The 57,671-nt window shown below is 72.2% G+C and carries 44 protein-coding genes (2 of these 44 cut by a window edge); 20 read left to right on the top strand and 24 right to left on the bottom strand.

The window, feature by feature from the left end:
- Window positions 1–1,288, top strand: the 3' portion of a protein-coding gene (locus QEZ54_RS14725; protein WP_281305146.1) for a sulfatase. It extends 506 nt beyond the left edge of the window; only the last 1,288 of its 1,794 coding nucleotides appear in the window; its start codon lies beyond the left edge, outside the window; its stop codon occupies window positions 1,286–1,288.
- Between the two features lie 16 nt (window positions 1,289–1,304).
- Here the strand turns inward: QEZ54_RS14725 and asnB are convergent, their stop codons facing one another.
- Window positions 1,305–3,116 carry an asparagine synthase (glutamine-hydrolyzing) gene (gene asnB / locus QEZ54_RS14720; protein WP_281305145.1) on the bottom strand — a complete coding sequence of 604 codons (1,812 nt, stop codon included), beginning with the start codon at window positions 3,114–3,116 and terminating at the stop codon, window positions 1,305–1,307.
- 416 nt (window positions 3,117–3,532) lie between these two features.
- Between asnB and QEZ54_RS14715 the strand changes: the two genes are divergently transcribed.
- Window positions 3,533–4,936 carry a DUF1254 domain-containing protein gene (locus QEZ54_RS14715; RefSeq protein ID WP_281305144.1) on the top strand — a complete coding sequence of 468 codons (1,404 nt, stop codon included), beginning with the start codon at window positions 3,533–3,535 and terminating at the stop codon, window positions 4,934–4,936.
- 55 nt (window positions 4,937–4,991) lie between these two features.
- Here QEZ54_RS14715 and QEZ54_RS14710 read toward each other — a convergent pair whose 3' ends face one another.
- Entirely contained in the window at window positions 4,992–5,567 is a 576-nt protein-coding gene (locus QEZ54_RS14710; protein ID WP_281305143.1) for a TetR/AcrR family transcriptional regulator, read from the bottom strand.
- 74 nt (window positions 5,568–5,641) lie between these two features.
- On the opposite strand from QEZ54_RS14710, the gene QEZ54_RS14705 reads away from it, so the two are divergent.
- Window positions 5,642–8,032, top strand: a complete 2,391-nt coding sequence (locus QEZ54_RS14705) for a glycoside hydrolase family 3 C-terminal domain-containing protein (protein ID WP_281305142.1) — start codon at window positions 5,642–5,644, stop codon at window positions 8,030–8,032.
- A gap of 101 nt (window positions 8,033–8,133) precedes the next feature.
- Here QEZ54_RS14705 and QEZ54_RS14700 read toward each other — a convergent pair whose 3' ends face one another.
- From QEZ54_RS14700 to QEZ54_RS14690, 3 genes are read right to left on the bottom strand one after another with little or no spacing between them, the layout of a single operon-like run.
- Window positions 8,134–8,910, bottom strand: a complete 777-nt coding sequence (locus QEZ54_RS14700) for a class I SAM-dependent methyltransferase (protein WP_281305141.1) — start codon at window positions 8,908–8,910, stop codon at window positions 8,134–8,136.
- Entirely contained in the window at window positions 8,885–10,186 is a 1,302-nt protein-coding gene (locus QEZ54_RS14695; protein WP_281305140.1) for an MFS transporter, read from the bottom strand. The genes QEZ54_RS14700 and QEZ54_RS14695 overlap by 26 nt, the downstream gene beginning before the upstream one ends.
- A complete protein-coding gene (locus QEZ54_RS14690; RefSeq protein WP_281305139.1) occupies window positions 10,179–10,778 on the bottom strand; it encodes a helix-turn-helix domain-containing protein in 600 nt (199 codons plus the stop codon). Before QEZ54_RS14690 ends, QEZ54_RS14695 begins: the two co-directional genes overlap by 8 nt.
- Window positions 10,779–11,133: 355 nt before the next feature.
- Here QEZ54_RS14690 and QEZ54_RS14685 point away from each other — a divergent pair, with 355 nt between their 5' ends.
- Together QEZ54_RS14685 and QEZ54_RS14680 are read left to right on the top strand one after the other, a co-directional pair.
- Entirely contained in the window at window positions 11,134–12,318 is a 1,185-nt protein-coding gene (locus QEZ54_RS14685) for a radical SAM protein (protein WP_281305138.1), read from the top strand.
- 34 nt (window positions 12,319–12,352) lie between these two features.
- A complete protein-coding gene (locus tag QEZ54_RS14680; RefSeq protein WP_281305137.1) occupies window positions 12,353–12,745 on the top strand; it encodes a hypothetical protein in 393 nt (130 codons plus the stop codon).
- Between the two features lie 129 nt (window positions 12,746–12,874).
- On the opposite strand, the gene QEZ54_RS14675 is transcribed toward QEZ54_RS14680, so the two are convergent.
- From QEZ54_RS14675 to QEZ54_RS14660, 4 genes are all read right to left on the bottom strand, one after another.
- Window positions 12,875–14,419 carry a hypothetical protein gene (locus QEZ54_RS14675; RefSeq protein ID WP_281305136.1) on the bottom strand — a complete coding sequence of 515 codons (1,545 nt, stop codon included), beginning with the start codon at window positions 14,417–14,419 and terminating at the stop codon, window positions 12,875–12,877.
- Between the two features lie 95 nt (window positions 14,420–14,514).
- Window positions 14,515–15,114 carry a hypothetical protein gene (locus tag QEZ54_RS14670; protein WP_281305135.1) on the bottom strand — a complete coding sequence of 200 codons (600 nt, stop codon included), beginning with the start codon at window positions 15,112–15,114 and terminating at the stop codon, window positions 14,515–14,517.
- Window positions 15,115–15,218: 104 nt separating this feature from the next.
- Window positions 15,219–15,986, bottom strand: a complete 768-nt coding sequence (locus tag QEZ54_RS14665; RefSeq protein ID WP_281305134.1) for a hypothetical protein — start codon at window positions 15,984–15,986, stop codon at window positions 15,219–15,221.
- Complete coding sequence (locus QEZ54_RS14660) at window positions 15,983–16,618, bottom strand: sigma-70 family RNA polymerase sigma factor (RefSeq protein ID WP_281305133.1); 636 nt, start codon at window positions 16,616–16,618, stop codon at window positions 15,983–15,985. Before QEZ54_RS14660 ends, QEZ54_RS14665 begins: the two co-directional genes overlap by 4 nt.
- A gap of 251 nt (window positions 16,619–16,869) precedes the next feature.
- On the opposite strand from QEZ54_RS14660, the gene QEZ54_RS14655 reads away from it, so the two are divergent.
- The 3 genes from QEZ54_RS14655 (at window position 16,870) to QEZ54_RS14645 (ending at window position 20,242) form a co-directional block, all read left to right on the top strand.
- Window positions 16,870–18,396: a hypothetical protein gene (locus QEZ54_RS14655; protein WP_281305132.1), complete on the top strand. Its 1,527-nt coding sequence runs from the start codon at window positions 16,870–16,872 to the stop codon at window positions 18,394–18,396.
- 128 nt (window positions 18,397–18,524) lie between these two features.
- Window positions 18,525–18,944 (top strand): YciI family protein, encoded by a 420-nt coding sequence (locus QEZ54_RS14650; protein ID WP_281305131.1) that lies wholly within the window; start codon window positions 18,525–18,527, stop codon window positions 18,942–18,944.
- Window positions 18,944–20,242: a DUF6596 domain-containing protein gene (locus QEZ54_RS14645; protein WP_281305130.1), complete on the top strand. Its 1,299-nt coding sequence runs from the start codon at window positions 18,944–18,946 to the stop codon at window positions 20,240–20,242. Before QEZ54_RS14650 ends, QEZ54_RS14645 begins: the two co-directional genes overlap by 1 nt.
- A gap of 4 nt (window positions 20,243–20,246) precedes the next feature.
- On the opposite strand, the gene QEZ54_RS14640 is transcribed toward QEZ54_RS14645, so the two are convergent.
- Window positions 20,247–21,350, bottom strand: coding sequence for a tetratricopeptide repeat protein (locus tag QEZ54_RS14640; RefSeq protein WP_281305129.1), 1,104 nt, complete (start codon window positions 21,348–21,350; stop codon window positions 20,247–20,249).
- A gap of 211 nt (window positions 21,351–21,561) precedes the next feature.
- On the opposite strand from QEZ54_RS14640, the gene QEZ54_RS14635 reads away from it, so the two are divergent.
- Both QEZ54_RS14635 and QEZ54_RS14630 read left to right on the top strand, forming a co-directional pair.
- Window positions 21,562–21,936: a PadR family transcriptional regulator gene (locus QEZ54_RS14635; RefSeq protein WP_281305128.1), complete on the top strand. Its 375-nt coding sequence runs from the start codon at window positions 21,562–21,564 to the stop codon at window positions 21,934–21,936.
- A complete protein-coding gene (locus tag QEZ54_RS14630) occupies window positions 21,936–23,303 on the top strand; it encodes a permease prefix domain 1-containing protein (RefSeq protein WP_281305127.1) in 1,368 nt (455 codons plus the stop codon). Before QEZ54_RS14635 ends, QEZ54_RS14630 begins: the two co-directional genes overlap by 1 nt.
- Window positions 23,304–23,418: 115 nt before the next feature.
- Here QEZ54_RS14630 and QEZ54_RS14625 read toward each other — a convergent pair whose 3' ends face one another.
- Window positions 23,419–24,759 carry a LuxR family transcriptional regulator gene (locus QEZ54_RS14625; RefSeq protein ID WP_281305126.1) on the bottom strand — a complete coding sequence of 447 codons (1,341 nt, stop codon included), beginning with the start codon at window positions 24,757–24,759 and terminating at the stop codon, window positions 23,419–23,421.
- A 342-nt stretch (window positions 24,760–25,101) separates the two neighbouring features.
- Between QEZ54_RS14625 and QEZ54_RS14620 the strand changes: the two genes are divergently transcribed.
- Window positions 25,102–26,226 (top strand): glycosyl hydrolase 53 family protein, encoded by a 1,125-nt coding sequence (locus QEZ54_RS14620; RefSeq protein ID WP_281305125.1) that lies wholly within the window; start codon window positions 25,102–25,104, stop codon window positions 26,224–26,226.
- Between the two features lie 128 nt (window positions 26,227–26,354).
- On the opposite strand, the gene QEZ54_RS14615 is transcribed toward QEZ54_RS14620, so the two are convergent.
- Window positions 26,355–27,623, bottom strand: coding sequence for an RICIN domain-containing protein (locus QEZ54_RS14615; RefSeq protein ID WP_281305124.1), 1,269 nt, complete (start codon window positions 27,621–27,623; stop codon window positions 26,355–26,357).
- 243 nt (window positions 27,624–27,866) lie between these two features.
- On the opposite strand from QEZ54_RS14615, the gene QEZ54_RS14610 reads away from it, so the two are divergent.
- Complete coding sequence (locus QEZ54_RS14610; RefSeq protein ID WP_281305123.1) at window positions 27,867–28,139, top strand: hypothetical protein; 273 nt, start codon at window positions 27,867–27,869, stop codon at window positions 28,137–28,139.
- Window positions 28,140–28,264: 125 nt separating this feature from the next.
- On the top strand, window positions 28,265–31,414 hold the full coding sequence (locus QEZ54_RS14605; RefSeq protein WP_281305122.1) for a BTAD domain-containing putative transcriptional regulator: 3,150 nt from the start codon (window positions 28,265–28,267) through the stop codon (window positions 31,412–31,414).
- Between the two features lie 2 nt (window positions 31,415–31,416).
- On the opposite strand, the gene QEZ54_RS14600 is transcribed toward QEZ54_RS14605, so the two are convergent.
- From QEZ54_RS14600 to QEZ54_RS14590, 3 genes are all read right to left on the bottom strand, one after another.
- The gene (locus QEZ54_RS14600; RefSeq protein ID WP_281305121.1) at window positions 31,417–32,268 is read right to left on the bottom strand and encodes an ABC transporter permease; all 852 of its coding nucleotides are present in this window, start codon (window positions 32,266–32,268) and stop codon (window positions 31,417–31,419) included.
- Window positions 32,265–33,260 carry an ATP-binding cassette domain-containing protein gene (locus QEZ54_RS14595; RefSeq protein ID WP_281305120.1) on the bottom strand — a complete coding sequence of 332 codons (996 nt, stop codon included), beginning with the start codon at window positions 33,258–33,260 and terminating at the stop codon, window positions 32,265–32,267. The genes QEZ54_RS14600 and QEZ54_RS14595 overlap by 4 nt, the downstream gene beginning before the upstream one ends.
- 101 nt (window positions 33,261–33,361) lie before the next feature.
- Window positions 33,362–33,889: a signal peptidase II gene (locus QEZ54_RS14590; RefSeq protein WP_281305119.1), complete on the bottom strand. Its 528-nt coding sequence runs from the start codon at window positions 33,887–33,889 to the stop codon at window positions 33,362–33,364.
- 289 nt (window positions 33,890–34,178) lie between these two features.
- Between QEZ54_RS14590 and QEZ54_RS14585 the strand changes: the two genes are divergently transcribed.
- Window positions 34,179–35,348, top strand: a complete 1,170-nt coding sequence (locus QEZ54_RS14585; protein WP_281305118.1) for a DUF697 domain-containing protein — start codon at window positions 34,179–34,181, stop codon at window positions 35,346–35,348.
- Window positions 35,349–35,407: 59 nt separating this feature from the next.
- Here QEZ54_RS14585 and QEZ54_RS14580 read toward each other — a convergent pair whose 3' ends face one another.
- The 3 genes from QEZ54_RS14580 to QEZ54_RS14570 form a co-directional block, all read right to left on the bottom strand.
- Entirely contained in the window at window positions 35,408–35,629 is a 222-nt protein-coding gene (locus QEZ54_RS14580; protein ID WP_281305117.1) for a hypothetical protein, read from the bottom strand.
- 146 nt (window positions 35,630–35,775) lie between these two features.
- A complete protein-coding gene (locus QEZ54_RS14575) occupies window positions 35,776–38,517 on the bottom strand; it encodes a LuxR family transcriptional regulator (protein ID WP_281305116.1) in 2,742 nt (913 codons plus the stop codon).
- Between the two features lie 136 nt (window positions 38,518–38,653).
- Window positions 38,654–38,797, bottom strand: coding sequence for a hypothetical protein (locus QEZ54_RS14570; protein WP_281305115.1), 144 nt, complete (start codon window positions 38,795–38,797; stop codon window positions 38,654–38,656).
- Between the two features lie 195 nt (window positions 38,798–38,992).
- Here QEZ54_RS14570 and QEZ54_RS14565 point away from each other — a divergent pair, with 195 nt between their 5' ends.
- Window positions 38,993–39,505, top strand: coding sequence for a GNAT family N-acetyltransferase (locus QEZ54_RS14565; RefSeq protein WP_281305114.1), 513 nt, complete (start codon window positions 38,993–38,995; stop codon window positions 39,503–39,505).
- An 81-nt stretch (window positions 39,506–39,586) separates the two neighbouring features.
- Window positions 39,587–40,132 (top strand): hypothetical protein, encoded by a 546-nt coding sequence (locus QEZ54_RS14560; RefSeq protein WP_281305113.1) that lies wholly within the window; start codon window positions 39,587–39,589, stop codon window positions 40,130–40,132.
- 93 nt (window positions 40,133–40,225) lie between these two features.
- Here the strand turns inward: QEZ54_RS14560 and QEZ54_RS14555 are convergent, their stop codons facing one another.
- Entirely contained in the window at window positions 40,226–42,118 is a 1,893-nt protein-coding gene (locus tag QEZ54_RS14555; protein ID WP_281305112.1) for a beta-propeller fold lactonase family protein, read from the bottom strand.
- A 545-nt stretch (window positions 42,119–42,663) separates the two neighbouring features.
- Between QEZ54_RS14555 and QEZ54_RS14550 the strand changes: the two genes are divergently transcribed.
- Entirely contained in the window at window positions 42,664–44,262 is a 1,599-nt protein-coding gene (locus QEZ54_RS14550) for an SMI1/KNR4 family protein (protein WP_281305111.1), read from the top strand.
- 9 nt (window positions 44,263–44,271) lie between these two features.
- Here QEZ54_RS14550 and QEZ54_RS14545 read toward each other — a convergent pair whose 3' ends face one another.
- The 4 genes from QEZ54_RS14545 to QEZ54_RS14530 form a co-directional block, all read right to left on the bottom strand.
- Window positions 44,272–44,538: a hypothetical protein gene (locus QEZ54_RS14545; protein WP_281305110.1), complete on the bottom strand. Its 267-nt coding sequence runs from the start codon at window positions 44,536–44,538 to the stop codon at window positions 44,272–44,274.
- A gap of 263 nt (window positions 44,539–44,801) precedes the next feature.
- Complete coding sequence (locus QEZ54_RS14540; protein ID WP_281305109.1) at window positions 44,802–45,443, bottom strand: hypothetical protein; 642 nt, start codon at window positions 45,441–45,443, stop codon at window positions 44,802–44,804.
- 10 nt (window positions 45,444–45,453) lie between these two features.
- Window positions 45,454–49,944 carry a polymorphic toxin-type HINT domain-containing protein gene (locus QEZ54_RS14535; protein WP_281305108.1) on the bottom strand — a complete coding sequence of 1,497 codons (4,491 nt, stop codon included), beginning with the start codon at window positions 49,942–49,944 and terminating at the stop codon, window positions 45,454–45,456.
- A 192-nt stretch (window positions 49,945–50,136) separates the two neighbouring features.
- Window positions 50,137–52,740 (bottom strand): trypsin-like serine protease, encoded by a 2,604-nt coding sequence (locus tag QEZ54_RS14530; protein ID WP_281305107.1) that lies wholly within the window; start codon window positions 52,738–52,740, stop codon window positions 50,137–50,139.
- A gap of 720 nt (window positions 52,741–53,460) precedes the next feature.
- Here QEZ54_RS14530 and QEZ54_RS14525 point away from each other — a divergent pair.
- The 3 genes from QEZ54_RS14525 to QEZ54_RS14515 are packed head-to-tail and all read left to right on the top strand — an operon-like array spanning window position 53,461 to window position 57,534.
- The gene (locus QEZ54_RS14525) at window positions 53,461–55,440 is read left to right on the top strand and encodes an APC family permease (RefSeq protein WP_281305106.1); all 1,980 of its coding nucleotides are present in this window, start codon (window positions 53,461–53,463) and stop codon (window positions 55,438–55,440) included.
- Between the two features lie 10 nt (window positions 55,441–55,450).
- Entirely contained in the window at window positions 55,451–56,848 is a 1,398-nt protein-coding gene (locus QEZ54_RS14520; RefSeq protein ID WP_281305105.1) for a DUF4118 domain-containing protein, read from the top strand.
- A complete protein-coding gene (locus tag QEZ54_RS14515; RefSeq protein ID WP_281305104.1) occupies window positions 56,845–57,534 on the top strand; it encodes a response regulator in 690 nt (229 codons plus the stop codon). The genes QEZ54_RS14520 and QEZ54_RS14515 overlap by 4 nt, the downstream gene beginning before the upstream one ends.
- Before the next feature lie 4 nt (window positions 57,535–57,538).
- Here the strand turns inward: QEZ54_RS14515 and QEZ54_RS14510 are convergent, their stop codons facing one another.
- On the bottom strand, window positions 57,539–57,671 hold the 3' end of the coding sequence (locus tag QEZ54_RS14510) for a YciI family protein (RefSeq protein WP_281305103.1). The gene runs 236 nt beyond the window's last position; 133 of the gene's 369 nt are visible here — the last part of the coding sequence; its start codon lies beyond the right edge, outside the window — the gene reads right to left on this strand; it ends in the stop codon at window positions 57,539–57,541.

The raw sequence follows: 57,671 nt of genomic DNA, 5'->3' as shown, positions 1-57,671 counted from the left end.
CGAATCGGCCGGAGCCGGGCTCGCGAACACCGCGGCCGTCCTCGCCCTCGCGCTGGCCGTGGGTCTGATCCTGCTGCTCAGCGCGTCGTTTCGCCGGGTGTCGCGGCTGGCGGTCGCGCACCGTACCGCCGCGGGCCGGATCGTGGCACTGCTGGCGGTGGTCTGGGCGGTGACCGTGATCGCCGGGGTGCAGCTGGTGCCGGGGCTGCCGGTGGCCGCGCACGACGCGTACGACCGGATCGAGCAGGTGCGCGCGGGCGCCGCCGACCGCGACGCGTTCCTCGACGAGCTCGGGACCGACGCCTACGCCGAGGTGCCCGGGGCGCGGCTGCTCACCGGCCTGCACGGCAAGGACGTCGTCGTCGCGTTCGTGGAGAGCTACGGCCGGATCGCGCTGGCCGACCCCGAGCTGTCCTCGGTCGTCGACCCGGTGCTGGCGGCCGGGGCCGACCGGCTGCGCACCGCCGGGTACGCCGCCCTCAGCGGCTGGCTCACCTCGCCGACGGCCGGCGGCGGCAGCTGGCTGGCCCAGTCCACCTTCCTGTCCGGCCTGTGGATCGACAGCGCCCCGCGCTACCAGGCGTTCCTGTACAGCCGCCGGCTCACCCTGAGCAGCGCGTTCGGCCTGGCCGGCTGGCACACCGTGTCGGTCATGCCCGCCACCACCCAGCCCTGGCCCGAGGGCCGCGTGTACGGCTACGACCGGACCTACATCCGCCCGGACCTGAACTACCAGGGGCCCGTCTACAGCTTCGGCACCATGCCCGACCAGTACACCCTGTCGGTGTTCCAGCGCGACCAGCGCGGCGCGGGCCACCCGCCGGTGATGGGCGCGCTCGCGCTGATCTCCAGCCACTCGCCGTGGGAGCCGGTGCCGCCCCTGGTCGGCTGGGACCAGGTCGGCGACGGATCGGGCTACCCGGCCGCGGCGGGCTCCGGCGACCCGGCCGAGATCGTCACCCAGCGCGACCGCAACCGGGTCCGCGCCGCGTACCGCACCGCGATCGCCTACTCCCTGCAGACCCTGATCTCGTACGTCGAGCGCTACGGCGACGACGATCTCGTGCTGGTCTTCCTCGGCGACCACCAGCCGTCGCCCTCGGTGACCGGCGCCGAGGCCAACCGCGACGTGCCGATCACGATCGTGGCCCGGGACCGGGCCGTGCTCGACCGGATCGGCTCCTGGGGCTGGCAGGACGGCCTGCGCCCCGGCCCCGGCGCCCCGGTCTGGCGCATGGACGCCTTCCGCGACCACTTCCTCACCGCGTTCGGCCCCGGGCGGGTGTGACCCGCCCGGGGCCGGTTCACCGGATGCGGACGGAGTAGCGGCGCAGCCAGGCGTCGAGCTCCAGGATGTACGCCACGTGCTGGGTCGCGGTCCAGTCGTCCAGGTGCCCGTGGTTCACGTCCAGCAGCGCCTTCAGCCGCCGCGCCGACACCAGCCCCAGCACCGGCGCGTTCGGATCGGTGACCAGCTCGCGGGCCTTCTCCCAGAGCGCGTCCTGGTACGTCGAGGTCAGGCTCGCCGGATACCCCGACTTGGGCCGCCAGGTGACCTGCTCGGGCAGCAGCCCGTCCACCGCCTCGCGCAGCAGCCCCTTCTCCAGCCCCCGCGCGCGCTGCCAGCCCCCGCCGATGTTCCAGGTGTACTGCACCAGCCGGTGGTCCAGGAACGGCACCCGCACCTCGACCCCGTGCGCCATCGCCAACCGGTCCGCCCGGCGCAGCAGGAACGCCAGGTAGAACACGATGGTCAGCCACCGGATCTCGCGCAGCCTGCGGCTGAGCCCGGTCTCGCCGTCCAGCGCCGGCATCTGCTCCAGCGCGGCCAGGCAGCGCTGCCGGGCGTACCGGACCGGCCGCACCTGCCGCAGCGTCTCCCGCCGCAGCACCGCCACGAGCGGCTGGTACGTCGCCGACCACGGGAACGTGCCGCGCGGGGCGGCCGCCGCGTCGTGCCAGCGGTACCCGGCGAACAGCTCGTCGGCGCCCTCGCCGGACAGCACCACCCGCCGGTGCGGGCTGATCCGCGCGAACAGGTGCGACAGCGACGCGTTGATCGTGGTCAGGCTGGGCAGGTCCATCGAGGCCAGCGTCGACTCGTGCGCCCGCAGCAGGTCGCCGGTGCCGACCTGCACGGTCCGGTGCTCCGAGGCGGTGTGCCGGGCCACGGCCAGCGCGTACGGGTGGTCGTGGCTGCGGTGGAACGAGCTGGCGGTGTGCGCGGCGGTGCTGCCGTGGTCGATGTCGAAAGTGAGCAGCGGCTGGGTGGTCGTCCCGGCGGCCAGCGCCACCACGGCCGAGCTGTCCAGCCCGCCCGACAGCAGCGCCCCGACCGGCACGTCGGCGGCGGCCTGCTCGATGACCGCCCGTTCCAGCAGGTCACGCACGCGGCGCACGGTGGTGTCGCGGTCGTCCAGGTGCGGGTGGCTCTCCAGCTGCCAGTACCGGTGCCGGGTGAGGCCGTCGCGGTCGTGGCGCAGCACGGTCGCTGGCGGCACCTCCTCGATGCCGCGCAGCACCGCGTGCCCCGGCGAGGTCATCGGCACCAGGCCCAGCAGCTCGCCCAGCCCTTCCTCGTCGACCTCGGCGGTGAGGTCGGGATGGGCCAGCAGCGCCTTCAGCTCCGACCCGAAGACCAGATCGGTGGGGGTACGGGCGACGTACAGCGGCTTCACGCCGAGCCGGTCGCGTACGAGCAGCAGCAGTTCCAGGTCGCAGTCCCACAGCCCGAAGGCGTAGATCCCGCGCAGGTGGTGCACGAAGCCCTCACCCCAGTGCAGGTACGCCCGCAGCACGACCTCGGTGTCGCTGCGGCCGGCGAACCGGTGCCCGGCGGCGGTGAGCTGCTCGCGCAGCTGGAAGTGGTTGTACACCTCGCCGCTGAAGGTGATGGCGACCTCGCCGCTGCCGGGCCGCCGCACGACCATGGGCTGGGCGCCGCCGGAGCGGTCGATGATGCTCAGTCGGGTGTGTCCGAACGCGACGTGGTCGTCCACCCATACGCCCGCGTCGTCCGGGCCGCGATGGTGCTGTGTCTCGGTCATCGCTATGATGACCTGCCTGTTCCGGGCTTGGCCCTGCCACCAGGCGACCAGTCCGGTTATCCCGCACATCTTCCCCTCCGAAGGTCAAGGGGAGTGACTCTAGTGAGCAAAGTGGATCAGACATTCACTCATTTCCGGAGATAACCGATACATCCATCGCCACCTGCCGATTAATTCCCGACCCCCACCTGCCCACTCTTTTCCGGGGTGTTTTCGAACACACGTTCGAACACCGCGCCCCTCCTGCCGCAACCCCTTCAAGATCGGCTGCAGTTTCGGGGAAAGTGCACGAATCTTGGGCGGCATTGCTGCACTTTCCCCGAAACTGCACGATCGCCGCCGCGAGCGCCGACGCGAGCGCGACCGTCGCGCGCACGCCCTAGAGCGTCCTAGGGTGATTCCGCCTGGGACGATTTGTGCGAAACGGACACAGGGGTCGGTGCTCGCGCCCTAACCTCGGCACAGAGGCCACACGAGGAGCCGCGATGACGAGCACACTGCCCCGCTCCGCCGACGCGCCGCAGGAGTACCGCTTCGAGCACGGCTATCCCGACGACGCCACCGTGGCCCGGATCCGGGACGACGCGGATCTGGGGCGGGCGGTGACGGCGTACCGGTTCTGGTATCCGACCGTGTCGGCCGAGGGCATCTTCAACGGCAACCGCGAGGCCGGGATCGAGGACGGCCGCACCATCGGCATCGCGGCCACCGGACCGAAGCAGGTCGGCTTCACCCTCAACTCCGACACGCCGTACGGCTCGGCGGTGCTGGACCTGACCGGCGGGCCGATGGTGGTGGAGCTGCCCGCGGGGCCCTACATCGGGCTGGTCGACGACCACCACCAGCGCTGGGTCGCCGATCTGGGCATCCCCGGTCCGGACGCGGGCAAGGGCGGCAAGCACGTGATCCTGCCGCCCGGCCACAGCGGCGAGGTCCCGGCCGGCCACCACGTCGGACGCGCCGGGACGTACCGGGCGCTGCTTGCCGTGCGCGCGCTGCCGCTGGACGGCAACCTGGGCCGGGCCCTGGACGCGCTGCGCCGCGTCAAGGTGTACCCGCTGGGCCGCCCGGACCGGCTGCTCGACTTCGAGGACACCAGCGACCGGGCCATGGACTCCACCTGCCTGCGCTGGGAGGACGACTTCGAGTTCTGGCAGGTGCTGCATCGGGTCCTGGACGCCGAACCGCTCGCCGAGGCGTACCGCGACATGTACGGCCTGCTCACGACCCTCGGCATCATCAAGGGGCGGCCGTTCACGCCCGACCAGCGGATGACCTCGATCCTGTCCCGGGCCGCCCGGATCGGCCGCGACCAGCTGCTGGTGTCGGCGTTCGCCAGCGCCCGGCGCGACCGGATCGCCTGGCCCGACCGCCGCTGGGAGTGGGTCGGCCTGGTGCCCGACGATCCCGACTTCCAGACCCCGGTCGGCCTGGACCTGGAGGCGCGCGACCGCTGGTTCGCCCAGGCGATCGTCACCTCCCCCGCCATGTTCCGGCGCCAGGTCGGCGGCGGCTCGCTGTACTGGCTGGCCGCCCGCGACGCCACCGGCGCCTACCTCGACGGCGGCACCGGCTACACGCTGGAGGTACCGCAGCCGGTGCCCGCGAACCTGTTCTGGTCGGTCACCGTCTACGACGCGCAGACCCGCTCCCAGGTGCGGACCGCCCAGAACCGGGGCGCCCTGCGGTCGCTGGTCGAGCTGCGCGGCGCCACCGGCGCCGATCCGGTGCTGCTCCACTTCGGCCCGACGCCGCCCGCCGAGAACGCGGACACGCACTGGATCCAGACCGCGCCCGGCCGCGGCTGGTTCGCCTACCTGCGCATCTACGGCCCGGAGCAGGCCGCCTTCGACGGCGCCTGGAAGCCCGGCGACCTCACCCCCGCCTGACAGGCCCGAAGGAAGGGACCCTTCTTATCGCTTTCCGAGGTGGAAGGGTCCCTTCCTAACGCTTGCCGGCGCGAAGGAGGGTGGTGAAGGCGCGGAAGGCGTCGGTCATGCGGATCTCGTCGGGGTCGAGCAGCCACTGGAGTTGCAGGCCGTCCATCACCGCCACCAGCAGTGCGCCCGCCTGCTCGGGGGTGAGCCCGGCGGGCAGGTCGTCGCCGAGGTCGCGCCGTACGGCCTCGGCCATGACGGCCCGCACGGCCCGGTACCGCTCGGTGAAGAAGGGCCGGGCGGGGTGCTCGTCGGTGACGCTGTCGGCGGCGAGCACCGTGAACGACTGCACCAGCCCCGGCCGGGTCGCGTTGTGGGCGACCACCCGCTCCAGCGAGTCCAGGCCGCAGTCGTCGGTGAAGGTGCGCTGGTCGATCTCGTCGCGCAGCCGCAGCACCTCGGCCAGCAGCGCGTCCTTGCTGGGGAAGTGGTGCAGCAGGCCCTGCTGGGTCAGGCCGACCCGCTCGGCGACGGCCGCCAGCGAGGCGCCCCGGTAGCCGCGTTCGGCGAAGACCGCCAGGGCGGCGGCGAGGATCTCCGACCGTCGCTGCTCGGGCGGGACTCGTCGCCGGGGATGTGCCATGGACGGGAGCATATCGGGGTATCAGATCACGGGACGGTAACGGTACCTACCGAGCACTCGGTAGGTGGGGCAGGATGGCGGGCATGTCAGCGCTGCGTACCGAGCACGAGGCCGCGGTCGAGACCGCCCTGGCCGCCCTCGACCTCGACACCAAGGTCAGCCTCCTGTCCGGTCAGGACATGTGGTCCCTGCCCGCCGTGCCCGCGATCGGCCTGGCCTCGATCGTGATGAGCGACGGCCCCATCGGCGTACGCGGCACCCAGTGGAGCGCCGCCGACCCGTCGATCGCCCTGCCCAGCCCCACCGCGCTGGCCGCGACCTGGGACCCGGAGCTGGCCCGGCGCGCGGGGCGGCTGCTCGGCCAGGAGGCCCGGCGCAAGGGCGTCCACGTGCTGCTCGCGCCGACGGTCAACCTGCACCGCAGCCCGCTCGGCGGGCGCCACTTCGAGGCGTACTCCGAGGACCCGCTGCTCACCGGGGCCATCGGCGCCGGCTATGTGCGCGGGGTGCAGGAGCACAGCGTCGCCACCACGGTGAAGCACTTCGTGGCCAACGACGCCGAGACCGAGCGGTTCACCGTCGACAACGTGGTGAGCGAGAAGGCGCTGCGCGAGCTGTACCTGGCGCCGTTCGAGACCATCGTGGCCGCCGGGGCGTGGGGCGTGATGGCGGCGTACAACAAGGTCAACGGCGTGACCATGACCGAGCACGCGCCCCTGCAGCGCGACGTGCTCAAGGGCGAGTGGGGCTTCGACGGCTTCATCGTCTCGGACTGGACCGCCGCCCGCGACACCGTCGCCACCGTCACCGGCGGTCTGGACGTCGCGATGCCCGGCGTGGGCAGCCCGTGGGGCAGGCGCCTGGCCGACGCGGTCCGCTCCGGCGCCGTCGACCCCGAGCTCGTCGACGACCAGGTACGGCGCGTGCTGCGCCTGGCGGCGCGGGTCGGCGCGCTGGACGGCGTACCCCCGGCGGTTCCGGTCGCCGACCGGCCCGCACCGATCGACGGCGACGCCCTGGCCCGCGAGCTCGCGACCCGCTCCTTCGTGCTGGCCGCCAACCCGCGCGGCCTGCTCCCGCTCGACCCGGGCACCGGGACCGTCGCGCTCATCGGCGCGCTGGCCCGCGATGCCCGCATCCTCGGCGGCGGCAGCGCCCACGTCTTCCCGCACCACGTCGTGTCCCCACTGGACGGCCTGATCGCGGCAGGTCTGCGCGTCGAGTACGCGATCGGCGCCGACCCGCGCACCAAGCTCGCCGCCGCCTCCGGGCCGCAGTGGACCGGGCTCACCGCCACCTTCCGCGACCACTCCGGCGCCGTCCTGCACCGCACTCCGCTCGGCAGCGGCATGGGCCTGTGGATGGAGCTGCCGCCCGGCGTCACCCGCGACCAGCTCGCCACCGTCGAGATCACCGGCCGGCTCACCCCCGCCGCCTCCGGCCAGCACGAACTCGGCATCCGCGGCGTCGGCCGGTTCACCCTCACCGCCGGTGGCCAGACCGTCTTCGACGACACGATGCTGCCCGACTCCAACGACCCCGGCGCGGCCTTCCTCGCCCCGCCGGACGAGCGCTTCCCCATCGAACTCGCCGCCGGGCTGCCCGTCGACGTGACGCTGCGGCAGCAGGTCATGCTCCCCGAAGGATTCGCCCTCATCGCGCTCACGCTCGGGTTCGGCGAGCCGGTCGCCTCCGCCGACGCGCTGCTGGAGGAGGCGGTCCGCACCGCCGCGTCGGCCGACGTCGCGATCATCGTCGTGGGCACCACCGAGCAGGTCGAGTCCGAGGGCTTCGACCGCACCTGCCTGGCCCTGCCCGGCCGCCAGGACGAGCTGGTCACCCGGGTCGCCGCGGTGAATCCGAACACCGTCGTCGTGGTCAACGCCGGATCACCGGTCGAGCTGCCGTGGGCCGACGACGTGGCTGCCGTGCTGCTGACCTGGTTCCCGGGGCAGGAGGCCGGGCACGCGCTGGCCGACGTGCTCACCGGCGCCGCCGAGCCGGGCGGGCGCCTGCCCACCACCTGGCCGGTACGCGAGCAGGACTGCCCGGTCCTGGCGACCGCCCCCACCGACGGGGTGCTCGCCTACGCCGAGGACACCCGCATCGGCTACCGGGCCTGGGACGGCGCGGGCGCCGCGCCGCGCTGGTGGTTCGGCCACGGACTCGGCTACACCGCCTGGGCGTACGAGCAGCTGGCCGTCGACGGCCGCGAAGCCGTCGTGACCGTGCGCAACACCGGCGCCCGCCCGGGACGCGAGACCGTCCAGGTCTACGTCGACGGCCGCCTCGCGGGCTTCGCCTCCGTCACCGCCGAACCCGGCCATACCGTCACCGCCCGCGTCCCGCTGCCCGAGCGCGCCTTCCAGGTGTGGCAGGACGGTTGGCAGGCGACGCCGGGGCCGCACCGCGTCACCGCCGCCCCCAGCTACTTCCACCACCCCCTCACCACCACCCACCCCTGACCGACGCAAGGAAGGGCCCCTTCTTATCGCTTTCCGATGTAGAAGGGGCCCTTCTCAACATTCGTCGCCAGTGGGCGGAGCGGTCCTCGGGACCGGGGCGCCTACCTGCGCCGGGCCACATAGACGGTCTTGAAATGCTCGTTCTCGTCGGCGGGCTGGACCAGCTGACCGCCCCGCAACCCGTACACGGCGAGCAGTTCCAGATCCGCCTCGCGCAGCAGCCGTTCGATGACTTGCGGACTGTAGTGCCGCTCCGTCACGGCGGCATCGCTGCGCTGCCAGGCGTCGCCCGCCTGGTGGAAGGCGATGATGCGGGCGTGCGCGACGGAGTCGGGCTGCGGCTGGGCGGTGACCCCGACCCAGGCGAACACCGCAGTGCCGCGGTCGATGAGCTCGGATGAGGTGAAGAGCGCCTGGTAGGCGGCGAGGGTGTTGGCATCGAAGATCAGCAGGCCGCCGGCGGTGAGCGCTTCCCTGCTCGACCTCAGGGCATCGCCCAGGTCCTTCTCGTCGAGCAGGTGATTGGGCACGTCGCCCATCCAGTTGACGACGTCGAACCCGTGCGGGAAGCTCGGCAGGCTGCGCATGTCCGCCTGCACGAAGCGCATGGCCCGCGCCGGGTCCTTGGCACGGGCGGTCTCGATCATCCCGGCGGAGATGTCGCAGCCCGTGACCTCGAAGCCGTGGTCCAGCAACGCCTTGCTGCTACCACCGGTGCCGCATCCGACGTCCAGCACCCGGCGGCCCCCCGTCCCCCACCGCTCGATCGGCTGCAGCAGCAGGCCGACCCACGCGTGCAGGTTGTCGCCGGCTTTCAGCTGGTCGTAGAGCGGAGCGAGCGCGTCGAAGTAGTCAGGATCTGCCATGGTCTGGTTCACGAGGGAGCCCTTCTGATGTCGGTTCGGGCAGGGTGAGCGCGCGCATCGCCGGCGACAGCATGCCCGCCAGCGCCAGGAGGACGACCGCTCCGCCGCTGGCGAGGAAGGCCTGCGGCAGACCTATCGCCTGCGCCAGAAAGCCGAAACCGGCGAGCGCGACCGGGGTGAGCCCGAACGCGGAGAAGCTGACTAGGCTCATCACCCGACCGCGGTAGTCGGGATCGGTGCGAGCCTGAACGAGGCCGAGCAGCAGGGCGCCCGCGGGCCCGAGAGCCAGTCCGGCCACCGCCACGGCCAGCACGCTCAGCACGATGTCGGGGGTGTAGCCGAGCGCGGCGATGCTGGCAGCGCTCACAGCGGTCCAGGCGAAGCCGACCACGACCGGGCTTCGACGCGGCTCGAAGACGGTCAGCGAGAGCGCGCCGAGCGCGGCGGCCGCCCCGAACACCCCGATGATCAGGCCGAGTGCCGCGGGTCCCCAGCCGCTGCGCTCGATGCGCAGCACGACGCCGAGATTGAGCGGGCCCGCCAGGGCCAGGTTCAGGGCGGTGACGACGATCAGCACGATCAGGACGTCCCGCTGGCGCCCGATGTATTGCAGGCCGGACAGCAGGCTCGACTCGGCCCTGGACGCCGGGCGCTCCCGCTCGTCCACCTTGCCGCGCAGTGTGCCGAAGGCGAGGAACGCGAGCAGAAACAGCACCACGATGATCCCGACGGCGCCGGTGAACCCGGCCGCGGTCAGCGCCAGCCCGGCCACCGGCCCGGCGACCACGGACGCGATCCGCCCCGCCGTGGTGATGAGGCCCTGTCCCTGTGCGAGGTCGCGCGGTGCGAGCAGAGCCGGCGGCAGTGCGCCCGCGGCAGGCAGCCGCAGGGCGTCGCCTACGCCGAAGACGAGGGCTACCGCACCGAGCAGCAGCACATTGGAGGGCCGGGTCAGCGCGACGGCGAGGGCGCAGCACATGATGGCGATCCGCAGTGCCTGCGCGCCCTGTGCGACGCGCAACGCACCGAGCCGGTCGGCGAGCACCCCGGCCGGCAACAGCAGCAGCATCCGCGGCACCGTGCCGACCGCCACGATGAGGCTCGCCTTGCCCGGATCCGTGGTCCGGGCCGCGGCCCAGGCAAGCGCGATGAACCAGGCCTGGTCGCCGATCAGGTCGATGGTCATTCCCAGCAGGTACCGCCGGAAGGCCGGCTGCCGGATGGCCCCGCGCCGCGGCTCGACCGCGCGACTCTCGACCGCCTCCACCAGATCGCCGCCCTCAGCCACGGCTGCGCGCCTCCGACGGTTCGACGGGGAAGGCGCTGAGGAAGGCGAAAACGGGCGACCGGGAACCGGAGTCGTCGTTCGGCTCTGCGCCGGTGGCGGCCCACCGCCGAATGACCGCGGTGAGCTCGGCGACCATCATGGACAGCTCCTGCGGCGTCAGGTTCAGCATCGCGTCCGTTTCGACGGCTGCCTCGACCCACTCCTTCCCCCAGGACTGCCAGGACTCGTTCCACCGGCCCAGCCGCTTGACCCGCCGCTCGGTGAGCATCCGCTGGGCGCTCGTCGAGATCTCCTGGCCGCTGGGAGAACCGAGGAAGTCCGCCGGAGACCACTTCAGACCACCGGGAATCGCTCGCCACCAGTGCTCGCGCCGGTCTTGAGTCGGCCCGCTGACCTCCTCGACGAAGCCGGCGCGCATGAGCTGCTGAAGGTGGTAGCTGGCGGATCCGATCGCCAGGTTGGCCCGGTCAGCCAGCTGAGAGACGGTGCTGTGTCCGGACTGGAGCAGGATCTCGTACAACCGGATCCGCGCCGGGTGGGCGATGGTCCGCAGGGCATCGATGCTGGTAACTGGGCTGGTCTTCGACGTCACCCCCCAACTGTAGCATTCACAAAAAAGTTTGTGCATATTTAATTGCGCTAACTCTCTTGTGCAACTGCGTTCGAGCATCGTAGGTTTCTTCTGCGGGTGAGCGATGAACATCAATCACTCGACACGGTCCGGATCGGATTGACCTGGACAGACACGGGGAGACGGGGGGAGGTGCATCAGCATGAAGATCGAGATCTTTGAGACCACGGAGCGCGTGGTCTGCGGTATCAACCTCTGATACCCGCCCGAACGGGCGGAGATCACCGTGATCGCTCCGCTCGATACCAGGTCCGCGACGACACGACGTCTCGTCGCGGACCTGGCATTTTCTTGTCGACGAAACGGGGTTGGCAACATGTCCATTCGATTGATCCCAGCCGATGACGGCTGGTGGTGCGTCACCGGTCCGCGGGTGGCCCGGCTGCCCATGGAGGCCGTGGTCGACGGCGTGCTGGTGGAAGAGGCTCGGGCGGTGCTCGACCAGAACGGCTTCTACGCCCCGCCCGCCCGCCCGTTCGGTGTCACCGTCCTCACCGCCACGTCGTGCAACCTGGGCTGCGCCTACTGCTTCCAGAACAGCGGCCCCGCACAGGCCAGTCCGTTCGCACCGCCGCGCATCAAGCGCGCACTGCTGTCGGACAACACGATCTCCCTGATCAGCGGTTTTGTACAAGAACGCATGCAGCAGCTGAGCTTCGACTCGCTGACCGTGCTGCTGTTCGGTGGCGAGCCGCTGCTCAACCCGACTGGCTGCCTCGGCATCCTCCGTGCCCTGCAGCCGCTCGGCATGGTGCACGCGGAGATGATCAGCAACACGGTGCTGCTGCGGCCGCATCTCGCCGCCCAGTTGCACGCGGCCGGCCTGAGGCGCATCCAGGTGACCTTCGACGGCGCCCGCACCGAGCACGACCACACCCGGATCGACCATCGGGGTGACGGGACGTACGACCGGATCATGACCAACATCCGAGCCGCGGCGGCGGCCGTGCCCGAGCTCGAATGGCACTACCGGGTGAACATCTCGCACCACAACATCGACGGCATCGAGCTGCTGATCGACGACCTCGCGCAGCTGCCGACGTCGAAGCCCGCCAGCCTGCACCTGGCCCTCATCGACGACGTCGGCGTCGGCTACGAGAACACGGTGTTCTACTCGACCGGCCTGGCTGAACGGTTTCTCGGGCTCATCTCCCGCGCGATGGACCGCGGGCTGCACGTTCCGGTCATGGGCACCTCCGTCGCCGACTGCCCGTTCTGCGGAGAGTTCGCGGGCGGCACCGGTGCCGTCGTCAACGCCGACGGCACGCTCTACAGCTGCTGGGAGACGGCCGGCCGCCCTGAATGGGCGGTAGGAACCGTGACCGAGGGCTACCTACCGGACGCCGACATCAACGACCGCTGGGTCGCCTGCGACTACGCCGCAGCCTCACACGGTGACAACGCCGAGGTCAGAAAGTTCTACGACCGCGTCGACGCCTACATCCTCGACCGTACCCACCGCCCGCAGCGTGCGCTCGCCAACGCCGCCGCGGCCGCGTGACCCCTGGCGACGCCTACCCCTGAAGGAAATCAGAATGCGAATCTCCCGCTTCACCTCCCGAGTCACCGCCTGCCTCGGCACCGCCGCACTCGCGGTGAGCCTGACCCTGGCCGGAGCGGCCCCGGCCGCCGCGACCGGTTCGGGCACCCTCTGCGTGCCTGACGTGAGCGCCTCGGCGAACCTCAGCTACACCGTCTCCCCCCGGCTGGCCTTCAACCAGGTCACGGTCACCTACAACGGCTGCGGCCGCGCCGTGCGGGCCTTCCTGCACTGCGACTACTTCCCCTTCGGCACGCAGTGGCACTTCGGGTCCAGCACGTACGCTGTCGGCTCGAAGAGCAGCACGCAGTGCGGCAACGACATCGTCATGTCGTACGGGTACGAGTACAAGGACGGCAGCGGCCAGTGGGTCCGGGTCACCAGTTGATTCCCGGGACCGGTAGCCGGGGCAGGACCAGGAACCCCGCCGCCGACTGACCGGTCGCCACTCAGCGCGGCGGGCTCTCCACCGGGTGGAGGGCCCGCCGCTCCTGCTGCGGACCGGCGGGCGCACGCCTCACGGCGGCGGGACCGCCACGACGATCAGGTGCGGCTCCGACATGGTCCGGGCCGGTCGGCCGGGCGGCAGCACGGGTGCCAGCGCCTCCGACACCCGCCGGGCCGCCGGTGGGCCGTACTCGTCGAAGTGCTCGGTGGCCAGCAGCCACAGCCCACCGTGCGGCAGCGGCTCGACCTCGTGGAACGCGCCGATGGCGCGCATGGCGGCGGCGCCGCCGAGCCGCTCGGCGAGCCCACCCGGCACCACGGTCAGCCAGCTGTAGCCGCGCAGCATGGCTCGCTGCGCGGCGATCGAGTCGACCGGATGCCGGTAGAGCACCCGGTCCAGTTTGGTCATGTCCTCGAGTCCGGCCTCGGCCACCCGCTGCCGGTAGCCGATCTCCCCGTAGCCGGGGTCGGCGGCCTCAGCGACCCGGCGCGCCACCGCCAGCAGCCGCTGCCCGTAGGCGCGGTCGGCGAGCAGCTCATCGTTGACGGCCGCGGCCAGCACCAGCGCACCGTGGTCGTAGCGGCGGCTGTACCCCTTCAGGTGCTCGTCCTTGTCGTCTGTCCTCGCCCGGCCGTAGCCGTTGTGCTGCCCGAACCACAGCTGTGCGTGCCGGGCCGCGGCGGCGTCGGACAGCAGGCCGGCGTAGGTGTCGGCGGTCAGCCGCCGCCACAGGTCGCGGCCGATGACGTCGGTCTCCCAGGTGGCCAGGGCCGCTGGGGTTCCGGGCTCGCCCTGTGTCGCGGACGCCCCGGCGGTGTCCGCCGCCTCCGGCTCGGCGGTCAGCGCCGCGCGCCGCTGCGGGTCGACCAGCTCCGGAATGAGGCGGAACCAGAGCCGCACCAGGGCGGCGTGGGAGCCGGGGCCGTCGAAGCTGAAGTACAGGTGCGACTTCGTGTATTCGCTGGGCGTGCGGACCCGGTTCGGCGACTCGCGACGCCCGCCGGTGACGTACAGCTGCGTCATCAGCAGGTCTTCGAGCCGGTGATTGTGTAGCACGAGGTCCTGGTAGCGCCAGCGGCCGGCGAGCCGGCAGGGATCGCAGGTGAACACGTCGAGCAGCTCGATGCCCGGTTCGGTCGGGTGCGACCGCACGCGCACGATGTACCGGTGCCGGTGCATGGCGCCCTGGCCGTACTCCTCGGCCGGGAACGCCGGGCCGGGTTCGGCCTTGACGCCCCGGGCGCGCAGGTGGGCCAGGATGTGGTCGCGGTTGTCGACCGCCTGGGCCACCGCCGCCGGGTCGTCGGTGCTGAACTCCCAGACCCAGGCTGTGTCCCCGGTCCGGCAGATCAGGTCGATGCCGTGCGAGCCCTGGTCGACCGTGACGTCCAGCTCGTACCCGTGCTGCGCCACCAGCTGCGCCGCCCGGATCCGGAACGCCGTGAGCCGCGGGTAGCCGCCGACGGGGCAGCGCGCGTCGGCACACAGGTCGCACGGGCGGGTATCGCAGGCCAGGTCCTTGACGGGCTGGCCCAGCCCGTGCACGTCGGGATCGTGGGTGACCGGCCGGTGGACGCAGTCGGGGCCGAGCGGGGTGTCGTCGATCGCGCGCATGGTGGGCAGAGGCTAGCGCAACCGGTGATCTTCCGGATGCCCGTCGGGGGCGGGGCGGCGCGCCCGGGGGTGCCGGCGCGCCGCCCCGCGGTCGGTCAGGACCGGGCGGCGACGGCGCGCAGCTGGGCCAGGGTGGTGCGGAAGCCCTTGCCCGCCGCGGCCGGGTCCTCGGCGAGCAGCCCGGTGACCGCCATCGTCTGCGAGCGGGTGGTCGCGGCCGCCTGGTCGTCGGAGCCGGTGACGTCGAAGACGCCGAAGTCGCCGGTGAGCGTGCTGAACGCGCCGCCGTCGGCCTGGGCGAGGTACAGCACGACCGTCTGCCCCGGCTCCAGCTTCGACATGTGCTGCATGTCCACGACCTTGCCGTTCAGACCGGTCAGCGCGATGCGGTCGCCGACCTTCACCGATACGCCGTCGGCCGCGCGCAGCACCTCGTCGACCCGCAGCCCGGCCGCCTCGACCTGGCCCCGCGCGACCAGGTCCGCCGTCTCGGTCAGCTCCTTGACCGTGCTGTAGCCGCGCAGCTTGCCCAGCACCGGCGGCGCGGCCTCGGTCGGCGCGGCGGCCGCGCTGGTCGCGGGGACCGCCGCCGGGGTCGCCGGGTCGGTGCCGCAGGCCGCGAGCGCCGCCGCGGTGAGCACGGCCGCGGCTGCGGCCAGGACGCGGGTGGCGCTGCGGCCGGGGGTGTATGCCATGAGGAACGCTCCTTGCCTCTGGCGCCGCCCGGACGGTCCTGCCCGGATGCGGCGCTGCCTTCCCCATGTATCTGTGCGCCCGGCCGCCCGGGTTCCCGGAATTTCTAGCCGACTTCCCGGGCGAGGGCGCGCAGGTCGTCGAGCGTGACCGTCAACCGGCGCCCGGGCGCGGTGGCGTCCTCCTCGCGCAGGCCGGTGACCGCCATCGTCTGCGAGCGGGCCACCGCCTGCCCGCCGACCACGTCGAACACCCCGAAGTCCCCGCTGAGCGGGGTGTACACCCCGGCCCGCGCGTCGACGGCGGCCAGGTAGAGCACGGTGTGCTGCCCCGGCTCCAGCCGGGACATCCCGGCCAGTTCGGGGGTGCTCAGCGTGATCTCGACCGGGTCGGGCAGTCCTTCGCCCCGGCGCAGCACCTCCGCCACCCGCAGTGCCGCCGTGCGGTCGCGGCCGCTGCCCTCGGCTCGCACCACCTCGCCGCGTACCACCAGGTCCGCGGCTTCGGTGAGCTGGCGGACGGTGCCGTACGCGCGGACCTTCGCGGTCGTGCCGCCCTGCTCGGTCGGGCCGGGCGAGGGCGGCCCGGAGGCGGCTGCCGGGGTCGGGTCGGCCGTGACCGGGCCGCGTCCGGTGGTCGTGACCACCGCGACCACGACTCCGGCGATCGCGACCAGCGAGGCTAGGGCCAGCGCCGGGCGCAGCAGGGCCGGGCGCGGCCGGGCGCGGCGGCGCGGCGGTTCGGTGATCGCGGCCAGCAGCCGCTGCCGGTGCAGCCCGTGCCGCCCCGGCGGCAGCTCGCGGTAGCCGGGGTCGGGCAGCAGCGCGGCGAGTTCGGCCCGCTCGGACGGGTCAGACGGCGGGTGCGCCTTCATCGGTTGACCTCCTGTGCGAGTGGGGCGGCGTCATCGGTTACCTGTCCACCGGACCGGCGCGGGTTCCGGGCGGCCGCGTCGACCAGCGCGCGCAGCCTGGTGCGGGCGCGCGACAGGCGCGAGCGCACGGTGCCGACGGGGATGTCCAGGGCCCGCGCGGCCGACTCGTAGTCCAGGCCCTCCCAGAGGCACAGGGTCACCACCTCGCGCTCCTGGCGGCGCAGCCGGGCCAGCGCGCTGATCGCGGCGGTGATCCGGTCGCGGTCGTCCAGGCGGACGGCCACCTCGTCGGCGGGGTCCGGCTCGGTGAGCTCGGCGGCGGCCAGCGCCGACGCCGCGGCCCGGTAGCGGCGGTTGCTGCGGGAGTGGTTGCGGGCCTCGTTGGTGGCGATGCCGAGCAGCCACGGGCGCAGCGACCCGCCCTCGTCGCCGATCCGGGTGCGGGAGCGCCAGGCCTGCAGGTACGTGGCGGCCATGACGTCCTCGGCGACCGACCAGTCGGCGGTGAGCCGGAACGCGTGGTTGTAGACCGACCGCGCGTACTGGTCGAACAGCTCGGCGAACGCGCTGGCATCACCTGCCCGGATCCGGGCGCGCAGACTCGACTCCATGACCGTTTCTCTGTCCCCCATCCCGCCGACGGTTCCCGTGATCCCGGTCACCCCGCGACATCTCGGCTGCTCACCGACCCTATCCACCCCCGCCCGCCCACCCCCCTCACCCCTCAAGATCGTTTTCAGGTCGCCGGGCAATCGGGGGTATGAGGGGCCCATTTCCCCCCGATTGCCGGGCAACTTGAAACCGGTCTTGAACGGCCTCGGCCCGATCCTGGTGTGGCGTATCCGACTGTCCACATCGGCGGACGCGGCTAGCATCCGTGGGCGTGACAGAGAACCCGGCACCACCCCGCCGAAGCGGCAGCATCCTGTTCGGACTGCTGGCGCTGATCCCTGCCGTCGTCCTGCTCTGCACCGGGTACCTGATCCCCACGGTGCGTACGGTGCTGGCGAGCTTCACCAACGCCTCGCTGATGGGCGGCCCGGGCGAGTCCGTCGGCATGAAGAACTTCGAGAAGCTGCTCCCCCGCTTCGCCGAGTCTCTGGTCGGCCCGCTGCTGCTCGCCACGGCGGTCACGGGCACCGCGCTGGTCTGCGGCGGCGCCCTGGCCTGGCTGGCCGCCCGCGCCGGCAGACCGGGCCGGTGGACGCTGCGGCTGGCGTTCGCGCTGCCGGTCGCGGCGGTCGGCGGCACGGTCGCCGCCGTCTCCTGGCAGCTGGCCTTCGAGGACGCCGCGCCCAACGCCTACCTGGCCCAGTTCGCCGCGTTCGCCGGGCTGGCCGTCGGCCTGGGCGCGACCGGGTACCTGCTGGTCTTCCGGCGCTCGACCCGGCTGGGCGCCACCTGGCCGGGTGCGCTGCTGGTAACCGGGGTCATCATGGCCACGTCGACGGCGTACGCGCTGCAGTCCTTCTCCTTTCCGCTCCTGCTCGTCGCCCCGAATGGGCCCCGGGGCCGCACGCCCACCGTGCTGATCTTCGATGCCGCCTTCCGCTCCGTTCAGCTGGGCCAGGCTTCGGCCGGGGCGGTGCTGCTGTGGCTGCTGCTGGCCGTGCTCGGCATCGGCGTGGCGGTCTGGCTGATCCTGTCCCGGGCCCGGATCGAACCGGCCGAGCAGCCGGAGCCCGCCGTGCCGGGCGACCGGTCCACCTGGGCCGCGGTGTCGTTGGTGGCCACCGGCGTGGCCGCGCTGATCGGCCTGGCCGGGCTGCTGCCGCTGCTGCTGCAGTCACTGTCCCTGTCGACGAAGACGATCGAGTCGAACCTGCTGGGGCACCTGGTCAACACCTGGGTGCCGCCGCTGATCTCCACCATCCTCGGGGTGAGCGCGGCCGCGCTGGCCGGGTACGGCATCGGGGCGCTGCGGCCGCTGGGCCGCTACAGCGGACTGCTGCTGCTGCCGTTCGCCCCATGGCTGTTCACCGGCCTGCCGGCGTTGACCCCCGACGCTTTCGCGCACCGCGGCGACGACGGCGAGTTCCTGGCGCTGATCCCGCCCGCCTCGCTGTGCGTGCCGGTGCTGTTCGGCAGCGCGCTGCTGTTCCGGGGCGTCCGCTGGACCCGGGCGCTGCCGGTGCTGGCGCTGTCCGGGCTGATGGTCTGGGTCGTCGCGGCCCAGGACGCGTGGTGGCAGCTGATCGTGGCGCTCGAGCCGTCGACCATGCCGATGCCGGTACTGCTGCTGCAGGTGGTCAACCGGTTCGGCGGCGAGGACGCCCCGGTCGGCTGGACCTATCCGCTGCCCGCCCTGCTGCTGGTCGCCGCGGCCGTCGCCGTCGTGCAGGTGCTGTTCATGGACCGGCTCACCCTGCGCACCGGCAAGACCGGGGCGACCCTGCCACTGGCGCCCTGACCAGGTCCGACAGCCCGGCGCGAAAAAGTCCGAAGAATTTCGCGCCGGGCTGTCGATCGGCCGCCGGGCCGTTCGACCTGCGGGTGAGAGGGTTGACACGCGACCCTCACCACCAAGGAGAGATCACGATGGCGAAGTACATGCTGATCATGCGGGGCACGGACGAGTCCATGGCCAAGATGATGGAGACGCCGTTCGAGCAGATGCTGGAGACGGTGGGCCGCTTCAACGACGAGCTGATCCGGGCGGGCGTGCTGCTGGCGGCCGAGGGCCTGGACGACGCCGCCCAGGGTGTGGTGGTCGACTACAGCGGCGAGACCCCGGTGGTCACCGACGGCCCGTACGGCGAGACCAAGGAGCTGTTCGGCGGCTTCTACCTGCTCGAGGTGGCCTCGAAGGAGGAGGCGGTCGAGTGGGCCAAGCGCATGCCCGGCTTCCCCGGCTCCAAGTGCGAGATCCGGCGGGTGCCCGGCATCGACGAGTTCCCGCAGGACAACGAGTACGTGATCCGGGAGCGGGCGTGGCGCGAGCGCACCGGCCAGCTCTGATGACCACCACCGACGACGGCCCGCCGAGCACCGAATCGGCGCGGCGGGCCGTCGAGGCCGTCTGGCGCATCGAGGCCGCCCGCATCGTCGGCGCGCTGGCCCGCTACACCGGGGACTTCGCGCTGGCCGAGGACGTGGCTGCCGACGCGGTGGCCGAGGCGCTGGTGAGCTGGTCGCGCGACGGCGTGCCGGCCAACCCGGTCGGCTGGCTGCTGACCACCGCGCGGCGGCGGGCCATCGACGGCTTCCGCCGCCGGGCGGCCCGCGACGAGCGGTACGCCCTGCTCGCCGGTGAGCTGACCGAGGGCGAGCTGACCGCCGGCGCCACCCCGCACCGGGCCGACAGCCTGCTGTGGGACCCCGACCGGATCGACGACGACGTGCTGGCGCTGATGTTCACCGCCTGCCACCCCGTGCTCGCGCCCGAGGCCCGGGTGGCGCTGACCCTGCGCGTGGTCGGCGGCCTGGGCAGCGAGGAGATCGCGCGGGCGTTCCTGGTGCCGGTGCCGACGATCCAGGCCCGGATCACCCGGGCCAAGAAGACCATCGCGGCGGCGGCGGTGCCGTTCGAGCTGCCCCCCGCCGAGCAGCGCCGCGAGCGCCTCGGCGGGGTGCTGAGCGTGCTCTACGTGATCTTCACCGAGGGCTCGACAGCCACCGCGGGCGACCGGCTGCTGCGCACCGACCTGGCGTACGAGGCGATCCGGCTGGCCCGGATGCTGGCCGCGCTGCTGCCCGCCGAGCCGGAGGTGTCCGGGCTGCTGGCGCTGTTCGAGCTGACCGCCGCCCGGTTCCCGGCCCGCACCGGGCCCGACGGCGAGGCGGTGCTGCTGGAGGACCAGGACCGGCGGCGCTGGGACCGGTCGGCGATCCGGCGCGGGCTGGCGGCCCTGGACCGCGCCGCGGCGGTCGGGCGCGGGCTCGGGCCGTACGGGCTGCAGGCCGCGATCGCCGCCTGCCACGCGTCGGCCCCGACCGTGGCCGACACCGACTGGGAGCGCGTCGTGCTGCTGTACGAGGCACTCGGCCGGGTCGCGCCGTCGCCGGTGGTCGACCTCAACCGGGCCGTGGCCGTCGCCATGGCGTACGGGCCCGACCAGGCCCTGTCCCTCGTCGACGACCTGGTCGTCGCCGGCCGCCTGTCCGGTTCGCACCTGCTGCCGACCGTCCGCGGCGAGCTGCTGACCCGGCTCGGCCGCACCGCCGAGGCCCGGGGCGAGCTGGAGCTGGCCGCCCGGCTGTGCGGCAACGACCGCGAACGGTCGGTGCTGCTGCGCAAGGCCGCCGCGCTGGGCTGACCGGTCAGGCGCCCAACCGGGCGACCAGGTCGCCAGCGCGGCGCCACCAGTACTCGTACCGGCCCGGAAACTGGTCGTTCAGCTCAGTCAGCCGCGCCAGCGCCTCCCGGGCGTAGGCGGCATCGTCCTCGGCCTCGCCGATGAGCAGGCACACGTTGGCCAGGGAGCCCGCCACCAGCTGCGGCGCCTGTTCGGCGTACTCGCGCAGGATCGGCTCGGCCCGGCGGGCCGACCGCGCGGCCAGCTCGCGGCGCCCCAGCGCGAGCAGCGCCTCGGCCTCGGTCGACAGCGGCAGCCACCAGCGGCGGCGCTGGGCGGCGGTCACCGGCTCGCCGTCGGTCTCCCGCAGCACGGCCATCGCCTGCGCGACCGAGGCCAGCGCCTCATCGTGGCGCCGCATCCGGATCAGCGTCGTGGCGTGGTTGCTGAGCGCCGTCGCCAGCAGGTGCCGCATCGCCCGGCCGGACCCGGTGCGGGCCAGCGCGATCGCCTCCAGTTCGGCGGCCTCGGCCTCGGCGAAGCGGGTGAGCAGGGTCAGCGAGGTGCCCCGCAGCACCAGCAGCTCCACCTCCACCTCGTGGTGGGTGCCGCCGGCCGCCCGCAGCGCGGCCAGGGCCTCGCTCAGCGGCGGCAGCGATTCGGCGGTACGGCCCAGGTCGGCCAGGGCCGCGCCCCGGTTCAGCAGGATCGGCACCCGGCCGACGGCCGACAGCACCTCCGGTGCGGTCTGGGCCAGCTCGTCGAAGAACGCCAGCGCCCGCTCGCCCGCGGCGAGGCTGTCGGCAGCGCGCCCCAGCTGGCGCAGCACGAAGCTGCGCAGCGACATCAGCTCGGCGCCGAGCACGTGCACCAGCTCGGAATCCTGGATCGGGGGCGACTGCCAGGTACGGGCGGCCGCGTCCAGGACCGCCAGCGCGGCGGGCCGGTCCGGCTCGCGCTGCACGGCCAGCCAGCGGGCCAGCGACAGGCGGGTCCACAGCAGCATGAACGCGGCCGGGTCGCCCGCCTGCTCGTACTCCGCCTCCAGGGCACGGGCCAGCCGCACCGCTCCGGCGTGATCACCGTCGAGCGCGAGCTGCTGCGCCACCGCGAGCGGATCCTCCTGCACCCGCCCACCCTGCCACACCGCCCCGGGCCGCCCCGCGCCGCGGCCGCGCCGCGGGGTGCGGGGTGCAGTTTCGGGGAAACTGCTGGAATCTTGGCCGGTATTCGTGCAGTTTCCCCGAAACTGCACGACCCACTCACCTGGTCGCGGCGTTGCGCGGCAGCTATACCTAGAACTACTATGTATCGCAGTTCTAGGGTTAGGCGGTGTCCTCGTGCACATCACGAAAGATCTCGTCGCGGCCTCGGCTACTCCCCTCGTGCTCGGCATCCTGGCCGAGGGCCAGAGCTACGGATACGCGATCCTCAAGCAGGTCAACGACCTGTCCGGCGGCCACCTCGAGTGGACCGACGGCCTGCTCTACCCGCTGCTGCACCGGCTGGAGCGGCTGGGCCACGTCCAGTCGTCGTGGGACAGCCCGCCCGGCGGGCGGCGGCGCAAGTACTACCAGATCACCGACCAGGGCCGGGCCGAACTGGCCGAGCAGCGCGCGCAGTGGGCCGCGGTCGTGGAGACCCTGCGCGGCGTCTGGAACGCCGGTGCGGCGCCGCTGCGCCCGATCACCGCGCCGGGATGGGGGATGGCCTGATGAGCGTCGACAGCGACGAGAATCTGGAGAGCCAGATCGCCGAGTGGCGGGCGTACGTGCGCAAGCGCCGCACGCTGCACCAGCCCGACGCCGACGAGCTGGAGGACCACCTGCGCGGCCGGATCGCCGACCTGACGGCGGCGGGGCTGCGCCCCGACGAGGCGTTCCTGATCGCGGTCAAGCGGATGGGCAGCCTCGACGAGCTGTCCCGCGAGTTCGCCCGCGAGCACTCCGACCGCTTATGGAAGCAGCTGGTGCTGACGGGGGACGACGGCGCGGCCGCGACCGGCGGTGACCGCCGCGACCTGAAGGTCATGATCGCCTGTGCCGCCGCCGCGGCGCTGGCCATCAAGGTGCCCAACCTGCTCGGCGTCAGCATCGACGACAGCGCCTTCTACCTGCGCAACTTCAGCCTGTTCGCGCTGGTGCCGCTGCTGGTCTACTTCGCCTGGCGGAGGCAGCTCAAGCCGGCGATGATCGCCGTGCTGGTGGCGCTGTTCGGGGTGGGCGCGGTAGCGATCAACGCCTACCCGATGGACGACGCCGAGGCGCACACCCTCGTGCTCGCCGCGATCCATCTGCCGTTGGCGCTGTGGCTGGTGGTCGGGGTCGCGTACGCCGGGGGCCAGTGGCGCTCGCAGCAGCGCCGGATGGACTTCATCCGGTTCACCGGTGAGTGGCTGATCTACTTCGCGCTGCTGGGGCTCGGCGGCGGGGTGCTGCTCGGCATCATCGGCGGCACCTTCAACGCCATCGGCCTGGACCCCGAGCAGGTCATCAGCGAGTGGCTGCTGCCCTGCGGCGCGGCGGCCGCGGTCGTCGTCGCCGCGTGGCTGGTGGAGGCCAAGCAGAGCGTCATCGAGAACATGGCACCGGTGCTGACCAAGGTGTTCACCCCGCTGTTCACCGCGACGCTGCTGACGCTGCTGGGCGCCATCATCGTGGCCAGCAACGGCATCGACGTCGACCGCGACGTGCTGATCCTGTTCGACCTGCTGCTGGTCGTGGTGCTGGGCCTGGTGCTGTACTCCGTCTCGGCCCGCGACGCGGCGGCGCGGCCCGGCCTGTTCGACAAGCTGCAGCTGGCGCTCGTCGTCAGCGCCCTGCTCGTCGACGTGCTGGTGCTGGCGGCGATCCTCACCCGGATCACCGAGTTCGGGTTCACCGCGAACAAGACGGCGGCGCTGGGCGAGAACCTCATCCTGCTGGCCAACCTCGGCTGGTCGGCGTGGCTGCTGCTCGGGTTCCTCCGCGGACGCAGGGCGTTCGGGGTGCTGGAGCGGTGGCAGACCCGTTATCTGCTGGTGTACGCCGCCTGGGCGTGGATCGTGGTGCTCGTCTTCCCTCCCCTGTTCGACTTCGTCTGAGTCCCGGTCAGGGAGTAAGGAAGGGACCCTTCTTATCGTTATCTGATGTGGAAGGGTCCCTTCCCAACCCGCGGAGCGCGGCGGCGCGGCGCGGTCCGGTCGGACCGCGCCGCCGTCATGTCCGGGCCGGGCGTCCCAGGCTCGCGGCCAGCTCGGTGCGGTTGCGCACCGCCAGCTTGCGGAAGATGTTGGCCAGGTGGAACTCGACCGTCTTGGCCGAGACGCCGAGCTGCGCCGCGGTCTCCCGGTTGCTCAGCCCCATCGCCACCGACTGCGCCACCCGCAGCTCGGTCGGGGTGAGGGACAGGTCGTGGCGCACCGGCAGCGCGGCCGGACCGGTGACCGAGTCGAGCACGGCGGTGACCCGGGCCAGCGGGCCGCCCGCGCCCATGGCCGCGTACCCGCTGGCCGCGGTCTCCAGCAGCCGGATCGCGTCGGCGCGGCGGCCCAGGCGGGCGTGGCGCTCGCCGAGCAGCCAGGCCATCCGCGCCCGCGACAGCCGCTCCACCGGGCGGTTCAGGCCGGTGAGCGAACGCTCGAACCGGGCCATCGCCTCCGGATCGTCCGGCGCCGAGATCCACTGCCGCCAGGCGGGCAGGGCGGGGGCGCCCGGCCACTCCAGCGGCGGGTCGGGGACGGCCGCCAGCAGCGCCAGCGCCGCCTGGGCGTCGCCGCTGAGGGCGCGGTGGGTGGCCAGCTCCCAGCGGTGCTCGTAGAACAGGCCCGAGTTCGCGCCGACGTTCGTGCCGACCAGGAACTCCAGCACCCCCGCCCAGGCCTGGACATCCCCGTTGACCAGGTGCAGCGGCACGGCGCATTCGGCGATGTGGGCCGCCACCCAGCTCGACGCGGCCCGCGCCGCCAGGTCCCGGGCCTCGCCCAGGTACGCCCCGGCGGCGGCGGTGTCACCGCGCAGCGCCTCCACCTTGGCCAGGAAGGACGTCGCCTCGGCCTGGATCTCGACCCGGCCCGCCTCGATGGCCAGCAGCCGCGCCCGGGCCAGCATGTCCTGACCCCGGACCAGGTCACCGGACCAGGCGTCGCCCAGCCCGAGCATGGTCAGCAGCCGGGCCCGCCGCGCGGGTGGCGCCGCCAGCCGGTCCACCAGGTCCGCGAAGCGGGTTCGGGCCTCGTGCGGGCGGATCGCGCTCAGCGCGCACAGCAGCGCGCACTCCAGCAGCAGTCCGTCGGCACCGTACCGGTCCGGGTCGAACAGGCGCAGCGCGGTGTCGAGGTGCCTGCTCGCGTACGGCTGCCTGGTCCGCACGCCGACCACCCCGGCCACGGTGCGGTACAGCAGCTCGACTTCGCCCGCCGGCGCCCGCCCGCGCAGCTCCTCCAGCCGCCGCACCGTCGCCTGCAGCGCCGTCGGGTCGGCCGTGCGCGCGTCGTCCAGAAAGGACTCAGCGACGGCCCGTGCCGCCGCGACCCGCTCATCCGTCGCATCCGTCGGCACGGTCGCCGATTCTAGGGCCGGGCACCTGCCCCGGGTGAATCCGCAGCGCCCCGGGCCGGTCCGCCGGAGCATCATGCGCATGAGGTCACGCCTCATAGGGTGTATCCACACCGCATGAGGTGTCACCTCGACGGCGCGACACCGCTGGGGCGTACGCGAAACACGGTCTTTACACAGCCTCGCCGTCTCTCTACTGTGAACGTTCACAGACCTGGCAGCCCTCAGGCGGCACCAGCCGTCAAGGAAACCTGCCAAGTCCCACTGTGCGACGTTCTGTGAACGTTCACAGACTCCTTACCAGCATACGGGGATCCACCCGCAACACGATTCAAGGAGGTTGAGATGACCGTGTGGCACCGCCGCCCGAGAGCACGGGCCGCCCTGCTGTTCGTGACCGCGCTCCTGCCCGCCACGCTCGTCGCGGCACCGCCCGCGTCGGCCGCGAACACGCTGACCATGCTCGGCGCCGACGTGTCCTCCGTACAGCGCAGCCTGGACCTGGGGGCCAAGTACTACGACGCCGCCGGGGCGGCCAAGGACCCGCTGGACATCCTGAAGAGCAAGGGCGTCAACTACGCCCGCCTGCGGATCTGGAACAACCCGGCCAGCGGCTACAACAACAAGGCCAAGGTGCTCGCGTACGCGAAGACCGTCAAGGCCAAGGGCCTGAAGCTGATGGTCGACTTCCACTACTCCGACACCTGGGCCGACCCGGGCAAGCAGTACAAGCCCGCCGCCTGGGCCAGCCACGGCATCAGCCAGCTGCAGACCGACGTCTACAACTACACCTACGACGTCTGCAACAGCCTCAAGGCCCAGGGCACCACGCCCGACAGCATCCAGATCGGCAACGAGATCAACGTCGGCATGCTCTGGAACGACGGCAAGGTCGTCAACAACGACTTCACCAACCTGAGCCTGCTGCTCAAGTCCGGCTACAACGCCGTCAAGGCGTGCAACAGCGGTACCCAGGTGATCATCCACGTGGCCGACGCGGACAGCATGGCCAACGCGCGCTGGTTCTACGACGGCATCAAGGCCAAGGGCGTCACCTGGGACATCACCGCACTGTCGTACTACTGCATGTGGCACGGCACGCTGGCGAACCTGTACAACGTGATCGTCGACGTCAAGGCCCGCTACGGCAAGCCGGTCGTGCTGGCCGAGACGGCGTACCCGTTCACCGCCGCCAACGCCGACAGCGAGGCCAACTCGGTCAGCGGCTCCGCGCCCTGCTCCGGCTACGCCGCGAGCTGGAGCGGGCAGGCGACCGAGTTCAGCCACGTGCAGAACACCGCCCGCAACGCCGGCGCGATCGGCGTCTTCTACTGGGAGCCCACCTGGTACGCGATCGCGGGCAACGGCTGGGACCCCGCCAACATCAACGGCACCGGCAACCAGTGGGACAACATGGCCGTCTTCGACTGGACCGGCCACGTGAACCCGAACGTCGTCTGGACCCCGTGATCCCGTCGCGGTCCTGACGATCGCGTACCGCCGCCGGCGTCGACCGCCCTCCCTACCGGCCGACGTCGGCGGTGGCCGGATCCGGTGAGCAGCGGCCCAGGTGGCAGCCTGGGCCGCTGCTCAGACGCCTACTGGAAGCGCCAGGTCTGGTTCGACTGGTTGCTGCCGCAGAACCAGATGATCAGCTGGGTGCCGTTGGCGGTGCCCCAGGCGTCGGCGTCCAGGCACTTGCCCGACTGCGGGTTGCGCAGGTTGCCGTTGACGAACTGCCACAGCTGCCCGCCTGCGGTGTTGCAGGTCCACTGCTGCACCCGGGTGCCCTCGGCGGTGGCGTTGCCCGCGATGTCCAGGCACTTGCCGGTACGCGAGTTGACCAGCTGCTGACCGCGCCAGGTCCAGCGCACCTCGGGGCCGCCGTGGCAGTCCCACAGCTGGATCTTCGTACCGTCCTCGAAACGCCCGCCCGAGACGTCGACGCAGCGGTTGGAGCCCGTCCCGATGATCATCTGCCCGACCGGGTCGGCCGGCTCCAGCACGGTGCCCCGGTAGACCCGGTCCAGCAGGGCGAACAGGGCGGTGTCGTAGCGGGCCAGCTCCGCCCGGGTGTTGACGTCGTTGTGGACGCCGTCGCCGCCGACCGGGCCCTGCCGGTTGAGGTCGAAGTAGGACTGCACGCCCTCGGCCCAGTACTCCCCCACGTTCGAGCCCGCGTAGGTGTTGTTCCACAGCCCCATGGACCGGGCGCGCTGGTAGGCGCCGTCCAGGTCCGGCCCGAAGCGCGGGTCGGCGTACCGCAGCGACCAACCGTCGACGGTGTGCCCGAACTCGTGGATGAAGACGTTCTCGCCGCCCTGGTTGTCGATGAGGTTCGCCTCGGTGCCCACGGTCAGCGGACCGCCCATGCCGGCCCAGTAGCGCTCGTCCCACGACGTGCCCGCGTCGCGGAACACCTCGGGGATGGAGCTCATCCGCTCGCTGCGCGCGATCATCACGATCCGCACGTTGCGCCGGTTCAACTCGGCCACCGCGCCGGTCGGGTACGTCCGCACCAGCGTGGCCGCCTGGCGGGCCGCCTTGAGCAGCGTCGCGTCCTCGATCGCCGCGGAGCCCAGGATGGGTACCGCGATCCCCGTCGCCGGATCCACCGGGCCCGCGACGTACTTCGCGTACCAGCGTGTATCAAGCTGGAACCGGTTGACCACGGCCTGCGGCACGGGCCGCTGCACGACCGGGGCCGCCAGCGCGACGACGCCGGTGCCCGCCGCCTCGGCCGGGCCGCCCACGGTCGCGGCGGCCGCCGCGCCGAGGATGAGCGAGGCGCAGAGGCCCAGCGCGAGCGCGCCGAGCCGGCCCGGTGGCCGGATCGTCGCGGATGGTCGCGGTGCGGAGGTTCTCATCGCGGTATGTCCTTCCAGGTCGACGCCCGGACCGCCGACGGGGACAGCGCAGTCCAGGACGGGAGCAGGGGGCCGCGAGCGGCCGGACACCGGCTCGCGGCCGGGCCACCGTAACTCCGGCGCATCGGCACCTATTAATGGTTTCGAAACGGGCGGTCTCGATGACGGCACACGTTTCGAGGTTTGCGGGCGGCCGGAGCTGGACATCGGCGATGGCAGACCCGACTCACCAGGAGGTCCGCGATGACCGACGACATGATCGCGCGTGTCGCGCTGGCCGCTTTCGTGCTGGCGATCGCGTTGCGCGGCTGGCTGGTCGCACGCGCGCGGCCCCGGGCGCTCGCCGCCGCGCAGCTGCCCTACGACGACCACCAGCACGGCACCCGGGCCGTCCCGAGCTCGGCCGAACACCACCGGCCGCACCGCTGGTCCGGTGCACGCGCGCGCCAGCGCAGGTCAGGCCGCTGCCAGCCCGGCACCGGCCGGTGGCTCGTCCGCGCCGCCGGAGTCGCCTGACCTGTTCGCCATGGGCGGATGGCATGACGGCCCGCCGACCGGTTGAGGCGCACCGCCCGGCAGTGCGGGAACCGCAGGCAGGCGCAGTGCGCGGCGCGTTGCCGACCACCACTTAGACTCGGCTGGTGCCGATCACCCTGTCGCTGCTGGAAACGGTGCGCTGGGACGGCGAGCCGGTGCTGGGCGACCGGCCGCAGGCGCTGCTGGCCGCGCTCGCCGCCGCCGGGCGTACGGTCAGCGCCGCGCGCCTGGTCGACCTGATCTGGGACGAGGACGTCCCCGCCAACCCGCCGAAGGCACTGCAGGTGCTGGTCTCCCGGACCAGGGCGGCGCACGGGCCGGACTCGGTGGTACGCGACGGCGACGGCTACCGCCTGGGCCTGGACCGGTCGCGGGTGGACACCCAGGTGCTGGCCGACCGGATCGCCGCGGCCCGGTCCGCGTTCGAGTCCGACCCGGCGCAGGCGGCCGAGCTGGCCGCGGCGGCGGTGGCCCTGGGCACGGTCACGGCTGACCTCGGCCACGGTCCGCTCGGATCGCTGCGGCGCGAGGCCGGGCACGACCTCGACCAGGCGCGGCTCCTGCTGGCCAGGGCGCGGGCCAGGCTCGGCGAGCACGCCGCCGCGCTGCCCGGCCTGACCGAGGCTCGGGCGGCACACCCCGCCGACGAGGCGCTGCTGGCGGATCTGCTGCGCAGCGAGGCGGCGGTGCGGGGCACGGGCGCCGCCCTGAGCCGGTACGAGGCCTACCGTGCCGACCTGCGTGACCGAGTCGGCGCCGACCCGGGCCCGGAGCTGCGCCGGGTCTACGCCGAGCTGCTGGCCCAGGACAGCCCGGTCCGGGCGGGCGTGCGGTACGAGGCGACCGCGCTGCTGGGCCGCGCCGAGGACCTCCGGCGGCTGCAGGCGCTGCTCGCCGCGTACCGGGTGGTCTCCATCGTCGGGCCGGGCGGCCTGGGCAAGACCAGGCTCGCCCACGTGCTCGGTCGCGAGCACTCCGCCCCGGTGGTGCACTTCGTCGAGCTCGTCGGCGTCACCGCACCGGACGACCTGGTCGGCGAGATCGGCTCGGCGCTGGGCGTACGCGAGTCGGTCAGCGGCCGGCGCGCGCTGACCCCCGAGCAGCGGGCCGACGTGCGGGCCCGGATCGCGCGCTACCTCGACCAGGCGCCGAGCCTGCTGATCCTGGACAACTGCGAGCACATCGTCGCCGCCGTCGCCGACCTCGTCGCCTATCTCGCGGCCACCACGCGTGAGCTGCGCGTGCTGACCACGTCCCGGGCGCCGCTGGCCATCGCCGCCGAGCAGGTCTACCCGCTGGCCGAGCTGCACACCGGGGACGCGGTGGAGCTGTTCCGGCAGCGGGCCGTGGCGGCCCGGCCGGACGTGCACCTCGCCGGTACGGACCCGCTGGTGGCCGAGATCGTCGAGCGGCTGGACGGGCTCCCGCTCGCCATCGAGCTGGCCGCGGCGAAGGTGCGGGTGATGGCGGTCGCCGACATCGCCCGCCGCCTGGAGAACCGGTTCGCGCTGCTGCGCGGCGGTGACCGCAGCGCACCCGACCGGCACCAGACGCTGCTGGCGGTCATCGACTGGTCCTGGAACCTGCTGGCCGAGCGGGAGCGCCGCGCGCTGCGCTGGCTGTCGGTGTTCCACGACGGGTTCACCCTCGGCGCGGCGGAGGCGATGCTCGGCGACGACGCGCTCGCGGCGGTGCAGGACCTGGCCGACCAGTCGCTGCTCACCGTCGTGGAGACCGGCCTCGGCGGCGTGCGCTACCGGATGCTGGAGACGGTACGGGAGTTCGGCCGGATGCAGCTGATCGACGCGGGCGAGGACGGTGCGGCCGAGCGGGCGCAGCGGGCCTGGGCGGTCGACTTCTCCGTCCGGCATGCCCGCGCGCTGTTCACCCCGGCCCAGTTCGACGCCGTCGACGCGATCCGCCCCGAGGAGACCAACCTCTCCGACGTGCTGCGCCGGACCTTCGCCACCGCCGATCCGGCGGCCACGGTGCAGATCCTCGCCGCGCTCGCCGGATACTGGATCATCCTGGGCGAGCACCCCCGGCTGCTCGTGCTCATCGAGGCGGCCGCGAACGCGGTCGCCGGCTGGACGCCCCCGCCGGACCTGGCCGACGCCGCCCGGATCGCGATCGGGATGACCCTCAACGGTTCATTGGTCGCCAACACCCCGCACTCGGAGGTGCTGCGGACCGCGCTGCGCCGGATCGGGCCCGGCGGGCAAGATCCGTGGATCTCGGCCATGGTCACCATGCTGACCGACATCGACCCGCGCTCACCGGACGGCTACCTCCAGCAGCTGCGGGCGCATGCCGCCTCGCCGGACCTCCAGCTCGCCGCCGTGGCGCTGCCCTGGCTGAGCCAGGCCCTGGAGAACCTGGGCGATCCGGACGCGGCGATGGAGGCCGCCGAGCGCGGGCTGCTGCACGTCGACAGCGCGGCGGGCCCCTGGTCGCAGGCGATCCTGCACACCATGGCCGCGCAGCTGGCGATGCAGCTCGGCCGGACGGAGCAGGCGACCGTCCACGCGTACGCCGCGCTGCCGGTGCTGGACCGGCTCGGGGCCCGCGACGACGCCGCGCAGCTGCGTTCGCTGCTCGCGCTCGCGATGATCTCGGCGGGTGACATCGCCGCGGCCGCCGACCAGCTCGCCGAGCTGGGCGACATGCAGGGGCCCGAGGTGATCCCGGGCGGCGGCCAGCTGGCGGTCGACCTCGGGATCGCGGAGCTGGCCCTGGCCCGCGGCGAGGTCGAGGCCGGGCTGGCCGCCTACCGCGACGCCGGCCAGCAGGTGCGCCGCCTGCGGATGCCGGGTGTCACGCCGACGGGGTTGGAGCCGTGGGTGCTGCTGGCCGACGCGGTGAGCCTGGCCGCCCACGCCTACCACGCCCCCGCCGACGACCCGACCGGCGCGACGCTGTACGCGCGCTCCCGGGGCTCGGCCCTGCGGGCGCTCGACCCCGACCACCCCTACCTGGACTACCCGATCTGCGGGGTGGTGCTGTTCGCGCTCGGCGCGTGGGGCCTGCTGCGCGACGCCCTGCCGGTCGCGGACGCGGTGCGGCTGATCGCGCTGGCGGACCGGTTCGCGTACAACCGGAGCATGCCGACCATGGCCTGGGCCCGGATCGCCGCCGAGGCCGAGCGGCGGGCCCCGGGGCAGCTGGCCGCGCTGGCGGTCGAGTACGGCGACCGGCGCGGCCCCGACCTGCTCGACGAGGCGCGGGGCCTGCTCGAGCGGATCGGGGCCGGCTGACCTCAGAGGTGCCGCTTGTACCCGCGTACCGACAGCGGCGCGAAGATCGCGATCACGGCCGCGCAGGCCACCAGGGCCCAGCCGACGTGCGCGGTGACGTCGCCGTCGTTGGCCAGGTCGCGGGTGGCGGTGACGATGTACGACACCGGGTTGACCTTCACGAACGCGGCGAGCCAGCCGGGCAGGGTGTCGACCGGGACCAGCGCGTTCGACATGAAGGTCAGCGGGAACATGATCATCATCGAGATGCCCTGGACGCTCTGCGCGCTGCGGGCCAGCGTGCCCACCCAGGTGAACACCCAGGCCAGCGACCAGCCGGCGACCATCGTCAGCGCGACCGCCAGCAGCACCCCGGCCGTGCCGCCGCCGGGGCGGTAGCCCATCGCGATACCGGTGAGGAAGGTCAGCGTCGAGGCGATCGCGTACCGCAGCAGGTCGGCGACCATGGGCCCGGCCAGCGGCGCGATCCGGGCCATCGGCAGCGACTTGAACCGGTCGAAGACCCCCTTCTCCATGTCCTCGCGCAGCTGCACGCCGGTGGCCATGCACGCCGTCAGCGCGGTCTGCGCCAGGATGCCCGGGATCACCAGCGGCAGGTACGCCGCCACGCTGCCGGCCATGCCACCGCCGAGCAGGTACGCGAACATCGCCGTGAACAGCACGGGCTGAACGGTGACGTCGAAGAACTGCTCCGGGTTGCGGCGCATCTTCTTCGTCGCCCGCCACGCCATCGACATGGTCTGGCTGACGGTCTGCCGCACGCTGTTGTGCGACGTCGTACGGGCGGCGATGTCCTCTGGGCCCAGCCGCCGCGGCGCCGCCACCGGCACCTGCTTGATCATCTGCATGGTCATCGGGCCACCTCGAGCTGCTTGTCCGCGTCCGCGGACTGGTCGGCGCTGTCGCCGGTGTCGTGGCCGGTGAGGGCCAGGAACACCTCGTCCAGCGTGGGAGCGTCGACGCTGACCGACGCGATGCCGACCCCGGCCTCGCGCAGGCTGATCAGCACGTCGGCGGCCCGGTCGGCGGTGTCCAGCGCCACGTTCATCCGCCCGGACTCGGGGCTGAGCACCGGATCCTCGCCCAGCAGCCGCCGTACGACACCGGCCGCGACGGACTGGTCGGCGCCGTCGGTCAGGCGCAGCCGCAGGGTCGAGTTGCCCACGGAGGCCTTCAACTCGTCCGGGGTCCCCTCGGCGACCTTGCGGCCCCGGTCGATGACCGCGATCCGGTCGGCGAGCTGGTCGGCCTCGTCCAGGTACTGCGTGGTCAGCAGGACCGTGCAGCCGCCAGCGACCAGTTCGCGGATGGTGTCCCACATCTGACCCCGGGTACGCGGGTCCAGTCCGGTGGTCGGCTCGTCCAGGAAGATCAGCGGCGGTCGGGTGATCAGGCTGGCGGCCAGGTCGAGGCGCCGCCGCATACCGCCGCTGAACTGGGAGATCGGCTTGTCGGCCGCCTCCTGCAGGCCGAACTGCTCCAGCAGCTGGGCGGCCGTGGCGCGGGACGCCCGGCTGGACACGCCCTGCAGCCGCCCGAACAGCCACAGGTTCTCGTTGGCGGTCAGGTTCTCGTCCACGGACGCGTACTGCCCGGTGACACCGAGCAGCTGCCGGGTGCGGTGCGGATCGCGGCGCACGTCCACGCCGAAGACCTCGGCCCGGCCGCCGTCGATGGGCAGCAGCGTGGCCAGCATCTTGAGCATGGTGGTCTTGCCGGCGCCGTTCGGGCCGAGCACACCGAAGATCTCACCCTGGTCGACGTGCAGGTCGACCCCGTCGACGGCCCGGAAGTCACCGAACGACTTCACCAGGCCCTCCGCGTGGACCGCGGGAATGTGTCTCATCTTCGCTCCCTCACGACCGGCGTCAGCCGGTCAGGAAGGAGCATCCACCGCGTCGGTTCCACGGCGCCTACACCGCGGTTTCACCGGCGACGCGGTCGGTTTCAGGCCGTGGGGTCGGCCTCGACCTCGGGTGCCCGGCCGGTCATCGGGATGTCGCGCAGGTTCAGCACCAGCAGCAGCGCCACGCCCAGCACCAGCGCGATGTCGGCGACGTTGCCCACGAACGGGCCGTAGTCGATGAAGTCCACCACGTGCCCGCGCGCGAAGCCCGGCTCGCGCAGCAGGCGGTCGCCCAGGTGGGTCGCCGCCCCGCCGAGCATCAGCCCGAGCCCGACGGCCCAGGCCCGCGACCGCACCCGGCGGGCGAACCAGGTGATCGCGATGACGCCCGCCGCCGCGAACAGCGTCAGCACCCAGGTGTATCCGGTGGCGATGGAGAACGCCGCGCCCGGGTTGTAGGTCAGCCGCAGCTGGATCAGGTCGCCGATGACGTCGACCGGCGCCCGGCCGGTCAGCGCCGACACCGCCCACCACTTGGTCAGCTGGTCCACCGCGACGAGGGCGGCGGCCAGCACCAGCACCAGGGCGAACGGCCGCGACGGGCGGACCGTGGACTGCTCAACTGCCATCGCGCGCTCTCTCCGTACCCGGTCGACCGGCTCACCGGCTGGCAACCTTAACCGACGCGCGCCCCGTACGCACCCGCCCGCCGAGAGCAGTGCGGACACCCTTCGGCTGGACGGCCCGCGTGGCGACGGCCCGGCGGACGGAATCCACCGACGTTAGGCGGTCCCGCTCCGCCGAGCCGGACCGTCCTTCCGGGCGTCGGTCTATCCACATGGGCGATCCAGGCAAATACCGTGGGCGACGTTGTCGCGGCCTTGCGTGGCCGACATGCCCCGCCCTGAAGGAGACCCGTTGACCCAGCAGGTACCGCAGAGCCGCCTCTCCGAAGATCAGCTGCTATCCAAGATCATCGGTATGGTCGGCAAGAAGTACGACGAGGCGCTCGAGGAACTGGGTCACTTCAACCTGGCCATCTTCGGCAAGACCGGGGCCGGCAAGAGCACCCTGCTCAACGCGGTGTTCGGGGAGAACGTGGCCCCCTCCGGCCTGGGCCGGCCGGTCACCGCCGGGCTCACCTTCTACCGCAAGAGCGAGAGCTCGCTGGGCATCTACGACTCGCGCGGGTTCGAGACCGGCGAGTCCGCCGAGAGCCTGATGGCCGAACTGACCGACATCGTCCACCAGACCCGGCAGAAGCCGCTGGCCGAGCACATCCACGTCGCCTGGTACGTGGTCCGCTGGACCGACCGGCGGATGGAGGACGGCCAGCTCGAACTGATCAAGCACCTGGTGAGCCTGCGACTGCCCGTGATCTTCGTACTGACCCAGGTGCCCCGCAAGAACGGGCAACTGCACCCGGAGGCGGTCGAGTTCGCCCAGCACATCGAGTCGCTTGGCCTGCCGATCACCCCGCCGCGGGTGCACTTCACCAACGCCAAGGCGGACGCGTTCGAGGGCTACCCGGTACACGGGCTGCACGAGCTCTTGGAGTCCACGTTTCAGGTCGCTCCCGAGGCCGTCCACGCCGCGCTGACCGCGGCCCAGCAGATCGACCTGGAGCGCAAGCGGGCCGCCGCGCGCGCCATCGTCAGCACGGCGGTGGCGGCCGCGGGCGTCATCGGCGCGAGCCCGATCCCCTTCAGCGACGCGGTCCTGCTCGTCCCCGCGCAGGTCGGCATGATCGCGAAGATCGCCGCGACCTACGGCCTGAACATCCCGTCGGCGCGGCTGGGCACCCTCGCCGCGTCGGTGGTCATGGCGGGCGGCGCGGCCGGCATCGGCCGGTTCGCCGTGAGCGGTCTGCTCAAGCTGATCCCCGGGGTCGGCACGATCACCGGCGCGGCCATCAGCGGCACCACCGCGGCTCTGCTGACCGGCGCCATCGGCCGCGGCTGGATGCGCATCTGCGAGCAGATCCTCGCCTCGGGCGGCACCGAGATCCAGGACTTCGACAAGCTCAAGGAGATGTTCAAGGTCGAGGTCGAGCGGGACGCGCAGGAGCAGGTGACCGCGAACCACTGATCGCCTGCCGCTGCGGCAGCGGGCCGGCCACCACGGCGGGTGGCCGGCCCGCGACGCGACTACTTGGCGTCGGCCAGGTCGGCGATCGCCCGGGCAGCGCGGAAGTACGGGCTGCGGCCCAGCTCGCCGATGGTCTTGACACCCAGGGCGTCCTTGATGTGCTCGGCGGCACGCTCGCTCACACCGGCGAGTGCGGCGACCGGCGCGTTGACGAGCTCCTCCAGGCTCTTGTCCTGGTACTCCTTGTCCAGCAGCTTGGCGAGGTCAGCGGAAACCGGCATGGCATCTCCTTCGGCATCAGCGGTCCGGCACGACACCGGACGTACCGCCCGATCCTTCCACTGTCACCGCAGACGATGCCCGGCACCCCAGATTGGACGTCGCACCGCAGCTCGCGACCGGTACCGACGATCAGTCCGATCAGGACTCAGCCGGTGGACAGCGCGGCGGTGACCTCGGTGCGCGAGGCGACGCCCAGCTTGCGCAGGATGCTGGAGACGTGCACGGCCGCCGTCTTGGGCGAGATGTACAGGCGGCGGGCCAGTTCGGCGTTGGTCAGCCCGTCGGCGACCAGCAGTGCCACCTCGCGCTCGCGGGTGGTCAGCGCGGCGGTGCCGGTGACCGCCTGCCGCCCGTCGGCGGGGGCCAGGCCGAGCTGCGCCCGCAGCTGCGCGAGCTGTACGGTGCGCCAGCCGCTCCAGCGGCGCAGCAGCTCACCGGCGTGCTCGACGCTGCCCGTCGCCTCGGCCTCCCGTCCCAGCGCCAGCAGGCAGCGGGCCGTGCCCAGGTGCGCGGTGCCGCGCACGGCCGGGGCCAGCAGCGGCGACCCGGCGACCGAGCGGTAGCCGTCCAGCGCCGCCGCGGTCTGCCCGCTCACCTCGGCGAGCTGCGCCTCCACCAGCGCCCGCCAGTGGTCCCAGACCTGCCCGTCGAGCAGCTCGCCGGCGAGCAGCCGCAACTGCTCCCGCGGCAGTCCGGCGTACAGCGCCGCCGACAGCAGGTCGTGGGCCTGCTCACCGCTGCGCCACGCCTGGGCGCGCAGCCCGTCCAGCACCGGGTCGAGCAGCTCCCGGACCCGGTCGGCGTCGCCGCTGCGGCAGGCCAGGTGGAACTCGATGCAGCGCAGCACCATCGGGTCGACCTTGTCGACCTCGGCCAGATCGGACAGCAGCCGGCGGACGCGGTCCAGCGCCCCGGACTCCAGGCACAGCCCGGCGAGGAACACGGCGTGGAAGTCGGCCCGCCACCCCGAGTGCCGGTAGCCCCGGTCACGGGCGCGCCCGTCGTCGAGCGCGCCGATCGCGGCCTGCAGGTCTCCCTCGCGCATGGCCAGCCGGGCCCGGCCCTGGAAGTACGCGGCGACCGAAAGCGCCTCGAACCCGGCCCGCTCGGCGTCGCCGCGCATCCGCTCCAGCAGCTCGGCCTGCTCGGTCAGCGACGACGCCTGCGGCATCTGCAGCAGCCGGTTCAGCGCCCGCGCGGCCAGCACCCACTCGCCGAGCCGCTCGGCCTCGTCGACCAGGCCGGCCAGCACCGCGCGCCCCTCCGCCGACCGCTCGGAGTACCCGGTGAGCACGATGCCCTGCTCGACCAGCGCGGCCAGCCGGATCTGCGGCAGGTCGAACTCGGCGGCCAGCGCCAGCGCCCGGTCCGCCCAGGCCAGCGCCTCGTCGTCGCGGTCGCGCAGCATCGCCGACTGGGCGACGGCCGTCATCGCCCGCGCCTTGTCCGCGCCCGGCGGCAGCTGCGCGATGAGCTGCTCGATGTCGGCGGTGACCCGCTCCATCCACGCCTCGTCACCGGCCTCCCACGCCAGCCGGATCAGCAGGTAGAGCGCGTCGGCCCGGTCGGCGGGGCCGGCGGCCAGGTCACGCCAGCGCCGGCCGTAGCAGGCGGCGTCGTCCAGCAGCCCGGCCAGCCACGCGGCGCGGGCGGCCGCCGACAGCAGCGCCAGGTCCTCGGGCTCCTCGGCCATGCCCATCTCGGCCAACTGCAGCGCCTGGTACGCCGAGCCGATGGCCAGGTACAGCTGCGCGCCCCGGCGGGCCGCACCGACCATGTCGGCGTACCGCCCGGCGGCCTGTGCGTGGTGGGCGATCAGCGCCGGGTCGGCGTCGCCGCCGCCCAGCAGCGCCTCCAGCGCGCTCTCGTGCAGGCGGCGGCGCTGGCGGCCCAGCATCTGCCCGGTGATGGCCTCGCGGACCAGCGCGTGCCGGAAGCTGAACTCGTCCTCGCCCGCCTCCACCAGCACGCCCCGCACCACCAGCTCGCGCAGCACGCCGATCAGCTCGTCCTCGCCCGCTCCGGTGACCGTCGCCAGCAGGTCGAACGGCGCCCGGCGGCCGAGCACCGCGGCGGCCTCCACCACCCGCTGCGACGCCGGGTCGAGGCTGGCCACCTGGCGGCGCAGCACCTCGGCCAGGCTCCACGGCAGCGGCTGCTCGACCAGCGACTCCAGGTCGCCCGGCGCGCACGAGCCGAGCAGCTCCTCCAGGAAGAACGGGTTGCCGCCGGTCCGGTGGTACAGCGCGGCGGCGGTACGGTACGACACCGGCCGGCCGGTCACGGTCGCCAGCAGCGCCGCGGTCTCGGCTTCGGTGAGCCGCTCCAGCCGCAGGTGCGCCACGGCGTGCCGGCGCTCCATCCGCTCCAGCAGCGACGCGAGCGGGTGCCGGTTGCTCACCTCGTCCGGCCGGTACGTCCCGATGAGCAGGCGCGGGCCGTCGGCGTCGGCCAGGCGCTCGAACAGCGCGGCGCTCTCCGAGTCGGCCCAGTGCAGGTCCTCGAACACGACCACCGACGGGGACTCGCCGACCAGGTCGGCGACCAGGGACAGGCCGCTGTGCAGCCGCTGGACCGGGCTGCGGTGCGGATCGGTCAGCGCCGTCAGCCGGTCGGCGTCGACGCTCACCCCGGCCGCGTCGAGGGCGTCCAGCAGCAGCTCGTACGGCCGGGCCAGCGAGTCGGGCTCGGCATGGCCGACCAGCACCACGGCCTGCTCCGGCAGCGTGGGCAGCAGCTCGCGGACCAGCCGCGTCTTGCCGATGCCGGGCTCGCCGCCGATGAAGACGACGACCGGGCGGCGCGCCGCCACCAGCTGCGTCAGCTGCCGCAGCTCGCGGTCGCGACCGATCATCGCCGAGCTCACGGCACCTCGCTGGCTTCCCACGCGCGACAGCGTACCGGCGGGCCCGGACCGTTCCGGGACCCTTTTCCGGCCGCCCGGCCTGTGTGCTCGCTCTCAGCGGCCGGACACGAACAGGCCCGGGGCCGTGTGACGGCTCCCGGGCCTGCTGCGCCGGCGCTCATCGCGCCGTACGGTCGTGGCGGCGGCGCTTGTGGCCGTGCCGGTGCACCCTGGCCGCGAGCCTCTCCTTCGCGGCCTCGTCGATGAGTTCGCGATGGTGCAGCTTCGCGAGCTCGAAGTTCAGTTCGGGCAGATCGAACATCTCAGACTCCTCAGTCCGTGACACTGTGTCTTGCTGACGTCCTCAATTCTGGCCCGCCGCAACGCTTCCCCCATCCGCAGCAGCGGCGTATCTTCCCTGGCCGCGCCCTACCTAGGCGGTCACCTGCCAGCGTCTAGGCATACCTACGCACCGTGACGGCCGCCACGCCCTCCCGGCCGTGGCACACTGCCCCGCATGGAGATCACGCAGGCGCATGCGGACGACGTCGCAGGCCTGGCCCGCTTGTTGTGGTTGGACACGAACAAGGAGGAGCTGGCGCCGCAGTCCGTGGACGCGTTCGCGGCGGAACTCGCGCGGTGGTGGGCCGTCCGCCCGGATACGCACCTGGCCTTCGTCGCCCGGCTCTCCGGACCGGAGATCGTCGGTATGGCCTGGGTCGCACTCCTGCCGCGCGTCCCGCGCCCCGGCGCCACGAACCGGCTGTCCGCCGACGTCCAGACCGTCTTCGTCCTGCCGGAGCGTCGCGGCCGAGGCATCGGCTCGGCGCTGGTGGAGGCCGTCGCGGTGCACGCCGCCAACCTCGGGGCCAGCCGCGTGACGGTCCACTCCGGCCGCAGGGCGGTGCCGGTGTACGAGCGGCTGGGCTTCCAATCGTCCCGGCAGCTCCTGCAGCGGCCACCCGATGCCGCAACAGCGGATGACCGCTGTGTCATCGGCGCCGATCAGGGCCCGGTCGGCCGATCCTGAACGATTCGACGACTGTCCGTCCTTTGTGGTGCGGTGCGAAAATCAGTCCGGCAGCCGGTGGAGTCGGGCGGGGGAAGCTATATGAGCAAGGGCGGCAGCGCCACGTTCTGGACCGCGGTGGGGTCGCTCACCGCCCTCGGGGCGCTGCTCTGGGGCGTCTTCGTCTACTTCCACGAGGAGCGCGGCGCCCCGCCGCCCACACCGACCGGCGCCCCGAGGGCGCCCGGGACCATCGGCGCCTCGACGGGCACGCAGCCGGGCGACGAGATCACGCTGGAGTCGTTCCGGGGCACCTGGAACGGCAGCATCTTCCAGTTCAACCCAGGCGAGCGCTACGACGCGTCGGTGACCATCGCGCCGCCGGGCGACGGCGGATCGCTGGTCGGCACGGTGCGGTACAAGAGCCTCAAGTGCAGCGGCGAGGTGCGGTTCGCCGCGCTGGAGGGCACCACCCTGCGGCTGACCGAGTACATCACCGTCGGCGCGGCCCCTCTGTTCGGTTCGGGCTGCGTCAAGGAGGACGTGCTGGAACTGCAGTGGCGCGACCGGAACACGCTCTTCTACCGGGTCTTCCTCGAGGAGGACACGTTCAACCCGGTCGGGGAGGGCACGATCAAGCGCCAGTGAGCGGGTGCGGGACCTGTCGGGTTCGTCGCGCACCGCCCTGTCTCGTACGGGCGGCGGCCACCGCCTGGTTCCTGGGTGGCCGCCGCCCGACGGTCAGCAGCTGGTGGTGGTGTCGCCGGGGTCGGCGGCGCAGGTGTCTGCGCCGAGGCCCCCGTCGGCGGTGTCGCCGCCGGTGCCGTCCTGGACGTTGATGCTGTCGTTGCCCAGGCCGCCGCTCATCGTGTCGGTGCCCTCGGTGTCCAGGACCGTGTCGTTGCCGTTCTGGCCGTCGAGGTCGTCGTTGCCCGGTCCGCCGTAGATGTGGTCGTTGCCGTTGTCGAACAGGTACAGCAGGGAGCCTAGCAGCGTCTCACCGTAGTTGGCGTCGTCTCCGGCCTCACCGTAGAGGTAGTCGGCGCCGTTGCCACCGCCGATGACGTCGTCACCGGCACCGCCGTGGATGACGTCGTCGCTGTTGCCTCCGTCGAGGATGTCGTCGCCGGTGCCTCCGTAGATGACATCGGCGCCGTTGCCGCTGTTGATGGTGTCGTCACCGCCGAGGCCGCAGATGACGTCGGCGCCGTTGGTGCCGTTGAGGGTGTCGTTGCCGGGGGTGCCGGTGATGGTGCAGCCGTGACCGTTGCCGATGGCGGTCGTCTGGGCGGCGGTGTTGTCGGCGCTGTCGGGGTCGGTTTCGGCGGCGCTGACCGTCGCGGTTGCGGCGATCGAGCCGGTGGCCTGCGGTTCGACCGTGACTGTGATGGTCGCCGAGGCCCCGTCGGCGAGGCTGCCCAGCGCGCAGGAGACGGTCGGGGCGGTGATCGTGCAGGTGCCCTGGGACGGGTCCGCGGAGGTGACGACGTGTGCCGCGCCTGCCAGCGACAAGGTCGCGGTGGCCCCGGTGGCGGTGTCCGGGCCCTGGTTGGTCACGGTCGCGGTGTACGTGTAGGCATCCCCGAGCGCGACCGGGTCGGCCGATTCACCGACGGCCACCTCGAGATCGACGCTCGGCACCGGCTCAGGCGCCGGAAAAGCGATCTTGTACGGGCCCGGGACGCCGGTGACGGTCGCGGTGACCGTGTTGGTGGCCGTGTCGATCACCTTGATCGAGTTCGAGTTGAAGTCCGTGACGTACAGGCTGGCGCCGTCGGGGGTGATGCCCGAGGCGACCTGCGAGGTGCCACCGGTCGCGATGGTGGCGATGACCGTCGCGCTGGCCGTGTCAATCGCCACCACCTGGGCATTCTGCCGCGCCACGTAGAGCGTGGAACCGTCGGGCGTGACGGTGGTGCTCGCGGGGAACTGGCCGACCGCGATGGTGCCGACCGTATTGGTGGCGGTGTCGATCACCCATACCCGGGACTGGTTGTAGTCGGCGGCGTAGACGTGCCCACCGTCAGGGCTGATCGCCAGCGCGGTCGGCGTGCCGCCTCCGGCGGCGACGGTCGCGACGACCGCGTCGGTGGCCGTGTCGATCACCGATACCGAGGAGCCGACGAAGTTCGCCGAGTACAGTCGCGAGCCGTCCGGGGAGATCACCAGGTCGGACGGATCATTGCCCACTGGGATAGCGGCTACGACGGTGCCGGACGCGAGGTCGATGTGCTGCACACTGTGCGGCGGGGTGCCGCCGCCGGTCACGTACAGGCTGGCGCCGTCGGGGCTGACCACGAGCCCCTTGGGCGTGGGGCCTACCGCGATGCTCCCGACCACGGTGCTGGTGGCGGTGTCGATGATCGAGACGCTGTTGGAACCGCTGTTCGCCACGTAGACGCGGGAGCCGTCGGGTGCGACCGTGGCGGCGATCGGGAAGGAGCCGACGGCGATCGTCGCGGCAACGGTGTTGCTGGACGTGTCCAGCACGGTCACCGAGGCGGCCCTGATGTTGGTGACGTAGCCGAACACGGTCGAGCCGGCCGCTGCCGGGGTGCCGGGCAGCACCACCAAGCCGATGCCCGCCAGTAGTACGACGGCGGCCCGGCGGCGCAGTCCGATCCGTGCGGCCATGCGCTGTACCAGTGACATACCTGCCCTTTCCGAAAGCCTCGGCACTCCTCGACGCCAGCCGGCGTCGAGCGCTGCCGGATGGGAGGCGTGCGAACGGATCCCCTGCCAAGCGAAAGTCGCCCTCGATCGGTCGCGACGTTCCGGGGAACACTCACCATACACAGTGACAGGGATCTATTTATTCAGTTCAAGTGTCGGTTATTCGGTAGTTGTGTCCACATGGGACAGTGATGAAGCGGGCCACCAGTCCACTACATCGAAGCGGGTCGCCCATCGCAACGCAACGGAGCGTGACTGAAACCGGCGAACACGCCTCACCCATCGCCGCTGCCCAGATCCGTCACCTGTTCACGTGGAGCAGTACGTCGACGGCGCCTCGACCGACGGCCGGGGGTCGAGCCGACGAACACCGAGCGCTAGCCTCTGCCAACGGTCAGACCAGGCTGAGAGGCGACATGCAGCCCACCGGCTGGACGGGCACCCGCGATCGCGTCGACACTCGGCCGTACCCCCGCCTCCGGAGATCATCTGACACACTCGCGGCCATGCACGAGACCGAGTCCATCGCGTACGAGCTCGCGTCGGCCTTCGCCTCCGGGCTGACCGAGGCCGCCTCGATGCAGGCCGTGGTGGCCGAGCGCGGTATGCAGAGCCAAACCTACGGCGCCGGCGGCCGGCCCGCCCGGCTGGGCGGCCGAAACGGCATGCCGCTGCTGCTCGCCCGGATGCGGTCCGCCGCCGGGGCGACGGATGCCCTGTGTGTCGAAGTGGCGGTGACCGAGACCGGCGAGTACACGGTCACCTACTCCGGCGACGTGCCGTCGCTGCCGCCGCGCGTGGTCCTGGACCGCGCCTACCGGTTCCCGAACCACCCGCTGCCGGGCATGGCCAGGACCGAGGCGGCCGTGACCGACGGCCGCCCCACCGACCCCGCCATCGTCGCCGAGGTGCGGGTCCTCGTCGACGAGTTCATCCGCGAGCACACCCGGCTGCACGGATCAGCGCCGGTCCTCGGCTCCGGATACACGGAGGCGGAGATCCTCGCGGCGGAGGCTCGGCTGGGGGCCCGGCTCCCCGAGGACCTGCGGGCGCTGTACCGCACCGTCCACGACGACAGCCTCGAGTCCGGTCTGCTGGCCGGGTACAGCCTGGCCTCGCTGGAGAAGGTCGTCGAATGGCACCGGCCGGACGACTCGTTCGAGTACGGGCCGAACGCCGGGTTCAGCGGGCTGCTCGATGCCGGCCTGTTCGCGTACGACCCGGTGGTCTTCGAGACGTACCCGCACGGGCGCGTGCGGCGGCTGTCGCGAAATGACCGGTGGGTGATGTTCGCCCCGGACTACGGCATGAACTACGCGGCCGTCGACCTCGACCCGGCACCGGGCGGCGCCTACGGGCAGGTGCTCAAGTTCGGTCGCGACGTCCACGGGCCCGCCCAGTACATCGCGCCGTCGGTACGTCATCTCGTGCACGCCGCCCTGGCCGCCATGCGCACCGCCCAGCCGGGCGAGGAGTGGACCGCCGACAGGCGGCCCCGGCCGGACCACCAGTGGTCGGTCGACCTCGGCGCCGCCGACCTGGCCGCCGAGGTCGCCGCCCACCACCAGCCTGAGGCGGTCCAGGCGGTGCACCTGCGCCAGGTCGACCGGGTACGCCTCACCGACCTGGCCGGATTCCCGAACCTGCGCTCGATCCGCATGCTCGACGTGCGGCAGGTGGCCGAGCACGTCGACCTGTCGATCGCGGCCGGTCAGCCGGTGGAGCAGGTGCACATCACCGCCAGGTCGTTCGATCCGCGCCTGCTCGCCTCCGCGCCGACGGTCCGCTACCTGACGCTCGGCGGCAACAGCGACCCGGTTTCGGTCGCGGCCCTGGCCGAGCTTCCCGAACTGGTACGGCTCGACCTCGCCGACGCGGACGTCGCCGACATCGCTTCGGTCGCGGGCTTCCCGGCGCTACGGGTGCTCATCCTCGACGACCGGCAGTGGAACGAACTCCTGGCCACCGGCCGGGTCCCGCAGCAGCTGACCGGCGCGGGACTGGGCGGGCACACCAGCGTCGCCCAGGCGGCCGCCTGGTTGACCGCCGTCCAGGGGCCTGATCGCCCGGCCTGCGGCCACCGCACCATCCGGGGCAGGTTGTGAGGACGCGGCTCAGGGCCGGGTGAGGTTCTCGGGCGGATACCAGATGCCGCGCCAGACGGGGACGCCGAGGGGCCAGCCGGAAGGAGCGTCGCCAGGCTGGAAGTGCGCCAGGTCAGGGTCCTCGACGACCCTCGTCACGGGCGGCACGGGCGGGCCGTACCGGTGCTGGACGATCTCCAGGCAGTCGTCGAGGTTCTGGCCGGTCACCCCCACGACCGGCGGCCAGCCGTGCGGGTAGGTCATGGAGATGTCGTAGTGGATCCAGTACCTGGTCATGTCCCACCGCCTTTGTCCCGGTGGAGAGTACGGGGTGAGGATCAGCGGCTTCGGCCGCCGTCGTCTCGGCGCCCGGGTCGAGTCCGCCCACGCCGAGTTCCGCCGCCGCCTCTCGAACCCCCAGTACGCGGGCTGAACCGACCCGGACGACGAAACGGCCCGGCACGGCACGCAGACGCGCGTGCCATGCCGGGCCGTCCGCTTCTCACCGGCTCGGGGCGCTGCCCGGAGTCGCCGAGTCCCTGGACCAGCCGACGCTTCGGTCAATCCGGCGCTACGAGGTGGTCGTAGCAGCCGACCAGGAACTGTCCGTAGTCGAAGCTGGCGCCCAGGGCCACGTACCGATCGTATTGACTTCGCGTCACCTCATGCCCGTACGCGGTGAGTTCACGCAGCAGCAGCCGGAATGCCAGGTCAGGGCAGGCATGGGTCGCGACGAGGCTGAGCGCCGGCACGACACCGGGAACATACCTCGGTCCCGCACGCAGTGACGACTCCAGCAGCCCTACCGCCACCAGCGCTATCTCATCCAGGACCGCGCCCGTCAGATGCCCGTAGGCGCCTGACGGGACGCGTGCCTGGAAACCCTCCCGTTCCTGCAGCAGCCGTTCCTGGCTCAGCTGGACGATCCGGCGCAGCCACTCCCGTCCGTCCCAACCTGCGCGCCGCAGATCGTGACAGCGATCCGTGGCCGCCGACCACAGCGCTTCGATGGCCCACGTGGGCACGGCGGACTCATCCAGCCGCAGCGCGTCGATCAGGACGGACTCCAGCAGATACGGCGGATTCTTCGCCGCATACGCCGACAGCACCTCGACATCGGTGCCTCCGTGCCGCCAGTCCTGGTGGAAGGCTTTCAGAAGGTCGGTCAGCCCGAAATCCAGCTCCCCGTATCGTCCGCTCATGAGGTGACGCTCAGTTCCGCGGCAGGGGGAACATGGTCTTGACGAACCATCCCTTGGGATCGCGGTAGTCCCTCACGATGACCACCCGGACTCGGGTACTCGCATCGCTAATCTTCATCGTCGCGCCGTCCCACTCGTAGACCTTGCCGAGCGAGGTGAGCTTTACGCCGTTCGCGTCGAGCACCTCCACCGTCACGTCGAATTCTATGTCCGCCTTGCTGCCGTTCTTCCATGTCGCCATGGCCGACAAGCGCGCCTGGAATGCCTTCTTCAGGGCTTCCTGCGCAACCGACAGGTCGGTGAACACGCCGTTGATGCCCTTCGCCTTGGCGAGGGTTTCAGCAGCAGCCTGGTCCACGCCCAGCAGCGCCCCGTTGGTGCCGTACGGACCTTCGGCCACATGCTCCCTGATGGTGTGGGCTTCGAGAGGGAAGTCCCGGTGATCCTTGAGCAGGTTGAGGCAGTTGTGGACGAGGACATCCGACTGCGTCTCGCGCGACACCAGGAACGTGTGCGGCCCGTCGACGGTGAGGTCGAAGACCTTCTCGGCCACGCTGGTGGGGCGTGGGCGCACACCTGCCACCTCGTGGCGGATGCCGTACCTGCCGACCAGGACGTCACCCGCCCGCAGCTGGGCCACCGTCTGCCAACCCACCCCATCGACGTACAGGCGGTGACCGGGCGTACTGGTGATGGTGCCGACCCCGTCGATGTCGACGTCGAGCAACCGCGTGGTGGCGTGCTGGAACGTGTCGGTGACCGACTGGGCGGTGACGGCACCGGTCTGCGGATCCCTCGACAGCAGTCGGTCACCGACCCCGACGGTCTCGATGGTGCGCCGTGAGCCGTCCGCCATGGTCACCAGCGTCCCGGCCGGGAAGCTGTTGTCCACGCAGGTGGTGCGGACTTCGTTGGCGATGTTCGCTTCGGTCTCAAGCTGCTTGACCAGAGCGCGATCGGCGCTCGCCTCCCTGCGCAGAGCGGCCAGCGCCGCCTCGAGCCCCGCGCCGTCCTTCAGGGTGGCGCGGAACCGGGCGACAGCGCCGATGAGCGAGTCGAGCCGGTTCATCGACGCCGTGGTGTAGACGAGCAGGGTGGTGTCGAGGGCCAAGCGGGCGTCGGTGACGGCGACCCCGGTCAGCAACGCCCAGCGCAGCGCCGTGACATATTTGACGCCCTTGATCAGGGTGGTCGTCGGGATGACCGTCAGGGCCGCCCAGGCGCACGGACCGTTGAGTCCCGGGTTGTTGAAGCACTTGACGAAGTCGTCGGTCAGGATGTGGAACAGCAGCTTGGCACTGTCCCCCGTGGCACATCCACCGTCCTTGTCGCAGTACACCTTGTAGTGCTGCGAGTATTCGGTGTAGGTGAGTTCGGCCGTGGTGTCGTACTGCGGGTTGTCCAGTGGCTTGCTGCTCAGCAGCAGGGTGTCGGTCGAGGTGTACTGCCCGTGGCAGGCGGTGATCGAGAGGTTCGGCACCGGGCACGTCTTCATCACGTAGTCGATGTCACCGGTCACCTTCACCGTGACGGGGACGTCGCACACCTCCACGCCGGCCTTGTTCTTGTGCCAGGTGTCATCGGCGGTGAACCAGCCCGTCGCGGTGCCCGGATCCTCCTCGACGCACTTTGAGATGTCCTCGCGGATGATCTCCTGCTTGGTGTTCGGCTGCGGCACGGCTTCGACGAACGAGACCCGGCCGTCCTCTCCGACGAACACCGTCTCCGTCTGGACCACTCCCTCCAACTGCTCCTGCAACTGGAGCCGCCAAGCGGCGTAGCCCGCCTCTGTCGCGGCAGCGGCCGCTTCGTCGGCGCTGTCCCCGGCCGCCAGAGCGGAGGCGGCAGCGGCATCGGCGGCGGCCTGGGCCTCGGCCGCGTAGGCCGCGGCCTGCTGGGCGGATGCGGCAGCAGCGGTCGCCGCCAGAGCCGCCCGCTGGGCGGCCGCAGCCGCGGAAGCAGCGTTGGCCTGGGCCTGCTGGGCGTACGACGCGGCCTGCGCGGCGGAGGCCTTGGCCGCGGCCGCCGACGCGGCCGCCTGGACGGCGAACGCGTTCGCCTGCGCCGCCGAGGCCTGGGCCTGGTTGGCATAGCCCGCGGCCTCGGCCGCCGCGCCTCGGGCGGTTGCCGCCGCCTGCGCCGCCTCGGCCGCGTACTGGCGAGCGGTGGCGACGTTCCCGTCGATCGCGGCGAGGTAGGAGTCGATGGTGGCGTTGTGCGCCGTCGCGTCGGCGTCCCGTTGCTGCGCCTTGGGAAGACCGGTCTGCAGGAAGGGAACCAGACCCGACGCCGGGCCGGACAGCACGGCCTGCGCTACCGCTCTGACTTCCGGACCGCCGGTGGCCAGGTTCTGGGTCACCAGCACCCGGTTGTCCGATTCCCGGGCGAGATACTGGCCGGTGGCCAGGAACTCGCGTACCTGCTCGATGGTTCCGTTGAGCGCCTGGCTCGCGCCGGCCTGCACACCGGGGCCGCCGGCGGCCATGATCTGCGACAGCAGGATGCGGTCGTCGTCGTCCTTGCCCGGGTAGGCGCCCGTGGCGAGGAACTCCCGGACCTGCTCGACGGTGCCGACCGAGGCGGTCTCGGCGGCCAGTCGCTGCTCGAGCTTCGTGGCCTGGTGTGCGATCGCCATGACGCTGGCACGGTCGTCGCGTTCACGGGCAGTGGCCAGACCACTGGACAGGAACCCGAGCATCTCGGGGTCTCCCCCGGCGAGGGCGGACTCGGCAGCGGACCTGATCCACGGTCCGCCTGCGGTGAGCAGGCGCACTGCGGCCTGGCGTCCCTTGGTGACAGCGGTCGCCGGGTCGACGCCGGGTGCGGTCGCCTCCGTCAGCAGCCGCTCGGCCTCCTGGCCGTACTGGACGGCTTGGCCTGCCTGCCACGCGGCGGTCTTGCGTGCCTCGTCCTCCGCCCGTGCGGCTTCCACTGCCTCTGCCACTGCGGTGGCCTGCTGGGCCGCCAGCCGCTCGGCGTCAGAATCGCGTGAGATCTGGGCGACTCGGTGTGCCTGGGTCGCGGCTTCCTGCGCCGTGTCCGCGGCAGCGGCGGCTTCCGTCGCCGCGGCTTGCGAGGTACTGGCGGCGGTAGCCGCCTCACCGGCATGCGCGGCGGCCGCTTCCGCCGCCGCCGCCGCGGCCTCCGCGTGGGCGGCCGCCTGATTGGCCGCACGTTGGGCGTCACCGGCCGCTGCTGCGGCCTGTCCGGCGATGGCGCTGGTGGCGTTGGCGGCGCGGATCGCCTCCTCTGCCGCGGCCTTCGCCTTCGCGGCGGCTCGCCGGGCGACTTCTGCCTGCTCGGCCGACACCCCGGAGTAGCCGGCGGCGTCGGTGGCAGCCTGGGCCGCGGCTGCGGCGTTCGCGCCCGCGCTGGCCGCGGCCTGAGCCGCAGCTGCCGATTCGCTGGCGGCGCGACCTGCCCACGCGGCGGCCTCACCAGCCGATCGCGAGTCGGCGGCGGCCTTGCGCGCCAGCACGGCCGCGGCACGCGCCGCGTCGGCCTTGGCCGCATCGGTCGCCGCACCGGCTGCGGCGGCACGTGCCCTCGCCGCCGCGTCGCCGGCCAGTGCCGAGGCAGCAGCCGCGGCGGCGGCGGCGTCTGCCGCCTGGCGCGCGGCCGCGTTGGCGGCCGCGGCGGCGCTGGACGCGGTGCGCGCGGCGTCCGCGGCACGGCCTGCCGCATCGGCAGCCCGGCCGGCAGCCACCGCCGCCTTCCCAGCGGCACCCTGTGCGGCCTGGGTCTCCGCGGCGGCCCGCTGCGCGGCCTCCTTCGCCAGCCTCGCCGCGTCGATGGCCCGCGCTGAGGCGTCCTTGGCCGCCTGCGACTGCTCGCCGGCCCGCTGCGAGGCGTTGAGAGACAAATCCGCCAGCTGCGCGACGGTCAGGGTCTCCTCGTCGCGGGCTGCGGCGACCTGCCATCCGGTGGCAAGGAACTGACGCACGTCGCCGACGGTGCCGTTCAAGGCCGCTGCGGCGGCTGCCTTCACTTCTGGACCGCCGGTGGCCATCAACTGCGTCAGCCGCACCCGGTCGTCATCGTTGCGCGCAGCGTACTGGCCGTCGCGCACGAACGCGATCACCTTGTCGATCGAACCGTTCATCGCGGTCGCCGCCGCCGCCCGGACTCCCGGGCCGCCGGCGGACATGATCTGCGACAACCGGACGCGCTGATCGTCCTCGAACGGCTTCTTGTACCCGTGGTCCAGGAACGCGGTCACGTCGGCCGAGGAGCCGGCCAGCGCCCTCATCCCAGCCGAACGCACACCGGGACCGGAGACGGCCAGCAGCTGCTCAAGCTGCGCACGGAGGTCCTGCTCGGTCGCCGCGACATGGCCGGTGCTCAGGAACGCCGCGATGTCCTGGTCGGAGCCGGCCAAGGCCTGCTCCGCCGCGCGGCGGACCTCCGGGCCCCCGGTCTTCCACACTGCCAGGACCTGGGCCCGGCCGCTGGGGGTGGTGACGGCGGCGTGGGCGGGAGGTACGGCGAGCAGCGCCGACATCAGTGCTGCCGCTATCGCTGCCGCCGTCACCCGCCGGGGTAACGTCTTCGTTCTCACGTTTGATGAACCTTTCGAAGAAGGTGATGTGGTCGACCGTGGGGCGGATCGGCATACGACCCGCACGCTTCGCCCGCCCTGCCGCCGCGCCGGAGTGGGCGCGGCGGCAGGGCTCGGGCTGCGGTGTCGATACCGCTAGTTGGTGATGGGGGCGCCGAGGCTGCGCACCGCGGCCCAGGACGCGACCGGGTCCCAGGCCTTGAGGCTCAGGTTGCCGCCGGAGTTGACGTAGACCTCAATACCGCTGGTCACGGGGTTGAAGATCACCCAGGGGCTGTTGGTGGTCGGGGTGCTCAGAGTGCTCGGACCGGCCCAGACGCCGGAGGGCTGCCACCACTTCTCCTTCAGCAGTCCACCGGAGTTGGCGTAGACCTGGATGTTGCCGATCGTCGGGTTGTAGATCGCCGCCGGGCTGCCGGTCATGGTGACACCGAGGTTGCCCAGGCCGCCCGACCAGCCGGTGGTGGGGTTCCAGAACCGCTCCGACAGCGTGCCGCCCGCGTTGACATACACCTGGATGTTGCCGAGCTGCGGGTTGTAGAGCGCCGAGGGCTGGCCGGTGATCGCGGTGCTCATGTTCGACGTGCCCCACGCGGTGCCGTTGAACCACTTCTCGTACAGCACTCCACCGGAATTGAAGTAGAGCTGCATGTTGCCCAGCTTCGGGTTGTACACCGCGGTCGGGCTGCCGGCGATGGCCGTGGTCAGGCTCGCCACCGCCGCCCAGCCGCCGCTCGGGGTCCAGTGCCGCGACTTGAGGACGTTGCCCGAGTTGAAGTACACCCCGATCATCTTGGTCTTCGGGTTGAACAGCACCGCCGGCTGACCCGAGGCGGCCACGCCGAAGGAGGTGGTCGTCCACGTGGTGCCGTCGAACGACTTCTCGGTGAGGTTGCCGCCGGAGACGTAGTACACCTGGATGTTGTTGTTGACCGGGTTCACGATCGCGGTCGGGATGCCCTGCGTCGTCGCGCCGAGCGACTCGGCCGCCGACCAGTTCGTGCCGTCGAACCGGACGACCTTCAGCGTGCCGCCGGAGTTGAAGTAGACCTCGGTGTTGCCGGTGCGGGCGTTGACGACGGTCGAGTTGGCCGCCGGCGAGCGGAAGGCGGTGGTCGCCTTGTTCCAGCTCTGGACGGTCGCCAGCCGGCCCGCGTACCACGCACCGACGGTGCTCGCACCGGTCTTGACCGCGCCGAACCGGAGACCGCCGGTGGCGTTCCACTTCGTGCCGGTGTTACCGATGACGGCCTGGTTGATCCCGTCGATGTCCAGCGTCATCAACCCGCCGGTCGCCTTGAACGCGATCGTGATGAGCGCCCACTGGTTCAGCTGCACGCTGTTGTCGGGAGCAGCGGCGGTGACCCAGGTGGCGGAGGTGCTGTCGGCCGAGCTCATGGCGAACCGCCAGGACATCGTGGCAGCGTCGGTGTACAGCTTGAACCCGGCCGCCTGAGTTCCGTCCTGCGACAGGACCACGCCGCCGGCCGCGGTCGGCTTGACCCGCGCGCTGATGGTGAAGTCCGCCGTGGTGTTCACGGCCGGCCCGGCCGAGGTCAGCTGGCCGCTGGTGCCGTTGAACTCCACCGCCGGGCTGTAGGTGTCGCCCGTCGCCCACGTCGTGCCGGCGGCGCCGGTCAGCGGTGCCCCGGCACCGGTGAAGACGTTGTCGGCGGTCGCGGCGACCGCGGTGCCGGATCCTGCGGCGGGCATGTCGGCCAGGGTCCACGTGTGGGCCGCGGTCGCCGACGTGACGAGGTTGGCCCAGGTGCCGAAGTCGTCGGTGCGAGCGGCCGTGATGCTGCTGTCGGTGCTCGTGGTGTCCGGGCAGCCGGACTGCCCGGCCTGGCTGAGCACCGCGGCGACCTTGCCGGAGGCGAGGACAGGCGCACCGGCCATGCCCTTGCACAGCTGCGCTCCGGTGGCGGCGGTCAGCGTGCCGGCGGCGGCGGTGTCGAAGTTCACCTGGGCTGCCTGCTGCACATCGCTGGTCCATCCGGTGCCCGAGCGCACGTACCCGAACGTGTCCAGGTTCGTGCCGGTCGGGGCGGCCGTCGGGGCCAGGGCCAGGGGCGTGATGTCGGTGACGGGTGCGGCGAGGCGCGCCAGGACCGCGTCACGGTCGGCACGCGGGCTGATCCAGTCGATCGCGGTCGCCGCGTGGCCGGGGAACACGACGCTGCTCGCGCGGGCGGGCACGCCCTCGGCGAGGGTCGGCACCTGCACCTGGTCGGCGAAGCAGCTGGCGGCGGTGACCACCCAGCGCGGCGCGATCAGGGTCGCCGTGCAGCTGCGCTCCGCCGCGGCCAGCTTGCCGATCGCCGCCTCCGCGCCGGTGACCGGTGCCAGTCCGCTTCCGACGCGCAACTCCAGCAGCGTCGACGAGGTCCCGGGGATCGAGCCCTCGCCCACCGGCTCCCACTGGTTCGCCGCGACGTCGACGACCTCGAGGTCGCCGTCGGTGTCCAGCGTCGCCTTGAGCGGGTGCGAGTCGGCCTTGATGTTGTAGACGTCGACGATCTCGACGGTCAACCGCCCCGCCGACCCGGACACCGCGAAGCACACGTGGCTCGACAGCTCCGGACGCGTGTAGTCGGGCCGCCGGTATAGCTCGATCATCGAACCCGTACCCGTGCAGTCGGCCAGGACGATGTGGCCGTCACCGGCCACCAGTGTGATGTCCTGCTCGGCCAGGATCTGGGCCGCGTTCGGGTATGCGCCGTCCTCCACGAGCGACACTGGCCCGGGCGTCGGATCCGCCCACGCCGCGGTGCCGCTCATGAGCACCGCAGCGCATGCCACCCCCACCGTAAGCCTTCGAAAAGTGCTTGGCAGCACACGTACTCCTTCATAGAGAATGCCGGCGTCAATCGCACGGCAAAGAGGAAGGTCATTGAGCGGGCGTCACGCTACACGCACGGCGCACCATCCGCTGCCCCGTCCGAATCGCTCGTGTTTGAACCGACCATTGACATCGTCAACCGAGTCATGCCGGACCGGACGGGGCAGCGCACCGCTTGATATGCGTGTAGCCTGACTCCCGAGCGGTGTACTTTCCGGATTGCAGCCTGCTGTGCAGGCATTTCGTGAAGGAGCAGGTGTACTGCCGAACGGTTCGGGGCGGCTTGCGGCGGAGGCTGCATGGCGGCCGCATCCGCGTATCGACTGGTGGTTCCCGACGTCCCGGCTGCCCATGTCCAGGATCTCGCGCCCTTAATCCAGGGCGCCCTGACGGGCTACGGAAATTGCGTTCTCCGCCGACTTCGATTCGGGCGGCGAAGCCGACATCGTGGCCGCCGGAAACAGCATTGAATACCTCACACCCCCCGCATTCGAAGCACGCCGGACGGAGAGTCGCGGGTCACACGGCGCCAAGACGGCGTGAAGATCGTCCGGTTCGGCGTTAAGAACGCGTCAAGATCCGGGGCGGACGCCATGATCGGGTCTTGACTGTGTCTCGTGTTCGAATGGCTCAAGCGGCTGGTCGTGGGGCGCCCCCTGCGCAGCGACCGGCTCGGTGAACAACTCCTGTCCAAACGGATCGCCCTACCGATCTTCGCCAGCGACCCGCTGTCGTCGGTCGCCTACGCCACCCAGGAGATCCTGCTCGTCCTGACCCTCGGCGGGCTGGCCTACCTGTACCTGGCACCCTGGGTCGGCCTCGCCGTCGTCGCCCTGCTCGCCGTGGTCGTGGTCTCGTACCGGCAGGTGGTGCGCGCCTACCCGTCCGGCGGCGGCTCGTACGAGGTGGCCTCCCGCAACCTCGGCCCCTCGGCCGGCCTGGTCGTCGCCGCCGCGCTGCTGGTGGACTACGTGATGACGGTCGCGGTGTCGGTCGCCGCGGGCGTCGACAACATCATCTCCGCGGTACCGGCGCTCAACCCCTACCGGGTGGCGATCAACATCGGGTTCGTGGCACTGCTGACCGCGATGAACCTGCGCGGGGTACGGGAGTCCGGCCGCGCCTTCGCCGTCCCCACCTACCTGTTCGTCGTCGGGGTGCTGTCGATGATCGCGATCGGCGTCGGGCAGACCGTGCTCGGCCACCCGCCCGTGGCCGAGAGCGCCGGCTGGCAGATCCAGCCCGAGCCGGCGCAGGTGGGCCTGACCGGGATCGCGCTGGTGTTCCTGGCGCTGCGGGCGTTCTCCTCCGGCTGCACCGCCCTGACCGGCGTCGAGGCGATCTCCAACGGCGTGCCGGCGTTCCGGCCGCCGAAGGCCGGCAACGCCGCCAAGACGATGGCCGCGATGGGCATCCTGTCGATCACCATGTTCGCCGGGATCACCGCCCTGGCGCTGATCGCCGACGTCCGGTACGCCGAGCACACCTGCGACCTGGTCGGCTTCCCCGGCGACTGCGCCACCGACGCCCAGCGCACCGTCATCGCCCAGCTCGCCGCAGCCGTCTTCGGCGGTACCGGCAGCTTCATGTTCTTCTACATCCAGGCCGCCACCGCGCTGATCCTGATCCTGGCCGCCAACACCGCCTTCAACGGCTTCCCGCTGCTGGGCTCGATCCTGGCCGAGCACCGGTACCTGCCCCGCCAGCTGCACACCCGCGGGGACCGGCTGGCGTTCTCCAACGGCATCATCCTGCTGGCCCTGGTCGCCGGGGCGCTGATCTACATGTTCGACGGGTCGGTCACCCGGCTCATCCAGCTCTACATCCTGGGCGTGTTCACCTCCTTCACCCTGTCGCAGATCGGGATGGTGCGGCACTGGAACCGGCTGCTGCGCGTCGAACCGGACCCGCGGCAGCGGCGGCACATGCACCGCTCCCGGATCGTCAACGGGCTCGGGGCCGTCTTCACCGGCCTGGTCCTGGTCGTCGTGCTGGTCACCAAGTTCACCCACGGCGCGTACCTGGTCGTCATCGCGATGCCCGTGCTGTTCGTGATGATGCGCGCGATCCGCGCACACTACGACCGGGTCGCCGCCGAGCTGGCCCCCGACCCCGGCGGCATGGTGCTGCCCAGCCGCATCCACGCCGTGGTGCTCGTCTCCAAGCTGCACAAACCCACCCTGCGGGCGCTGGCCTACGCCCGCGCCACCCGCCCGGACACCCTCACCGCGCTGACGGCCGCGATCACCCCCGAGGAGGTACGGCAGCTGCAGCTCGAATGGGGCGCGCACGACATCCCGGTGCAGCTGACCGTCGTCGACTCGCCGTACCGGGACATCACCGGCTCGGTGCTCTCCTACATCGCCGAGCTGCGGGTCGGGCACCCCCGCGACCTGATCGCCGTCTACATCCCCGAGTACGTCGTCGGCCGCTGGTGGGAGCACCTGCTGCACAACCAGTCGGCGCTGCGGCTGAAGGCCAGGCTGCTGTTCCAGCGCCAGGTCATGGTCACCAACGTGCCCTGGCAGCTGGACTCCAGCCACGCCGACCACCGGCAGGCCGCCGACCTGCGACCCCCGGCCGGGGTGGCTGGCTAACGTGAGCACCATGAGCACCCAGCCGAGGGCGGACCCGGCACCCGGCCGAGGCCACCGCCGCCTGGTCGCCGCGCTCCTGGCCGCGGCGGGGCTGGCGCTGCTCACCGCGATCCTGGTGCCGCTGCGCGACACGCTCGCCCTGGCCAGCGTCGTGCTGCTCTACCTCGCCGCGGTCGTGGCGGTGGCGGTCATCGGCGGGCTCTGGCCCGCCCTGGCCGCCGCCGTCGCCTCCGACATCCTGGTCAACTTCTTCTTCGTCCCGCCGTACCACACCCTGACCGTCGACGACCCCGACAACCTCATCACGCTGCTGGTCTACGTCGCCGTCGCCGTCACGGTCAGCGTCGCGGTCGACGTGGCCGCCCGGCAGCGCGCCGCCGCCGCGCGCTCCGGCATCGAAGCGACACTGCTGGCCCGCATCACCGCCGATCCGATCAAGGAGACCTCGCTGACCAGCCTGCTCGAGAACATCCGCGACACGCTGCAGATGGACTCGGCGGCCCTGGTCGAAACCGTCGACGGCCGGCGGACCGTGGTCGCCACCGCCGGAAGGGCGCCCGGCTCGCACCCCGCCCTGACCGTCCCCGCCGGCCCCGCGCTGGAGCTGGTGGTCGGCGGCCCGCCGGTGCTGGCGCCGGACCCGAGGTTCCTGCGCCGCCTGGCCACCGCCGTCGCCCGCGCGCTGCAGGCCCAGCGCCTCGCCGAGCAGGCGGACAAGGCGCAGCAGCTGGCCGAGGTGGACCGGCTGCGCGCCGCCCTGCTCGCCGCCGTCGGCCATGACCTGCGTACGCCGCTGGCCGGCATCAAGGCGGGCGTCTCCAGCCTGCGCGACCCCGACCTGCCCCTCACCCCGGAGCAGCAGCAGGAGCTGCTGTCCACGGTCGAGGAGTCCGCGGACCGCATGAGCGAACTCGTCGAGAACCTGCTCGCCCTCAGCCGCCTGCAAGCCGGGGCCCTCAGCGTCGACGCGCGCCCCATCGCCCTCGACGAGGTCGTCGCCGCCACCCTGCTGCACCTGCCGGACCCCGGTACGGTCACCGTCGCCGTCGGCGACGACCTGCCACTCGCCCTGGCCGACCCGGGCCTGCTGGAACGGGTCCTGGCCAACCTGATCATCAACGCCCAGCGGGTCAGCCCCCACGGAGCAGCGATCGAGGTACGCGCCGAAGCGTCCGCCGCGCGGATCCGGCTCCAGGTCGTCGACCACGGCCCCGGCATCCCCGCCGAGCAGCGCGAACTGGTCTTCGCCCCGTTCCAGCGCCTCGACGACGCCTCCGACACCGGACTCGGCCTCGGACTGGCCATCGCCCGAGGCTTCACCGAAGCCATGTCCGGCACCCTGACCCCCACCGACACCCCCGGCGGCGGCCTCACCATGACCATCACCCTGCCCAGGGCGCCGTCATGAGCCGCATCCTGGTCGTCGACGACGACAGGCAACTGCTCAAAGCGCTGCGTATCGCCCTGACGGCCCGCGGCCACGAGGTCCTGCTCGCCCACGACGCGGCCACGGCGCTCGCCGTCGCCAGCCACAGCCCGCCGGACCTGGCCATCATCGACCTCGGCCTGCCCGACGCCGACGGCATCACCATCGTCGAGAGCCTGCGCGGGTGGACCAGCACTCCGATCATCGTGCTGTCCGCCCGGCACACCGAACCGACGAAGATCGACGCCCTCGACGCCGGTGCCGACGACTACATCACCAAACCGTTCTCCATGGGCGAACTGCTCGCCCGGGTACGGGCCGGGCTGCGCCGGGCCGCCCCGGCCGGGGAAGCACCCGTGGTCCGTACCGGCAGCTTCACCATCGACCTGGCGGCCAAGCGCATCACCCGCGCCGACGGCACCGAGATCCGGCTCACCCCGACCGAATGGCACCTGCTGGAGATCCTCGCCCGCAACCCCGACCGGCTCGTCACCCAGCAGCACCTCCTGCACGAGGTGTGGGGGCCCCGGTACGAGAACGAGACCAACTACCTGCGGGTCCACCTGGCCAACCTGCGCCGCAAACTCGAACCGGATCCCAGCCGCCCCCGCTACCTACGGACGGAACCCGGCCTCGGCTACCGGTTCGCCCCGGACGACGCCCCCTAGCGCATCACCGGGCGGCCCGGCGGAGCATCTCGTCCAGCTCGGGATCGGGCAGGAGCTCGCGGACCTCCTGCGCGCAGCGGCAACCGGCGGCGAACTTCGCAGCCCACCCCAGCGCCTCCTCGCGGGAGGGAACGTCG

The sequence above is a fragment of the Catellatospora sp. KI3 genome, from assembly GCF_029948125.1.
Lineage (GTDB): Bacteria > Actinomycetota > Actinomycetes > Mycobacteriales > Micromonosporaceae > Catellatospora.
Note: the sequence above shows the minus strand (reverse complement) of the source record. Positions and strands in the feature narration are given on the sequence as shown.

Excerpts from the sequence above, each read along its gene's own strand:
- QEZ54_RS14590 (WP_281305119.1), bottom strand. The coding sequence starts at position 33,889 with ATGGCAGTTGAGCAGTCCACGGTCCGCCCGTCGCGGCCGTTCGCCCTG.
- QEZ54_RS14680 (WP_281305137.1), top strand. The coding sequence starts at position 12,353 with ATGCGAATCTCCCGCTTCACCTCCCGAGTCACCGCCTGCCTCGGCACC.
- asnB (WP_281305145.1), bottom strand. The coding sequence starts at position 3,116 with ATGTGCGGGATAACCGGACTGGTCGCCTGGTGGCAGGGCCAAGCCCGG.
- QEZ54_RS14710 (WP_281305143.1), bottom strand. The coding sequence starts at position 5,567 with ATGGCACATCCCCGGCGACGAGTCCCGCCCGAGCAGCGACGGTCGGAG.
- QEZ54_RS14705 (WP_281305142.1), top strand. The coding sequence starts at position 5,642 with ATGGCGGGCATGTCAGCGCTGCGTACCGAGCACGAGGCCGCGGTCGAG.
- QEZ54_RS14620 (WP_281305125.1), top strand. The coding sequence starts at position 25,102 with ATGACCGTGTGGCACCGCCGCCCGAGAGCACGGGCCGCCCTGCTGTTC.
- QEZ54_RS14630 (WP_281305127.1), top strand. The coding sequence starts at position 21,936 with ATGAGCGTCGACAGCGACGAGAATCTGGAGAGCCAGATCGCCGAGTGG.
- QEZ54_RS14675 (WP_281305136.1), bottom strand. The coding sequence starts at position 14,419 with ATGCGCGCGATCGACGACACCCCGCTCGGCCCCGACTGCGTCCACCGG.
- QEZ54_RS14555 (WP_281305112.1), bottom strand. The coding sequence starts at position 42,118 with ATGGCCGCACGGATCGGACTGCGCCGCCGGGCCGCCGTCGTACTACTG.
- QEZ54_RS14535 (WP_281305108.1), bottom strand. The coding sequence starts at position 49,944 with ATGTCGGCGCTGCTCGCCGTACCTCCCGCCCACGCCGCCGTCACCACC.
- QEZ54_RS14515 (WP_281305104.1), top strand. The coding sequence starts at position 56,845 with ATGAGCCGCATCCTGGTCGTCGACGACGACAGGCAACTGCTCAAAGCG.
- QEZ54_RS14685 (WP_281305138.1), top strand. The coding sequence starts at position 11,134 with ATGTCCATTCGATTGATCCCAGCCGATGACGGCTGGTGGTGCGTCACC.
- QEZ54_RS14610 (WP_281305123.1), top strand. The coding sequence starts at position 27,867 with ATGACCGACGACATGATCGCGCGTGTCGCGCTGGCCGCTTTCGTGCTG.
- QEZ54_RS14615 (WP_281305124.1), bottom strand. The coding sequence starts at position 27,623 with ATGAGAACCTCCGCACCGCGACCATCCGCGACGATCCGGCCACCGGGC.
- QEZ54_RS14665 (WP_281305134.1), bottom strand. The coding sequence starts at position 15,986 with ATGAAGGCGCACCCGCCGTCTGACCCGTCCGAGCGGGCCGAACTCGCC.
- QEZ54_RS14650 (WP_281305131.1), top strand. The coding sequence starts at position 18,525 with ATGGCGAAGTACATGCTGATCATGCGGGGCACGGACGAGTCCATGGCC.
- QEZ54_RS14550 (WP_281305111.1), top strand. The coding sequence starts at position 42,664 with ATGCACGAGACCGAGTCCATCGCGTACGAGCTCGCGTCGGCCTTCGCC.
- QEZ54_RS14670 (WP_281305135.1), bottom strand. The coding sequence starts at position 15,114 with ATGGCATACACCCCCGGCCGCAGCGCCACCCGCGTCCTGGCCGCAGCC.
- QEZ54_RS14570 (WP_281305115.1), bottom strand. The coding sequence starts at position 38,797 with ATGTTCGATCTGCCCGAACTGAACTTCGAGCTCGCGAAGCTGCACCAT.
- QEZ54_RS14560 (WP_281305113.1), top strand. The coding sequence starts at position 39,587 with ATGAGCAAGGGCGGCAGCGCCACGTTCTGGACCGCGGTGGGGTCGCTC.
- QEZ54_RS14595 (WP_281305120.1), bottom strand. The coding sequence starts at position 33,260 with ATGAGACACATTCCCGCGGTCCACGCGGAGGGCCTGGTGAAGTCGTTC.
- QEZ54_RS14645 (WP_281305130.1), top strand. The coding sequence starts at position 18,944 with ATGACCACCACCGACGACGGCCCGCCGAGCACCGAATCGGCGCGGCGG.
- QEZ54_RS14715 (WP_281305144.1), top strand. The coding sequence starts at position 3,533 with ATGACGAGCACACTGCCCCGCTCCGCCGACGCGCCGCAGGAGTACCGC.
- QEZ54_RS14520 (WP_281305105.1), top strand. The coding sequence starts at position 55,451 with ATGAGCACCCAGCCGAGGGCGGACCCGGCACCCGGCCGAGGCCACCGC.
- QEZ54_RS14600 (WP_281305121.1), bottom strand. The coding sequence starts at position 32,268 with ATGACCATGCAGATGATCAAGCAGGTGCCGGTGGCGGCGCCGCGGCGG.
- QEZ54_RS14660 (WP_281305133.1), bottom strand. The coding sequence starts at position 16,618 with ATGGGGGACAGAGAAACGGTCATGGAGTCGAGTCTGCGCGCCCGGATC.
- QEZ54_RS14565 (WP_281305114.1), top strand. The coding sequence starts at position 38,993 with ATGGAGATCACGCAGGCGCATGCGGACGACGTCGCAGGCCTGGCCCGC.
- QEZ54_RS14580 (WP_281305117.1), bottom strand. The coding sequence starts at position 35,629 with ATGCCGGTTTCCGCTGACCTCGCCAAGCTGCTGGACAAGGAGTACCAG.
- QEZ54_RS14540 (WP_281305109.1), bottom strand. The coding sequence starts at position 45,443 with ATGAGCGGACGATACGGGGAGCTGGATTTCGGGCTGACCGACCTTCTG.
- QEZ54_RS14545 (WP_281305110.1), bottom strand. The coding sequence starts at position 44,538 with ATGACCAGGTACTGGATCCACTACGACATCTCCATGACCTACCCGCAC.